Source organism: Methanobacterium alcaliphilum, assembly GCF_023227715.1.
Classification (GTDB): Archaea; Methanobacteriota; Methanobacteria; order Methanobacteriales; family Methanobacteriaceae; genus Methanobacterium_E; species Methanobacterium_E alcaliphilum.
The window spans coordinates 1-57,371 of sequence record NZ_JALKIF010000004.1; the positions used below are offsets into that span (position 1 = coordinate 1).

Below are 57,371 nucleotides of genomic sequence, written 5' to 3' on the forward strand. Positions count from 1 at the left end.
TTTTTTTTCAAAAAATTTTTCGCAAAGTCCCAACCCCCAACAACTTTACAGCCACTTTTATGAAATTTTATGGATAATTTGAAGTTTTTTTATAATTTGATCATCAAGTCTTGAGTTTTTTGAATTCCTTCTTCATCTTCTAATTGTTTGTAGTAGTCGAAAGATTCTTCAAGAAATTGCAATGCGGTTTGACTATCTTTCTGTTCAATGTTTACTAAAGCCAGGTAATATAAACTTTCAGCAGCAAAATACAGGTCTTCAGATTTCATGGCCTCATTGTAAACTACTTCTAAAAAATATTGGGCTTGTTCAAAATTTTTGCTCCTGAAGTGAGTTATTGCCCTAACCATCATAGCAGAATTCTTTTGTTTTTTATCTTTAGAAAGTTTATAGAAATAAAAAAAGAGGCCATACATGTAAACCATGAGCATGGCTGCAAAAATAAGAAATGTGTCCATTAAAACACCAAATATTTGATCTCAGCAAAATAAAAAAAGAAAAGAGAATTAGAATGGAACAGGTAATCCCATTTCTTTTCTCTTGTCGATGGTTTTTTGGTTTTTCTCTTTCTTCTGAGCAGATAATTTTTGTAAGAGATCTAGACCAGGTTTTACATTTGCAATATCCTTAGTCTCGAATGCTCCTGCTTCTACTGCTTGTTTAAAGATAGAATCTCCACCATCAGTACGGGTGATCACAGTAGACCATCCGTCAGGGGAACCGACAGATCCCGTGGACAAATCACCAAGTTCAGCCACATAGTCCAGACAGATGTTACATCCGCTCTGTTCGTATCCGTGGGTTTCTTTTAATGGAATGCTTAAGACCTCATCCTGAGTGTGTACCCAGAACTTACCTTTACCAATATCCATTTTTTCTACCATTTCCATACTGACTCCCATTTTCTCAGAGATAAAAGTCTCTAGAGAAGCGTATGGGAAGTTTTCCATACAGTAAATACCGATGAGTAACTTTATTTTGTCAGCTAAGAATCTTACACCGAATGGGTAGGACTGCATTTTTCTGATACCCATGGTTTGACATGGAATAGCAACAGTTCCTAATTTTTCAATACCGTATTGTCGTACAGCTTTCTTTAACATCATTACGTTAGGAGAGAAAGTGTACTTGGTACCAGCAGCAGCTATGATCTCATCAGCAGACATGGCCACCATAGGTTCTGGTTTCCAGAATTTTTCACTTGGTCCAGCGACTACGGCTCCTTCGATGATTTTTTCTTCTAATGCAAAGGCTAATAGACCGGTTACAATTCCACCGTCTTGGGCGACTTTTTGGATTTGTTTATCGGTTGCTCTTGCAGAAACTATTTCTTTGTAAGTACCTAAAACCATTTTTCCAGCCTCCTATAGTCCTAAGTCCTTTTTGACTTGTTCGTCTGGCCACCAGCTTCGCGGGCACTGTACGTAACAGACTCCACACTTGACACATCGGTCGCTGTTTAGTTCTGGTCGGCCGTTGGTCATGTCGAGAGCTCTGGTTTGGCAAGCCATGACACAGGTTCCGCATCCAATACATAGAGCATGGTTAACCACTTTTAATTGTAAGTCGCAACCACATGCTTCGGTCATTCCTGCTAAGTCAATCATGGGCTGTAAGTAGTCCATGTCGCCGTTGATTAGAGCTACAACGGTTTTTGCTATAATTTCAGGGGATGGTGGGCATCCTGGGATGGCACAATCCACTTTTACTAAGTCAGCGATAGGTACGAATGATTCGTGTGCCGGTTGTGCTTGCTGTCCTCCACGGGAGTATCTGGTGAAACACCCGGTAGCAGAGCAAGATCCGAAAGCACATACCATTGCTGCTCTTTTCCTTACTTCCATTAATTCTTTAAGACTGTGTTCGTCTTGTAGACAGACAGACCCTTCTACTAACGCAAGGTCCATTTCTGGCATTGGGTTCTCATCATCCCACCATACATCTGCCAGGGTTTGTCCATAAACAATATCCACCATATTGGTGAGTAATTCGGCGAGAATGTCGTAATTCTCACTTAACGACATAACATCTCCGGTACATCCACTTAAGTGTATGTAACCTATTCTTGGTTTTGCTTTTTCTTCAGCCACTTTTTCAACCTCCTGTTCTGAAGCTCCTTCTGCTGATTTGGCTGCATCTGGTTCAGCTTCAATGTCTGGTTTAGCTTCCATTCCAAAAAATTTTTTAATTCGGTTGATTAAACTCATTGCTAAACCCCAATTTCCTTTAAAATCATTTTAATGGCCTTGGGAATAGCTTCTTCAACGGGGGGTGTTAGACCCATTTCCACGTTTGGAGCAGAGATTTCTTTTGGCTTACATCCAATTACCATGACATCTATTTTTTCATTGAGTTCATGCAATGGCTGGTTAACCGGCCATGAGTGCATGTTTTCATAGGATCCCTTCGGAATTTCATCTACCTCGAATTTTCTTAATTCACCAGGTTCCGCTTTGTATTCCACAATGTCCACCACAATCATCTTTTTCCAAGAATCATGAGGCAGTGAGAATACAAAATGAGGGCCTCCTGTTCCAGCATCTATGAACATAGTGTTCTCTGGACGTTCGTCTTCATGTTCCTTGAAGTAAGTCTCCAAGGCTTCGATCACTGCGGGTCCAAATCCATCGTCTTTGAATAAGACATTTCCACATCCAACAACTAAAATCTCCGCATCATATGGCATGTTATTCCCTTAGTAACGATAAGTCTGAGCTTAAAGTCTAACCATTTCGTTTTTAATGACACTACTGTCTTCATCATCTACTACTATTACATGAGTAGCACAGGACAGACATGGGTCGTATGCTCGGATAACGTGAGGTCCGAATTCGTGGTGGAATCCTTCAGTTGCAGGACCCATAGTGGGTATATTCCAGGTGGTAGGAACTAGTGCACTGTAGAACTGAGTTTTACCATCGGCAACTTGTGCCATGTGTACATCCATTCCTCTTGGGCCTTCAATAGCACCAATACCTAATTTACCAGTACCAGTTATATCAAAATCGGCTCGAGCAGGTGCAGATGTATCTAATTCATCTAAAATATCAATAGCTCTTGCTAATGCAGATTTCATTTCTAATGCTCTAGCTACATGCTGGGCTACGACACCTCTTTCTTTAAATCCTTGGAATTCTGCCATTCTAGCTCTTGGACCTACTTCTATGTTTCTACCATCATATAATGGAATAGTGGAACAAGCCTTTTTGGCTATTTCAGGGTCATCATACCAGCTTTCAGGCATTATTTCTGTGAATCTATCTAAATCGAAGTTGTCTCGATTACCATATAAAACATCAGTAGCCATTGTTTTCTGATTATGTACACCTAAACCTGCAGGTAAACCTTTATCTGCTACTAAACCAATCATTAAATCAACATGTTCATCTAATGTTGGTTTTAGTTGTTTCAATCGCGCATATAAGCGTTTTCTGGCTAATTCACTGATATTATCAGCCATTCCACCAATACGTACATCAGCTGGGTGAATACCTTCACCTGCTACCATATCAACTACGTATTGTACATTTTTCCTGACTTCAGAAACTGAATTTATAGCAGCAGCCATTAAATTTTCTGGTACAAAATCAGCAGCTATCAGGAAATGGTGTATAGCGTGGCTGTTTATGTCGTGAGCAGCTAATGTTAGCTCTCTTAGTAACTGACCAGCTTTAGGCACTTCTATATCCAGGGAGTCATCCATCGCTTCCACAGAAGCTAGAGTGTGAGGTATAGGGCAAACACCACAGATCCTCTGTACGATAACAGGTGCTGTCTCTGGAGCTTTACCGGTCACTATTTTCTCTAGGCCTCTAACAGGAGTAATACTGAAGTATCGCCCCTTGGTCACGATTCCTTCATCATCGACTTCCATGACAAGTTCTGCGTGTCCTTCTTGTCGTGATGTCGGCGATATAACAATCCTTTCGCTCAAATGTATCACCTCTTGTTTTTAAAGTTCAAAAAACTATCAATTATATTCTAATATTATATGTTATAAGGTTTTCATTTAAAATAAAAGTGAAAACTATTTATATAACTACTAACCCAGGGATAGCTTCATTTTTGACAAAACCATATGTAAAAATAATATAAAGAGTAATATATAAGTAATACTTTAAATAATATTAACGCATAAGAATTAGTAATTAATAAAAAAATTCGCTACAAGGTAAAAGTTTATAAACTGAATGAACATAAAGTATGTGAATCCTTAGAGTAGATCTAGGGATACCTAGAGATTATTAATATTATCTTAAGATAATTTTTGGTAACCCCAATAATAATTGAGTTAGTTTAATAAGATCTAAAATATAATAATATAATGGTGAGTTAATTGATAAACTCGAAAATATTAATATCAGTGGTCATAGTACTTGCAATAGGTGTAGCTGCTGCTGGTTACCAAATTAGCCAGACCCCCAACTTATGGGAGCTATCTGACCTGCAAAGTCAGACCCCGACACAAGACGGCCAAAGTTCCACCGGTTCTTCTGATGAAGTACAGGGACAAACTAGTGATTCTCAAGCCTCATCTGGAAGTGATCAGGAAAGTACTAGTGGTAGTGGTGATAATGGAGGTTCAAATGTGCAGATATCTAGTTCAAAGGCAAAAAGTATTGCCGAAGCTGAGATAGACTCAACTACAGGAGCAAGTGCAGGAACTCCTGAACTAAAAACCATTGATGGAAAAAAAGTTTATTATGTATCTGTCAATAAGAATGGTAAAAGCGAAGGGTATTTCATTATAGATGCCAAAACCGGAGAAATTATTGAAGGTGCCGGTGGTGCACCATGAAAGTAGAAACCAAAACAGAGTGTTGCACATTATTATCTGAGGATATTGAAGATGCAATCGTCCTTGAAGGATCACCTGGCGTGGGCCTAATTGGGAACATTGTTGGTTGGCTCTTGGTAGAAGATTTGAAAATGCGAGAAATAGGGTACATTGATTCCAAATATTTCCCTCCCCTGGCAGTCCTATATAAAGGAGTTGCCATACATCCTTTTAGGATATATGAAGGGGAAGGGTTAGTTTTATTTTTATCCGATTTCATAGTGCCCCCCACCGTAGTTTATGATATGACCAATGCTATTGTGGATTGGATGGATAAGAACAACAGTAAAGAGCTGATAACATTTAACAGCATGGTTGTAAGAGAAAAAACTCAAGCTGTGGGTGCTGCAGGCAACAATGAAGATGCTTTGAAGAGACTTTCAGATTTAGAATTACCCGTACTTCCTTTCGGAAATTTAAATGGGTTATCTGGTACTCTCTTAACCAGATGTGCATCAAAGAATATTAATGCATCATGCTTATTTGCAGAAATTCTAAATCCGTATCCAGATCCTAGAGCAGCTGCAGGCGTCATTGATACCCTTAACCAGATGCTTGGAACCAATATCAATCCAGAACCATTATTACAAGAAGCACAAGAGATAGAATCCAGATTGAAGAAATTAGCCGAAACTGTTCAAAGTGATCCAGAATCGCCAATATATATGTAAAAATCAAAGCAGTTATATACTAAAACAATCTAACATTTTTTTACCGTTTTCAAGCGGGCCCGTAGCCTAGTTGGATAGGGCGTCGGACTTCTAATCCGAAGGTCCCGGGTTCAAATCCCGGCGGGTCCGTCAAAAAAATCTTTTTTTATGAATTTAACTAATATTAGAACTCTTTATGCAATTATATTAACAATTATGCTTGGGCCCGTAGCCTAGTCTGGATAGGGCATCAGACTCCTAATCTGAAGGTCCGGGGTTCAAATCCCCGCGGGTCCGTTTCTTAATTTAATCAGTCCCCACTATTTTGCTACGTCTTTCCATTAAAACAACATCACGCCAGATGCCGTCAAGTTTACCAATTTTTTCTCTCATGCCCACAATTCTAAACCCGCACTTTTTATGCAAATTTATGCTGATCTTATTCTCAGGAAATATTCCTGCTTGTAAGGTCCAAAATCCCTTTTTCTCAGATAATTTTATTAGCTCCTGAATAAGATTCATTCCTATCTTTTTTCCCCTATGTTCATCGTTTACATAGACACTTACTTCCACTACTCCTGAATAGACTTTTCGATTGGATGTGGGAGATAATGCTGCCCAACCTAAAATTTCATTTTCTCTGCGTGCCACAATATTACAATCTAATATATGCTTTGAAAGCCAAAAATCCCAAGAAGGGAGTTTTTCTTCAAAAGTAGCATTTCCTGTTCTAATACCATCTAAGTAAATTCTTGAAACTTGATCCCAATCCCCAGCAACCATCTGTTCAATCTGAAAATTCATACTAAATAATTTTTATTTTTATCTATTAAAGAGTTATTAGTAAATTTTAAGAAGTTTTTTTGAACTACCATTTAATGTAGGTTGGATTTAAATTGATTTTAAAATTCTATTCAAAATAATTATTCATGGAATATAAGGCGGATAATTTACCAATGCTATCATCTACTACAAAAAAAACCATCTGCAGATGCTGTTCCAAATCATCTTCATTTCCACTATTTTTAACTAAATTATCGTAAGTATCATTTAAAGTAAGGTATTCTGGAATTTCAAGAGTATTATGGGATGATGAAGATGAATTTGGATTATTCATACATGTTAAAAATGTGGAAGGTATCCCTGCGTATGAAAAAGGAAGGTATACATGGCTAATGGCACCTTCTGTTTTAGATTCATCTTCAAAAGATGTAAAATCTATGTTTTGAGCATTAATTCCATGCAATTTTGCATTACTGACTAAAAAATTTACAAAAAAGAGATTATTTTCAACAAAGGCATCTTTACCTATAAAACAAGGCGTTCCTGTACCAGTAGCTTCTAAACTAATAACTGCGAACATATTTTCAAGTTCTTCTTGATGAGTTAAGACATAATAACGGGATCCTATTAAATAAGGAGTGTAAAGTATTTTATAATAAGATTCTGGCTTTAAACAGGTTCTAGAAGGAGTTATTATGGGGAATGTAAAAGATTCTTCACTTGCGCCAAATCCAATAAGTTTTATAGTTAAGTAGGGCTTTTTTTTACCATATTTTTTTGCAAGAGCCATAATTATAGCTAGAGAGCTTGCATCATCATTTGCGCCATCCACATATTTCCCATACCTTTTATCTCTTACTGTGTCCAAATCAGCACAGATTATAATTTCCTTAGAAGAAACACCCTTAATAGTCCCAATAACATTTTGAGATTTTTTTATGGCTTTCGAATTTAAAGAATAATATTTAAAATCTTGTATTTCAGTATCCACACCATAATTTCTCATTTGAGATTCCAAATAGTATGCTGCTTTACTTTCATTATCTGATGCTGCAGGTCGAGGGCCTATTTCTTGAGAAAAATATTTTACCTGCGATGAAATTGAAAAATTTTCATCTGGAGGGTTATACTGATTTATAGAAATTAATAAAAATAGAGGAATTATAAAAATTAAATAGATGATTAAATATTTTTGGTGCATGTCACTCCGCCTAAAGCACTATAATTCTCTTAATTCCTGTACAGTTTCCACGTACTTAATTAAATCTTTTACATTATCTGCCAGCTTGCTGAATTCTTTAGCACTTATGATTAAAACTACGTCATTATCTTCCAAGAGGTCAGGGTCTTTAGGAATGATAACTTTTTTTTCTTCATAGTCAACATTTTTACATACCCCTATAGTAGTCTTTAAATCCATGCACACCCTCCTTTTAATTTCAAGAAAATATCACGATAAAATTTCATATTATTTTTTCAATATAATAATTATTAGTATCTACTTAACATTTTAATCAGATGGAGAATAAGAGAATAAATGGATGAAAAAATTTAAATGATGAAATTAGTAATATTGGTTAAAAATAATTATCTAAATTATTTTCAGGAAATCTGATTTCGCCATATTTTCCTCCGCCCCCCGGCACAATAATGAGGGTTTTTTCACGAAATGCTTGAATTACAGAAACCATGCCAGAATCAATATCTTTTATTTCTACCAACGGAGCATTTAGTATGACATCGATTTCACTATCATATTCATTTACTAATAATTCCCAAATGCCCTGGACAAATTTAGTGGTAACTCCTTTAGAATATTTCAAGCTGATCATTTCAGCTAAAGGCAGAATATGGATATATGGTGGCCTATGAGAAGGATGGTGTGGTGATTTCCAGTCAGCTATTTCAGATATTCTGAAATCAACTCCTTTTTTAATCGTACCCCCACAAGAACATTTCATTTTTGTATTCAGTGCTTCTTGAGGATCATATATTTCATAACAACGTGTGCACGCAGTCATATGATATTTACCCATGTTTGGATCAAAACCATAATTAGCTTTGATAGTTCTATTATGAAGTGCCTTTTTTAAAGAATTAAATGAAATATCCTCCATTTCAATGCTATTGAATTCTCTACCCAACCTATGAGGCCATGGGGAATGAGCATCAGAATTAGTTAAAAATGGAATATCTTGCAGTTCTTTTACCAGATCCGCCATTTCTGTATCTGCAGATAATCCTAATTCTAAAAAGTCTGGTTTTTTACCATAACAATCCATATAACTGTCATGTGCTTTGTACATACTGGTCCATGGTGTAAAAGCGTGGGCCGGACCAATTAAACCATCATGATCATGAACTATATCCATTATTTCAGCCCCATCCATGCGCACACGAGGTCTCCCTTCTCTTTCTTTATCCACAGAAACCATTTTTTCTCGGATAGAATGGGCAGTTTCTATGGATGGTAAAATCATCAAATGATGAACTCTACGATTATCTTCAACTTCTGCAGTTATTATAAAATCACAGTCGCCTTGAGAATAAATACCCTCCTCAGAAGGTTCTGTGCTGTCTTTAATTATTTGCAACCATCCTGGATGAAGGCCGTCCCCTGTACCCACCAGTTGTAAACCTTTGAGTTTTGCCTGTGGAGCAATGGCATCTATAACCATATTTTTAGAAGTGGCCCTGGAAAAACAACTGTGAATGTGTAAATCCGCGTTAATTATCATAGGGAGACCTTTGAAGATTTTGATATATAATAATTTTTATATTGATTGATTAAGGACTAAGAACATTGCACTTTTAAAAAAATATGAAAATAAATAGTTATGATTCTCATTCTTCTGAGAATAATTAAAGGACAGTATCAAAAAAGCAGAAGATTAAAAAAAAAAGAATAATGATTATCCGATGTAGCGCAGATCTTCTTCACCGGGTTTAAGGGTCATGCGTTCCATCATTTCTTGCTCCATTTGTTGAGCTTTGGATATCATTTTTCGTGTTTCTTTTGCTCTTTCATCCAGTTTTTCTGTGTCCACTTCCAGATTCAGCAGCGCAACAAGTATATTAAGCAGTGCTTTAGCAGCCTCAGCATCAATGAAATAACCCGGTGTTTCTCCCATTAGACAAACTCCTTCCATTCCCCTAAGAGTTCCCATACCCAAAAGCAATCCTGACGCGCCAATGATACCCCCATCAGCAGATCTTAGGGTTACATCAAATTCTTCCAAGTTTTTAGCTTTCTCGAGGTTAGTTGCAGCACCAAATACTTTAGTTTTTTCCACAGGCTGGCCTGTAGCTAAACCTCCCAAAGTATATAATTCTTGAACGCCATATTTTTCAACAAAATCTAAAATAAAGCCACATACTTCATATTGGCCTTCAGGAGACAATCCTTGGGTGTTGCCCACTAAAATAATATAATCTTGCTCATATTCACCAGCAGATTTTAAATAATAGAACTCATTTTTCATAGTTTCTATTACTCCATTTTCATCTACCAGTACTTGAGGAGGAAATGATGGTGAATATATTTCTGCAAATTTAACTGCCCCTAATTCATCAATTATGTGGTCTGCTGCTAATTTACCCACATGTCCAATACCAGGAAGGGCTTCTATGAAAATAGGCTGATTTAGTTCTACCTCTTCTAAAATAGTTATAAAGGTCTTCTTCATCTTAGTCCTCCTATTTATTCCATTTAAGTGTCGCCATTATCCATTATTCGGCTCTAAAATCGTGTAGAATTCTCTTTTTCTAGCATCTGTTTTTTAAGAATTCTCCTGTATTTTCCATATTTATCTTCAGGAGAATATTTAGGGGGATAAATTACTCCTACATCTCCTTTACAATGAGGACATTCATCATGAAGAGTATACTCCCCACAGGATCTGCATTTACGCATTTTGAGTTTCATTCCAACTCACGGTAGAATATTCCTTCACCCTCAGATGACTCCACTATCTCAATACATTTATCCGCTGCTTCTTTTAATTCTTTCTCAGCCTGGATATACTCGCTAGATTTTACAATCATCCTGTAACGAGGAGCTCCAACACATTGAATATTTATATTGTCTTTTTCAACTGATTGAAGTGCTTTTTTTATTATTTCAACACCATTAGGAGCATAAGATTTTATATCCACATATCCTGTAATCTGAACTTCAGGAGGAGTAATATTTTTCTTTCCAATTTCTGTGATGGCTTTCGCCCAATCTTCAGCAATTCCCTCGTTTGTTAGAGCAGTTTCTCCTTCTTCAGCTGCAGCTTCAAATGCCCCATAAATATCGCCAAATAAATCCATGAGTTCATAACCCACTTCATTATAAGCCATGTCCAGGTCTTTATCTAAAGATTTTGCAGCTATTTCAAGGAATTTTTCTGCTTTTTGTTCGATTTTCCATGCTTGGATCTTTTTTGTTCTTTGATCTTCACGGATCCTTTTCATGGACACATCAACATGCCCTTTTTTAGGGTTAACCCTTAAAACACGAGCCACTATTTTTTGGTTTTCCCTGACATAATCCCGAATATTCTTTACCCAACCAGATGAAACCTCTGAAATGTGAATAAAAGCCTCTTTACCCTGATATTCTTCCAGGTTAGCAAAGGCACCGTAGTTTAGAACTTTATGTACTGTTCCCACTATCAGTTCACCTTCATCCGGCCACTGATTTTTTCTTCTTACCATGACAAACACCTAAAATAAAATAAAAAAATAGTTTAAAAAAAAATTAATCTAATACTTCTACTATTTGAGCAGTAATCTGGGATTTTCCACCTTTTGGCTTCACCAGAGTTTTACCGCAGATAATGCACTGTACTGTAGAGGCAGCTCTGTCAAATACTATCTGCTGGTTTCCACAGTCTAAACATTTCACTCTAAGGAAATTGCTTCTTGTGTTTTGAAATACAACCATTATAACACCTACTATCCATAATTCAAATAATTAATATGAGCTTATTTAAGCTACAAACTCTGGTTTTCCAGTCCGGAATGCTTTTTTCTTAATATGAGCTTTACCGCACTCTTTGCATTTGAGTCTTAAATCCAGTTTTTTTACGGGTTTGTTTCCAGATGGAAGTGGCCGAGGGTAACCCCTGTAACCAGCTGTTACTCGTCTGAATTGCCTTTGACCCCATTTCAATTCGCTAGCTTTCCTTCTTTTTGATTCGAATACTTCATGAGCTGTATGTTTCTTACAACTTGGACAGTAAGTTCTCCTTTCTTTAGGAATCTTCATATAATCACCTCTATTGTAAAAATAATCCACATCATAAATTTGATCTGAATTGAATAATAATTAACTAACCCTAGTCAGAGGGCAGAAAAGATATATTATGAGTTTATCATTTGAATCTCTATTTATATGTTTGTATAAAATATTAACGACAATTACTAATATTCCACAAAACACTATTTTTAAGTAAAAACAGACTCTTAAAAGACCATTGCATAAATTAGTCCCAAAAAATAATTTGCATCCAATATAAGAATTAATCTTAGATTGAATTTGAATATGCTTAATTATTCCCTAATACTCCTATTTGTGTACCAGCCTTCCCTTTCGGGACTTTATAAAAATATTTGCATTAGATTCCGGCATTATAACAACATCTTGAGGATGAAAAGGACCATAAACTTTTTCATCCACACCAACAATAGACGGCAGCTGTTCAAAAATGACCAATGTCTTTAAATTTTTTGTCAGCTTAGCATCTTCATCTTTTTTTGATTCTGAAATCTTCTTTATATCCTCAGGATTAATTGGAACATATTTTTTACTATTTTCAGAATTTAATGGAACTACATCATTAAATTCAGTATTAGGCGAAATATTACTCTGTTCTAATTGTTTTAATTCAAACAAAGCCCTTTCTTCATCAGTTAATCCTTTTTTAGAATTATCTTTCTTTTTAGGGATATTTGGCTTTTCAATGATTACTTCGTCATCTAAAGCATCAAGAGAAGGTATAATTTTGCTCCGGTATCCCCTAAGAGTGTCTATGAGAGAAAAATAGAGCTGTTCTTCTTCAGGAGTAAGATTTAGAGGAGTGGTATCTTGCAAGTCAAACTTAGGTTTTCCCTTAAATAAATGATAGGAACGTTGAATATTCATAACCGCACTATCTGTTATTTTATGTTCTCTCCGCTCACATATCTCAGTAGCAATTCTCTGAGTATCTCTGAGAAGATATTGTTCTTTAGCAAAAGGATCATTGCCCACAGTATCCATTAGTTCCTCTATATAGCGATGTACTCTCTTATAAAAGTCATCTCCTACTCTAGCCAAACCGCTCTCATTGCGCTCCTTCTTTTGTATTTTCCTTAATTTTTGGAAAAACTCGTCCAACCCTATTCCTCACTTAAATCCTCACTAAATACTTTTTATTTTATTATAGTATTGCTTAGAGATTAATAATTTAGTTCAGTCTTCTGCTTCTATTCTAGGTGCGAGTAAAAAGCTTAATTCTCCTTCATCAGAAATCATTTTCAGCTTAAGGTTTAAAGGCATATCATCACCAAGATATATTGAAGCAATATCTGAAAATTTATCTGCCTTTAGCATTTCCTTAATTTTTTCGAGGGAGAATACTGATCGAGCCTCAGTTTCTATTTTTTCTCCATGCAAATATTCAATTTTTGCATCTCCAAATTCACCTTCAGCAGATGCTTTAAATCTGTCACCATCCACCATTAAGGCAATTTTATCAGAGAAAATATCTATATCTTGTATAGAATCTTTCAAAAGGCTGAAAGGAACTTCAAATTGTGTGGGATATTCTAAATCAGGAGGGCTAGGTGCTTCATACTCAATATCAATTAACCTTATCTTAAATCTTCTTTTAGCTTCGCCTTCAAAAGTTAAAATGAAATTTCCTTCGTCCAGAGACATGTAAACCCTATCATCAGCTTTAGATCTTTTTAAAACCTTCATTAGTTCTTCAGTGTCTACATTGATTTTTTCTGGCTCATCACAAACATATTCATCGAATAAACTTGCTTTAAGTTCCAGGTGCACGAATGTGATATGACTTCGATCCAAGGCATCCAGCCGCAGGCCTTCACTATCAGTTTGTATCTGTACTTCGTCCACGATGGAAGAAATGGCATCAAAGCTTGTTTTCAATATGTTAGGGTCGCTTAACTCTGCTTTAAACATTTTCATCCTCCTTCTCATATAAATATCCAATTAAATACGGATGAACATATAGTTCACTAACTCCCTTATTAAACCAATATTTATTCTTATATAATTAATATTTATTCATTGATTAAGAGTTAAAATCTAAAATAAATATTCTTATAACAACTTTTATGCTTTCCTATTTATCAAAAGAATTTTAATTTTTCTCCTTCTTTTCTTTTCCAGACGATGAATCATCCTCTGATTTTGATGAAGGATCTTCTTCTGCTACTTTAACTTGATTATAAATATTGTCAAAAGATGTTTTTTTCATGATATTCTGGGCAAAAACCCCTGCTAAAATCAATATTCCAATTATCACGAAAAAAGCAGAAGTAACTGCTCTTTCTCCGAATATAACATTATCTGAAACTTTATCTGCTGAACCTAAAATCAAGAAAATACCAGTAATTATAAAAAATCCCGCAATTATAACCCCTAAAATCTTAAGAACTCGTTCCCTATCTTCTTGTAAAAGTTTTGATAATTCACGGAATTTTAACTTTAAATTATAAGTTGAAGACTTATCAGAGTCATCATCTTGGGATTTAGAATCTGTTTTTGTTTTTGTAGATTCTTTTTCAGGTTTTACTCTGACATCACTTTTGGAGGGGTCATTTAATTTATCATTTTGATCATCCGTCTCCAAGTCAGGGTCTAACTTATCAGCCATAGATTTAACCAAACCAAAAACAGAAGATTTTGATTTCTCATCCCCTTTATTGTTCTTATCTGGCTTTTTAGTAACCACTTGTCCCCCTCCCCTTAATTAATCATACTCACGCCAAGTATGTTTACAAGCAGTGCATCTTAAGAACCTTGTTTCAGATTCATCTGCTCTCCTTGTCTGTTGCAACCACCAAAAAGCCTCCATATTCTTACATTTAGGGCATTCTGATCTAGTAGTCGGTAATGTTCTCACATCGTCTCCTGTGAAAATTATATTGTCTTTGGTATCTACTTTTTCTGAAACCTCATACTTGTTTGCAAGGTCCTTGGTGATCTCTTTTTTATGACCACATTTACACTGGAAAGTGTCGTCCTTCGGAAACATAATAGCTCCACATTTAGGGCAAAACTCCATTTTGATCCTCCTTAGATGAACATGAGATTAATTAATAGTTGGATTTGAAAAAATCCATATAAAATATTATTATTTTATATCTAATTAATTCAAAACATTTCATAATATTCCATAATATTTTTTTATTTTATTTTTTTTATTTTATTTAAAACTACAGTATATAATTATCTGAATTTATTGTGAATTCTGGTTTATTTTCAAAAATTTGAAAAACATCATTCAATATTTTGTTATGATCAAATGCCAGATCCATTTCCACCAACTCAGATTTATTGAATCTAAAAACATCCTTCGCATCCGTATCTGCTCTTAATTTACCAGATTTATACTTAGCAAGATAACAAACAGTTATAACGTGACCTCTTGGGTCTCGAGAAGGTTCAGAATAGACCCCCACTAATGAATCTAATTCTACTTCCAGACCTGTTTCTTCCAAGGCTTCCCTACAAGCTGCATGTTCCACAGTTTCACCATACTCCACAAATCCCCCTGGAAGTGCCCAAAAATCTTTATAAGGATTATTTTTTCTTTTAACCATGATTATTTTTTCATCACGACATAAAATGACCACATCCACAGTTAAAAGAGGATTATTAAACACATTTTCTGTAATTTATACCACCATGAAAAAGTTTTTAATAATGTGGATAAGATTGAACTTCAATTATGCATTCCCCTTTGATTCACCAGTTTCTACACCTGCAGCAATAATATGAGCTGCCCTAATTGGTTCAGGTATTGCACTGCGAGTTGTAGAAAGTTTTACTATTTCAATAGCATCATCCAAATCAATACCACTTATCTGTACAAAAATAGGTTCTTTGGCTCTCACTTCATAGACCTTTCCAGCCTTTTTAATATTATCCCATCTATCTTCCCAATCCGGAAATTTTTGTAGTGCTTTCTTTATTTTTTCAAATTTAGGAATCTTTCTCATAATTACAATAACTGGAATATCTGTTTTTTTATAGATCTCCCGAATATCCACCACATTGAAACCCCCAAATGTGATTCCGTCAAGTATGATAACCCGTATTTGCCCCCATTGCCTAGATTCTGATACCATAGTGACAATTTTATTAGTTGAGTCAGAGCCATCAACTTGAATATGAGTAGTTAAAACCCCATCTAACCAAAAACCTCCGCGAAATACTGTGCCAACTATCAAAACTTCTCCTTCCTTGTGAGGTGTGAAAGGTGCATCGTCAATACCCAATATTCGTATTTCAGGTTTTATTTTTCTGAATTTTTGATTATTCATAATAAATATTAATAAGAAATAAATTTTTTAATCTTAAAATAGTTGCAATCTTTTGCAGAAAATAAATTTATAAAAAAAGAAACCTGTAGTAAAATTAAAATTTTATTATATTTTTTCTACTAAAGATTTGAATTCTTCAGATCTCTCTTTTAAAGTTTCTGCTGCGGCTTTAAGTGATTTTTTAGGGCTTTTGGCTTTTATATAAAGCTTAGGCTCACCTACAATTGGGTGCTCAATTGCATAAGCAGCTGATTTAACAGTTTTATCTTCCATTATAATTTTACGTATTGCATTACACAGGGTATGGGTTTCCCCTTCAATCAATACTTCCATTTCATATCGTTTATTAGTAATAATTTCCATAGTATACCTCGTTAAAATAATTTTAAATTAAAAATAATGATAATAAACATTAATTAATGTTTATCATCCTTCATAATTTATTGAAAGTTTTCGTTTTTCTCTTTTTTCACAATTAGGACAAGTAACTTCATTTTTACTTGTTTTCTCCATAAAGTGCCTACAACGAGTACACATAGCTTTTACCACACCCAAATCCTTTTGGGATGTTTTCAAATCTATGTTATCTAATCCAACCACTTTAGTGATCTTAGCTTCAATAATATCCCCAATATGGAAAGCATCAGTTAATTTTGCAAGATATCCCTTTTGAGCCTGTGATACGTGGATTCCCCCTACAAAAGATGCTTGTAATCCCCTATCATTCTCTTTAAGAGATTTTATTTTAACCAGGGCTCTTTGTCCCCTTACTTCCATTATCTGACCAATTATATGGCTGTCTTTTTTCAATATAGGTAATGACTTTGTAGGTGAAACAACGGATATACGTTTATTTTTATCGTCCCGTTCAACAGTTCCTACTACCAAAGATTTTATATTTCCATTGTCATCATACGCACCTTCAGCAGGAATAAATTCCTCACTAACGGCTAAAAAATCTCCTGGTAGAACAAAATCTCCAACTTTTGCTTTCATCCCTTCACCTCTACTATAAAACAAGTGTTTTGATGATTTTAAAAATATTCTTATAAATGTAAATCATCTCGATTTTTTAAAAATATTTTAGAATGTAATGATGTTTGTTATTCTATTATATATTACTTATCCCTAAATTTTCTAAGTTGAACTGAAGGCATGATTCATGTTAAAAATAGGCCAATACAATTCTAATATTTAAAAAGTTATTGCCCGAAAAAAATCTCATCCAATTGATAATCTTCCCATTTTCTAGTATCAATAACAATTTCCAATTCTTGAGGAGTTATTAATGGTTTTTTATACATGGCAGAATCATCAACAGCAATTCTAGGACAAGCCGTGACCACAAATGCATCTAAATCCATGAAAGGCAACAATAATTCTGGAGAGACATTGTCCATTATAATCAATACAGCAGATTTTCCTTTTTCTTCTAAATTATTTTTAATAGTACGCGCCATATCCATACGGAACTGACCTTCTTTAGAAGATACAATTACTCCCCAATTTTCTGCATCCTTAGCTTTTGTAATTCGAGCAAATCTTACCCTCAGTATGCGATCTGCAAATTCTTCTATATCTCTGGCTTCGCCCTGATACGGATCAGCAATAATCACCGGTTTATGTGTAAAAAGTTTTATTCCTAAAGGGTGGAAATTTCCGCTCCCAATATAAAGATAAGATTCAACATCTAAATTTTTTATAGAAGAGAAATTGCAGCCAAGTACCTGGCCAGTTCTGGTACTGGAACCATGCGCCATAACCACTTCCTTACCGTGTTCACACAAATAATTTTTCACATCCTCTAAAAGATGCAAATGCTGAGTAGTAGTGACCAGAGCAATTTTATGATAATCATGTAATAAATGCAATGATTCTTTTAGAGAATCTTCGATAGTTACCTGAGAATATGCCTCAATAAACATCACAGGCGTGGAATAATTAATAGGGAGCGAAGTGTGCCCATAATGAATTAACAAATCAACTAATCCATTCATTTTCTGATCAGCAGCGTCACACGCCCCGAAACAGGGGTCTGCTGATATAATTACTGTGACTCCGGTTTCTTCTTCAATCTGACGAGCAACTGATGTAGCATGTGTTTTAAGTCCGTCCGGAAATTGTAATCCTACTACTTGAGCATCTAAATCTTTAATTTTTTTAATAGCTCTTTTTATATCTAAATCATACAAAGACATGTGATTTCCCGTTTTTTATCATATCTTAACTTTGAAACGAATTACAAAAGAGATTCAGCAGAAACTTTCCCATCAATTACATCTACTTTCACCAGGGCGCGAATATTCAACCCAGTTTCTTTCTCCAACATTTCTTTGCCCTGTCCTTTCTCAATTACAGCTATAACATCTACAATATCTACATCCATCTTCTGAAGAGCATTTAATACTGCAAGCATTGTTCCACCAGTACTTACCACATCATCAATTACCAATAGTTTATCTCCGGAATTAATACCATTGATATAAAGCTCTCCTTGACTATATCCCGTTGTTTGATGGACAGCGACTTCACCAGGAAGACCATACTGACGTTTTCTTACTACCACAAACGGTAATCCTGTTTCTAAAGAGAGCGCCGTGGCTAGATGAATGCCCATAGCTTCCATACAAACAATCTTATCTACATCCATATTAGAAACATTTTTAACAGTTTTTGCAATTTCACTAAGAACTTCTGGCTCAGTAAGAGGGATTCCATCTGTAACAGGATGTACAAAATAATCGTATTCGCCTTTTTTCACTATAGGTGCTTTTTCTAAACTTTTTAACAGTTTTTGCAGCATTATCTCACCGATTTCATTGATTAATAATGGATGATTTAATAAAATTTAATATTATTAGGTTAATGAAATTAAATGAATTTTATCAATAAAAATATTCATTGTTTTAAAAGGATTTAAATTATTCAGTAATTCTTTAATACACAAGTATAAATTGTAATTCTAATAATTATAATATTCTTATGAGTTAGACATATAAAAATTAGTATAAATCTATTATATAATACATAAATTAAAAATAAAGTAAGATGTGTTTGGAACATATTTATTAAATCAATGAAAATAATCAATCATTTATCATTTCACTTAAGGTGAGAGGATGTTAGGCAATTTAGGTAAAAATCTTACCAAAACCATGAAAAAATTGGCAGGCATGAGTATTGTCGATGAAGAAATGGTTAAGGAAGTCGTAAAAGACATACAAAGAGCTTTAATTCAATCTGATGTGAATATCAAATTGGTATTCAAATTATCTAAATCTATTGAAGATAGAGCATTGAAAGAAGAACCTCCCAAGGGCATTACTCCCAAAGAACATATAGTAACCATAGTTTATGAAGAAATGGTAAATTTAGTTGGAGAAGAAGCCCAGGAAGTTGAAATAGATAAAAAACCCTACAAAATTCTTTTTTTAGGTTTGCAGGGAAGTGGTAAAACTACCACCATTGGTAAACTTACCCGCTACTTACAAAAAAAAGGTTTCAATCCTGCTGTGGTTTGTACTGACACCTGGCGACCCGCTGCATTCGAACAACTGAAACAGCTTACTCAGGAAATGAATGTGCCCCTCTATGGAGAACCAGAAAATAAAGATGCCCTGGATCTTGCAAAAAAAGGTTTAAAACAGTTTAAAAAACAGGACATAATCATATTCGATACTGCAGGCAGACACAAAGAAGAAAAAGATCTTCTGGATGAAATGGAACAAATATCTGCTGTGGTGGACCCCAATGAAGCTATCCTGGTTATTGACGGGACCATTGGTCAACAGGCCAAAGATCAAGCCCAGGCATTTTCCAAAACAGCTAAAGTTGGTTCTATAATAGTAACAAAACTAGATGGTTCAGCTAAAGGGGGTGGAGCATTATCTGCCGTAGCGGAAATAGGAGCCCCTATAAAATTTATTGGTACTGGAGAACGTATCGATGACTTTGAAGCATTTGATCCTGAAAGGTTTATTTCTAGGCTTTTAGGAATGGGAGATCTCAAAACTCTCATGGAAAAAGCAGAAGAAGTTGCAGAAGAAGACCTTGCTGCAGAAACCATGGATGCCATGCTTTCGGGAAAGTTCACTTTAAAAGATATGCAAACCCAGTTTGAAATGATGGGAAAAATGGGACCTATGCAGCAGATCATGAACATGATGCCTGGGACTGGAAAATTACCTAAGAACGCTTCACAAATGACTGAAGAAAAAATTGGGAAGTATAAAATAATTATGAATTCCATGACCAATCAAGAAATGGAACATCCCGAAGTAATTAAACAGTCCAGGGTAAAAAGAATTGCCCGTGGATCCGGAATGAAAAATGAAGATGTTAAAGAACTTATAAAATATTATAACGTCACCAAAAAAGCCATGAAAGGGTTTGGTCGCCGTAAGATGAGTGGTCCTATGGGGCAACTTATGCGGCAGTTTATGCGATGAATAAATAATAGGGAATTACATTGATTCCTTCTCTTTTTAATTTAAATTAATTTTTAGAGTATATATTCAAATTAATTAATATAAGGTCGAATATAATGGATGTTAAAATTAAAAATAAATCATTGAAAATAATAGAAATCACAGAAGGGAAAATATGCAATCACTGCTTAGGAAGAAAATTCTCTCAAGATATTGAAGGCCCTGGCAATGAATTAAGAGGTCAAAAAATCCGAAATTTAATGGATTTAACTGATAAACATCTACCTGTGGAAGATAATTGTTCTATCTGCGGATGCATATTCCAAACATTAAATTTATTGGCAGACACCATTGAATCAAAGATTGAAAGCCTGGATTTAGAATTTTTTAGTTTTTTAGTAGGTAGTATTTTAACCCCTGAACTAATTCAAAAAGATGACGAATTAAGTGAAAAGTTAGATATTGAAGTGGAAAGCATTAAAAAAGAGTTAAATCGTGAGCTTGGAAAAATATTAGAAAGTAGATGGAAAAAAGAAGTGGATTTTGACTCGCCAAATTTAGTAATAATGGTTGATTTGAAACAAAAAGCCCCTAAAGTAAGAATTCAGATAAACCCTCTCTTTTTAGAAGGACGTTACAGAAAATTGGTGCGTGGAATACCTCAAACAAAATGGCCTTGTAGGAAATGCAGAGGGAAAGGTTGTGAATATTGTAATTTCACCGGCAAAATGTATTCTGAGTCCGTTGAAGAACTCATATCTGCACCAGTTTTAGAAATGAGTCACAGCCGTGACTCTAAATTTCATGGAGCTGGAAGAGAAGATATAGATGTTAAAATGTTAGGAACCGGCCGACCATTTGTATTAGAGATAAAAGAACCTCGGCGGCGAAATTTAGATTTAGATACACTTCAAAAAGATATAAATAAATCTGCAGAAGGTAAAGTAGAAGTTTTAGATTTAAAATATTCTTTTAGATCACGTAAAGCTGAGATAAAAACATCGTCACCCGATACTTATAAAATCTACCAGGCATTTGTAGAATTAGAAGATGAAATCAGCACTGAACAATTGAATGATCTTCAAAATCTCCAGATAATACAGCAGCGTACCCCCATACGTGTTTCTCACAGAAGAGCAGATAAAATTCGAACCCGTGAAGTGATGAATATTAAAGGAAAAATTATCAGTCCTAAGTGTTTAGAATTAATTATAAAAGGTCAAGGTGGACTGTATATAAAAGAACTCATATCTGGAGATGAAGAAAGGACCCAACCAAACGTTAGTCAAATTTTTGGAGTTGCAGCCCGATGTTTAACTCTTAATGTTTTAGAAGTAGGGAGCTAAAAACTAATACCATCTATCGATAGGGAAATATATATTAGTACCTACAATAAATATCAAATCCTAATAGGTATGATGATGAAAAATTTTTCATGTTACTTATCATCCGAATTTTCTCTGTCAATTAAAAATTATACGAAATCGAGAAATATAGATCGCCTATTCTGTGATATCTGCTGTTAATCACAGTTTTATAACGTTTACAGGCCTTATGGCCATTATGGAGGTTAAATAAATGAGAAGATCAAGAGGTTTTAGAAGTAAAACAAGACATAAACTTCAAACAACTAAAAGACCAGGTAGGTCCAATCCAATAACTAAAAAAATTCAAAGATTCTCTGAAAATGACATGGTTCATATTATAATCGATCCAAGTGTGCACAAAGGACAGCCCCACCCCAGATTCCATGGGAAAACTGCTAGAGTGGTTGAAGGCAGAGGAAGAGCTTACGTCATAGCTTTAAACGATGGTAACAAAGCGAAAACATTAATTGTAAGACCAGAACATTTGAAAATACAAGAGTGATTCCCATGATAGGGAAAAAGGTACTGGAAACTGAACCAGTTCCCACTGCCGAAGTGAAAGAGATATTAGAAGGATTTGCAGCAGAACATGATCTAACTTACGAACAAAATCTAACTTTGGATCATGTAATCAAGTTCTCCAAATTAGAATTGGAAGATTCCAATAAACTCATAGGAGAACTAGAAGAATTGCTAAAAAAGAAATATGCAGTTCGTATAACTGATATGCTCCCAGAGGATCTGGCAGATCTACGTTTATTATTTGCCAAAGAAAGGATCCCTATAAAAAATGAAGATATGGAGCAAATCCTGAAGATAGTTGATAAATACCGGACTGAATAGAGTCTATTCTATGGTCCAGGGGAAATAACCCCAATTAGCAGTTTGTGATTGGATGGAAGATTATGCTATTATCCTCGATTACCTTCCATTAGGATATATTAAGGAAGGTTTTTCTACATTTAAAAGAAAACCTGTAGCTCAAGCTATAGGTAAAGAAGAATTTACTCTGCTGGAACTCTCTCCTAAAGCAGGAGAAGATATAGAAATACATGAGAAAGTGTATATCGGTTCAGGTCAGCGTGATAAGATTTCCAGAGTAAATCGTAGGTTAGTTCATGACGATTTAACTGCTACTGCTCGAGTAGAATTACAATATGTAATTGAAGAAATAGTAAAATCCAAAGAAGAAAAGTTCATCCAATTTTTTAATGACGCAGGACCTATCAGTACCCGGCTGCATCAATTAGAACTTTTACCAGGTATTGGGAAAAAGCATATGTGGGATATCATAAAAGCCAGAGAAGAGAAACCTTTTGAAAGCTTTCAAGATATAAAAAACAGAGTTCCGATGATGTCTGACCCTGTTAAGCTTTTAGTTAAAAGAGTACTGCTTGAACTCGATGCCGACCGAGAAAAAAGGGGTAAAAGAAAATATATAATATTTACCCGACCACCAGCCCGGCCAAGATAAATTATTTTTTTATTTATTTTTAATTTTCAAGGAGAAGTTAAATGTCCCTTAATAAAAGAGAATCAGGGACTTTTTCTCTGGCCCAAGAAACCAAAAAAGTTTTAAATGAACATGGAATTCGTTTAAACCGAAAATTAGGGCAAAATTATCTTATTGATGATTTTAAAAGGAAAAAAATACTTAATTTTGCTAGATTAAACTCTAAAGATACTGTTCTGGAAATAGGAGCAGGTATTGGTACACTAACCATTCCCATGGCACATCAGGCAGGCCATGTTGTGGCCATTGAACAGGACTCTAAAATCTTTAAAATTTTAGAAGAAAGATTAGAAGAAGAAAAATTAGAAAATGTAAATTTAATTAATTGTGATGCTTTAAAACTTGATTTTCCTTATTTTAATAAGATTGTTTCTAATTTACCCTACCAAATCTCATCCCCCATTACTTTCAAGCTTTTAAAGTATGATTTTGATCTTGCTATTTTAATGTATCAAAAAGAGTTTGCTCAAAGAATGAATGCTCCTGCAGGAAGTAAACACTATTCCAGACTTTCAGTAATGATGTACTTCTTGGCACAAGTGAATATGCTAGATCATGTTTCTGCACAATCATTCATACCTCCGCCTAAAGTAGATTCTGCTGTTGTTCAATTAACTCCCATTGATGAAGTGACAATAGATGATTTTTTTGCATCTGTCTGCCGTGCATTGTTCCAGCATAGAAGAAAAAAAGCAAAAAAAGCCCTGAAAGAATCTTTCCATGAGATCAATGCTATGGGTAAGGGAGAAGTTAAAGAAATATTAAATCAGCTGAATTTAAGCTTTGAAAATGATTTTCTTGAAGAGCGAGTATTTAAATTATCTCCAGAGCAAATTTTAGAGATTTCAAATAATTTAAAATTAATTTTTCCAGGCTGAATCATTTCACCCTTCTTAATTTTCAATTAACTAAATTCTATAAAAATATTTTATATTGTTACACATAATTAATTTTAGTAAAATTGTTTTATGTTTTCATGGAGAATCAAGTATGAATGAAAATCCCTACCAACTTTTTAAAGAAGAATTACCCTCATTATTTGAAAATTTCAATAAGTTAATTGAAGCACAAAAAGATTTGCCCGGTTTAGACCCTAAAACAAAACAATTAATTAATATAGCCATTCAAACCTCTAACAAAAATATTAAAGGGGTTCAAATGCATGCCGCTATGTCTAAAAAGACTGGTGCGAGTTGGGAAGAAGTGAAAGGCGCAGTGGCTATGAACCTGCATCTTTCTGGGCTAGGAACTATTCTAGAGTGCCTTCCTGCTGCAAAAAAAGGATTCGAAATGGAAATTGAGTTTTAGTGATGAAATGTTTTATTATGAAGATTTAAAATTTCAAACCTGTCCTAAGGTCTATGCGCCTGCAGAAGACACATTTCTTCTTGCAGATAATTTAATTCTAAGTGAAGGAGAAGTAGTACTGGAAATCGGTACGGGTACTGGTTTAATTGCATTGACTGCATCCAAAAAAGCTTCTCAAGTAATAGCAACGGATATTAATCACCACGCCGTGAAATGTGCCCGGGCCAATATGGAGTTAAATGATATAAACAACATAAAATTCCATCTAGGAAACCTTTTCCAGCCAGTGCAAAATGAGAAATTTGATCTGATTTTATTTAATACTCCATATCTCCCCTCATCAAAAGATGAAATTGTAGGGGATGAATTAGATGCTGCATGGGATGGTGGTGCAGACGGTCGAAGAGTAATTGATCTTTTCTTAAATGAAGTAAAGTATTATTTAAATGATGGTGGTCGGGTGCAGCTGGTACAGTCATCCCTTTCAGATAATGAAAAAACATTAGAAAGATTGGAAAAAATGAACTTTGACGTTGAAATTACTGATTCTGAAAGGTTCTTTTTTGAAGAAATTGTGGTTATAACTGGTTTCTATTCTAAAGTAAATGAACAATCCTAAATATGATTGTTTTCTTCTTTAAAAGCTATTCTGAAATGAAAAAAATTTATTTCACCAATAGTAAAATTTATGATATTAAATTAATCAGTTTTTTTAGTTGTCAAATAAATAATAGTATCATGAATTAAATATCAAGATTTATACTTTAAAGCCGTGATTCCATGATAAAAATAAAAAAAGCATCAGAACCTGTTTCAGACGATGATGGATTTAGAATTTTAGTGGATAGCACCTGGCCTGTTGAATTTTCAAGAGATGAATTAAAAATTAATGCATGGTTTAAAGAAATAGCTGCTGAGAAAAATACTGAAGAATATTTATCCCAGCTAAAAAAGAAGATTAAGCTTATAAAACATTTAAAATTACTAGAACGAGTTAAAAAACAATTAACTCTTGTTTACTGGAGTGAAAAAAAGGGTAATGTTCTAATTTTAAAAAATTATCTGGATGGGAAATCCCGAGTTATAAGAAGTAGTGTTGGGAGAATTCACGGATAATTATTTTAATTCATTTATCTCTTTTAAAGCTTCACTATTATCGGGATTAATCTGCAATACTTTTTCAAAACACTGCAAAGCTTCTTCTATATTTTCTAATGCCCTATACACAACACCAAGATTCATTAGTGCTGCTTCATATTGGGGATATAATTTAAGGGCCTGCTGTAGAGATTGGGCTGCCTCTTCATTTTTTCCCATGCTGGCCAGAACACACCCATGATAATTCCAGACTTCACTATGATGAGGATCAATTTTTAGTGCTTTTTCAAACAATTTTAGTGCTTCTTCACTTTTTTTAAGGAGGAATAAAACATTCCCTTTGTAAAATAGAGCCTTGAAATTTTTAGGATCATTCTCCAGTATCCGGTTCAAACATTCTAAAGCTTCAGGATAGTGACCCATATCTGCTAAAGTAGTGCCCAGGTTGTAGATTGCAGGTTCATAATCCGGTTTTATTTTCAAAACTTCCTGGAATGATTTTAAGGCATTTTCATCCTCATTTAAAATACTGTAAATTACGCCCCTATCATTCCAGGCCTCCATGAAATCATGGTTTAAAGCAATTGATTTATCCAATGCATCTAAAGCATTAAAATATTCTTGTAGATTAAAATAACATCTAGAAAGATAATAATAAGCCCATTGGCTCTCATCCAATCCAATAACTTTTTTAAAAGATTCAATAGCTGTTTGATAATCAGCCATGTAGTAAACAGTCAAACCATGCCCATAAAGAGCAGCAGGAGTGTTTTCGATTTTTAATGCTTTTTCAAAAGACTCTAAAGCTTCCCCATATTGGTTTAAATTCCCTAAAGCATAACCCAATTCACTGTATGCTTTTTGAAAAAGCGGTTCTATTTCTAAAGCTTTTTTAAAGGATTCAACTGCTTTTTCATGCATATTTGATTCAGCAAATTTTAATCCTTCTTCATAGAAAATCTGAGCATTTTTTTGAGTCATGTCATCCCTCATTTAATTAATCTATTTTTTCCATGTAAAATTGAGCTTCCTCATTTTCGGGATCAATTTCAAGAACCTTCTTAAAACATTCTGAAGCCTTTTCCGTATCTCCTAAATCCATGTGCACGGTTCCTAAACTTAAATAGTTATTTTCATCATCGGGACGCAAATTAATAGCTTCCTTAAAAGATTCAATAGCCTCATGATTCTGACCCAAACTATTTTGAATATAACCAACATAGTTCCACAGATCAGGTTGATTTTTATCTTTTTTTAATGCTTTAGTAAAATATTTTAATGATTCTTCTTCTTTTTCCATGAAATACAGCACATTTCCTTTATAAAATAGTGCTTTAAAATTATCAGGTTCTATTTCTAAAATTATGTCCAAGTACTCTAATGACTCTTCGTAGCGCCCCATATCAGCTAGAGTGGCACCCATATTATAAATAGCCGGAATATAATTAGCATCTATATTTAATGCCTCTTTAAAAGATTCTAATGCTCTTTCATCATTTTCCATTATGCTGTAAGCTACACCACAATCATTCCACGCTTCAATATAATTTTCATCCATAGATAGGGCAATTTCAAAACAGTTTATAGCACCTTCACAGTTTTCTGAATAAGATAAATGGAGGTTACCCAGATAATACCAAAGATCCTCATTTTCTCCAATTTCTTGAGCATCCAGAAATGCTTCCAATGATTTTTCATAATCTTCCAGAAAAAAATGTGCTAAGCCTTTTCCAAAAAAACAAGGAAAATTGTCTTCAATGTCCAGTGCATGATCAAATATTTTTACGGCTTCATCATATTTTTCTAAAGTTCCTAAAAGAAATCCCAATTCAATATGGGCTTCCATGCATGATGGATCTGCTTCTACAGCCTCCCTGAAATAATTTAATGCTTCTGAAAGTTTACCGAGACTCATGAGTTCGGAACCTTTTGAATAAAGTTGTTTAACTTGATTATTAGTCAATTTATTACCTCAAAATAATATTATAAAATGAATGTGAGTTAAAGAATATCTTTTATTTGATATATAAAGAGTGGGTAAACATGCCAGTTAAAATTATTCCTAATTATAAGTGCCAGCCATAGGTTGGAAAATAATTTTATTTTTTATGATTTTTTAATTTACCAAGATCTTTACATCAAATTATACTCTTTTCAAATAATATTCTATTAATAAAACATTTTCATGCCAAAAAACAGATTATATGACAGGGGTGAAAATATATGCCAAGAGTTATTCATTTTGAAATACCTGCCGATGATCCTGAAAGGGCCGTGAAATTCTACCAGGAAGTTTTTGGATGGGAAATAGAAAAATGGGAGGGGCCTTTTGATTACTGGTTAATCACCACTGGTGATGAAAGTGAAGCCGGAATAAATGGAGCCATCATGACTAAAATGATGGGGGATCAAATGAGAAATACTATTGCTGTGGAATCATTTGATGATTTTGCTACTAAAATTCTGAAAAGCGGTGGAAAATCAGTGATACCTAAAATGACAATTCCAGGAATAGGTATTATGGGTTCTTTTGAGGATACAGAAGGTAATGCTTTCCTGATAATGGAACCACATATGGATTAAAATCTAATATTTATTTAACAGATTTTAAATTTTCAGTATAATCAAATTCATCAAATTTTATTTTAAAAGATGTTCCTTTAGTAGTATCTATGTTCAAATCTGCATCTAGCTGATTAATCAGAGAATATACAAGTTGCATCCCTAAAGTATCTGAATTTGCTAAATCAAAATCTGTTGACATTCCTACCCCATTATCACTTACTTGAAGTAAATATTCGTCATTTTGAGATTTCAATTTGATTAATATTTCCCCTCCTCTATCACCCGGGAATGCATGTTTTAAAGAGTTAGTAATCAATTCATTGATAATCAAACCAAGTGGAATAGCTGTTTCCAGATTCAAAAATGCATTGACCTCCTGTTTAACAGTTATTTTCATAGCATTTATCCCATAAGTATTGAAAAGATTTTGAGTTAGTTCACTAACATATTCCGAGAAGTCTATGTCTGAAAGGCGATTAGATTGATAGATCCCTTCATGCACCATGGCCATGGATTTAATACGATTTTGACTTTCCAGAAAAGCCGTATAAACTTCTTCATCCTGAAAATATCCTGCTTGTAAGCTTATTAAACTGGAAATTATTTGCATATTATTTTTAACACGGTGGTGAATTTCGCTTAAAAGGATCTCTTTTTCTTTAAGTGAGTCTTTAAGGGCCTTTTCTGCATATTTACGCTCAGTTATGTCGACAGCCACACCGTACCACAATATTTCTCCTGAATCTGATTTTTGAGGTGTGGCATGGACATGTAACCATGAGACAAAACCTGTTTTTTTATTTAGAGTACGAAATTCCGTGCTGAAGTCATTTAAAGTTTCTGCAGATCCTTGAATAGCTGCAAATATTTGTTCCATATCCCCCTCAGGGACGAGATTATATAAATTATTTATATCCTCTGTTATTTTTTCAGGTTTTAGTCCGGTTATTCTATAAGATCCATCACTTATGTAAGAAATTTTGTGAGAACCGTCCGTTTTTAAAATAAACTTATAGACTATGCCTGGAATATTAGCAGAAATCATTCTTAATCGTTTTTCATTTTCTTTCATCTTTTTATTGCTTTTTAGCAATTTTTTTTTGCGGAGCCCCATCTCCCCTATGATTACTGCCAATTTCAAAAGAAAATCTATACCCTCTTTTATAAAATCCTTAGAAAAAATCGGCACTTTATTGAGGGCCATTAAATATTCTTGTTCATCAAACCCGTGCGTTTCAGCTTGTTTTTTAAAAAATTCAATGTCAGCTTCTTCAAATAAAAATTGACCGGTTAAAATATTAGCTTTATGTTTTCCTCCGATATAAACCGGGACAGCTATGTCTATCAACCCATTTAAACATTTATAACAAGAATAAGACTCTCCTGCTAATAATTGATTAGAGAGTTTAGTATCACTTTGAACACAATTTTCAAGAGTTTGGGAGTTGGTTCTGTGAAAATTCAAACATATATCCTGCCAACCCGCAGCAATCAATTTTCCATCTTTAGTGGCCAGTATGTTTCCGTCAAGATCCATTAAAGTAGATGGAATTCCTGTAAGTTTATAGAAACTTAACAAGATATCCCTAGTTTTTTCTTTATCAATTATATCTCCAAAAGAAAATCCTGATCTCATTGTAATCATCTTTTCTTTTATAATAGTTAATACTTATAGTTAATTAAATTGATAAAAAAATTCTAAAAATAAAAAAGAAATGGCATTAAAGGTCAATGACCATTATACCATCAAAAGCAAGTACTGAATCTCCTTCCATGAAAGCCCCTAATCCAGTTTCATCTTGATAAACATCAATCTGTAGTTCTCCCCCAGGCAAATGTACAAGCACACTTTCATCAAGTTTTTCCAGTTTATTACCTGCAATTACACATGATGTGGCTCCGGTCCCACACGCTAAAGTTGGACCTGCCCCCCTCTCCCAAGTAACCACGATTATTTCTTTTGGGCTTACCATTTCTACAAAATGGACATTGGTACGCTGTGGAAATGCAGGATGGTTTTCAATTGCAGGCCCAAATTTATCCAAATCAACCTGAGATGCATCTTCAACAAAAATAACTGCATGAGGATTACCTACACTTAACGCAGTCATTTTCAGTGATTCTCCTTCTACTTTAAGGAAGTGATCTACAAATTCATCATCTGATACATCCATTGGCACTTCTTCTGTTTTGAAAGTGGCTTTTCCCATATCTACTCTGCAAGAAGATACTTTACCATTTTCTACAGTCAAGTTTACTACTTTTATACCAGCCATGGTTTCCACATTTATTTTCTCATTTCTGATGATTCCATTATCATAAACAAATTTGGAAAAACATCTGATACCATTACCACACATTTCTGCTTCGCTTCCATCTGCATTGAAAATTCTAAATCGAATATCAGCTTCGCCAGTAGAAGGGGACACAAATATAACACCATCAGCACCTACTGAAAATCCGCGACGACATAATTCAACTACGACATCGCTTTTTTTATCTTCGCTAATAATCTCTTTTTCATACTCATCAATAACCACATAATCATTGCCTAGACCATGCATTTTTGAAAATAGTAAAGTAGTATTGCTCATTATTATCACTTTAATTGATTTTTAAGGATTATTTTTTTAGTAATCTGGCAGGTAAAACTTGTTTATTCAAAACATCCGCAAAAGATTCTCTTTCTCTAATTAAATCAGATTCACCATTATTTACCAGTACCTCTGCAGGCCTAGGTCGGGAATTATACTGTGATGCCATGGAAAATGCATAAGCTCCAGCATTCATTATAGCTATTAAATCTCCTTCTTCCAATTCAGGCATAGGCCTATCCCGGGCAAAAAGATCTCCAGACTCACATACATTTCCTGCAATATCTATCTCTTCAACTGGTTCTTCTTGGGGCTTATTAGCAGCTACAATGTGGTGATAAGACCCATACATCGAAGGTCTAAGAAGAGTATTGAATCCCGCATCAACCCCCACAAATTTACGATAACTCTGTTTAACACTATTAACTCGGGTTAAAAGGTATGAAGCATCTCCTACTATGTACCTGCCAGGTTCTATACACATAGTAGGTTTTCCTAAACCGTAATGAACTAGTTTTTCTTTGAATCTGCCGGTGATTTCTGTAGCGAATTTTTCAATATCTAATATTTGTTCATCAGGAGTGTAAGGAATTCCCAGACCCCCCCCAAAGTCGATGAATTCAAATTCAACTCCGGTATTTTGAGCGATAAGGCCAGCTATATCCATTAACGTATCTACTGCTAACATGAATGGTTCAGGGTCCAGTATTCCAGAACCAATGTGGGTGTGAATACCAACCGGCTTGAATCCCATATCTTGAGCCATTTTATATACTTCAACAGCTTCTTTTTCCATTATTCCGAATTTGCTCATTTCGCCGCCAGTAATGCAGTGTTCATGGTGGCCAGCCCCTACCATAGGATTTACTCTAAAAGATATTTTAAATTCTTCAGGATCCACAATTTTAGCCAATCTTTTCAGTTGAGATACCGAATCAACATTGAGTCTAACTCTACTCTCAATTGCGAATTCCATTTCTTCATCTTTAACATTATTTCCAGTGTAAAGTACCCTCTGTGGATCGAATCCAGCCAGCAAGGATGTGTAAATTTCCCCCGGCGAAACTGCATCAATGCCACTACCTTCTTCTTCTAATATGCGCATCACTGCAAGGTTAGTATTAGCTTTACATGCATAAAATATTTGAAAATCAGAATAATGTTTGGAAAATGCTTTATAAACTCTCCGGTAGTTATCGCGTATCCTCATTTCATCAATAACATAGAGAGGAGTCCCATATTCCTCAGCTAATTGGTTAGCGTCAGCTCCACCTATACTTAGATTGCCTTTTTCATTTATTTCTAAATCAAAACCCATTTTAAAATCCTCCCGGAGTATTATCAACATAATTTAATTATAAATTAACATCAAGTCTTTTAAACAACAAAAATTCAGTTTTATCACTATTTTTAACTGTGAGTTTTTCTTTTCAGTTCCTCAAAAAACCAAAGTTAACATCATTTTTTTATCTTTCTTACTATTTAAATTTATAAATACGAATTTAAAATTGAAAGGTGTTTTAAACTAAAACCTTCTCTTTTTTAATACAAAAGACAGATATGTTAAACATAATTGAGAATTTACTTTAAAAATTGTGTTTATGTTTAGTTTTTAGATTTCAAATTTTTCTATTGCTGTTTTTTTATGAAATAAACATTTATTATGATCATTACTAACATTAAAATAATTTGCATTTGTTTTTGATTCATTAAGGGTAATTAGTGGAGCCAAATAGATTTTACTTAAATACCTAACGTTCTTATTTATATTTCCAGCTTTCATAACTAAATAAACTATAAAATCAAATGAAAAAAGATTAATCATGGATTACCAGATAATTAATAAAATATTAGAAATATACTCATTTTCTAGAATTATATTAGTAATTTTCCCAAACATTTATAATGATTAAGAAATATACCAAAATGATATTGAATTAAATATTAGTGAATTTACATTTAACTTTCAAGAGGTGAGAATGATGGATATTGATGATGACGGCAATAGTCAGGATCGAATGGGAGAATACGTGTGTAAATCAATTTTTTATGTTCTTTCAAGTAATATCCATCTTAGATTGATTTGAAAGTGAAATATATCATTTAATCTATTATTTTGCATACTTAACTCCCGACAGAATTCATTTAAATAAATTTATTTAGCTTAAGCTTATTTTAAGAGAATGCAAGATTACAGAAAAAACCTCATTCGGGAGGTTAGTCAATGAAAAAAACTAAAAAAGATGCAACTAATATAATTTCAAGGAATTTAATCGAATTTTCCTTGATGGACATTGAAAATACATTTAAATCATTTAATACATCAACAGAAGGTTTAAATCTAGAAGAATCAGTAACCCGCCTCGAAAAATATGGAAAAAATGAAATTAAATATGAAAAACAATTACGATGGTATGTACAATTATTCAAATCATTTATAAATCCATTTATAGGCGTATTAATTTTTATAGCTCTGATCTCTTTTACAGTGAATGTTGTTTTAGCTACACCTGCAGATAGGGACTATAAATTAATCATTGTGGTTATTATTATGGTCCTAATTAGTGGTTTGCTCCACTTTTTTCAAGAACATCGTTCTAATCAGGAAGCCGAAAAATTAAAAAAGATGGTAAAAACTACAGCTACTGTAATTCGAAAGGGAAGAGGAAAACAGGAGATAGATTTATTCAATCTAGTGCCTGGAGACATTATTCATCTTTCTGCAGGAGATATGGTGCCGGCAGATGTGAGAATAATTTCATCTAAAGATTTATTTGTAAGTCAATCTGCACTAACTGGTGAATCAGAGCCCTCAGAAAAATATAATACCAGCAGTTTTTTGAATATTGAAAAAACCAAGATCAATGTACTCGATCTGGATAATATCTGCTTTATGGGGACTAATATAGTAAGTGGAAGTGCATTAGCTTTAGTACTTTCAACTGGTAATAAAACATATTTTGGTTCAATAGCAAAGTCTCTTGCTGGAAAAGCCCCTATTACAAGCTTTGAAAGAGGAGTTAATAATGTAAGTTGGCTTTTAATTCGTTTCATGGTCGTAATGGTCCCAATTGTTTTTGTAATTAATGGAATTACAAAAAACGACTGGGTCGAAGCCCTACTTTTTGCAGTATCAATTGCTGTGGGACTTACACCTGAAATGCTCCCTATGATTGTAACCAGCAATCTGGCAAAAGGGGCTGTGACCATGGCCAAGCACAAAACAGTCGTGAAAAAGCTGGATTCAATTCAAAATTTTGGGGCCATGGATATTCTTTGCACAGATAAGACAGGAACTCTAACCCTGGATAAAATAGTACTTGAATTTCATTTAGATATACATGGAAACGAAGATGATAGAATATTGAGACATGCCTATTTGAACAGCTATTATCAAACCGGCCTTAAAAATGTGATGGACAATGCTATTTTGGAGTTTGGATCAAAAAAAGAATGCATTGAATTAAATAACAATTACAGTAAAATTGATGAGATTCCTTTTGACTTTTCAAGACGTAGAATGTCAGTAGTATTAGAAAACAACGAAGGTAAAAGACAATTGATTACAAAGGGAGCTGTAGAGGAAATGCTTGATATTTGCTCTTTTGCTGAATATCAAGGTAATGTGGAGCTTTTAACTGATGAAATTCGAAGTGAAATTAATGGAAGGGTAGAAAAATTTAATAAGGAAGGATTCCGGGTTATTGCAGTTGCCCAGAAAAATGATGTTCCTGAAGAAAACATTTTCGATGTTCAGGACGAAAGTGATATGGTTTTAATGGGATATTTAGCTTTCCTTGATCCCCCAAAAAAATCAGCTCCCGAAACAATTAAAGCACTTCAAGAACATGGGATTTCAGTTAAAATTATAACCGGGGATAATGAACTTGTAACCCAAAATATTTGTAAAAAAGTTGGTTTGCCAATAGATAATATACTGATGGGTTATGAAATAGGGCAGATGAAAATTGAAGAACTTGCAAAAGCAGCGGAAAATACCACCATATTTGCAAAAGTCTCCCCCTTAGATAAAGCCAAAATCATTAATGCATTAAAAAGCAATAACCATACAGTTGGATTCATAGGAGATGGAATTAACGATGCTTCAGCACTTAGGGAATCTGATGTTGGGATTTCAGTAGATAGTGCTGTTGATATAGCTAAAGAATCTGCGGACATAATCCTATTAGAAAAAAATCTGATGGTTCTGGAAAAAGGAGTACTTCAAGGACGGAACACCTTTGGGAATATACTCAAATATATCAAAATGACTGCAAGTTCAAACTTTGGTAATGTATTCAGTGTACTGGTTGCCAGCGCATTTCTCCCATTTCTCCCAATGCTACCCATAATGTTACTAATGCAAAACCTTCTCTATGATATCTCCCAGACGACAATTCCTTGGGATACCATGGATAAAAGTTACCTTAAAAAGCCCCGAAAATGGGATGCCAGTGATATTGGGAGGTTCATGATTTTTATTGGGCCTATTAGCTCAATCTTTGATATTGCAACCTTCTGGGTTATGTGGTATATATTTGCAGCTAATTCAATTGAGGTTCAATCATTATTCCAAACTGGATGGTTTATTGAAGGACTTTTATCCCAGACTTTAATAGTGCATATGATAAGGACTAAAAAAATACCATTCATTCAAAGCAGAGCTTCCACTCCTGTTTTATTGATGACCGGAATCATTATGACCATAGGGATTATTCTCCCCTTTACTTCAGTTGGGGCTGCAATCGGACTACAAGCACTCCCCATTACTTACTTCCCATGGCTTATATGTATATTAATATTGTATTTCATAATTACCCAATTATTGAAGACAATATATATCCAAAAATTTAATAGATGGTTATAATGCGGAGTTATAATTAAAAGAAAGGTTTATACTACTTTTAATATTATCCTCCTTTTTTAGAACCATCAATTTTAAATATTTTCTATAATAAAATATAATCCTAGTTTTATTTATTATAATAATAGATTGTAATCCATTTTATCCTGATAATTTAATTCCCTCCATTAATTTGCAGTTTATATTTCAGATATCGAAAAATGCCTTATAAAAATAAAAATTGATAAAAAGCCCCCTGGCAATCTGCATTTATCACTTTCAGAGAACTAGGGCGAATAGTTTTTATCTTGCCTAAAAATATTTTAATAGATTCAAGATGATAAAATGACAGAAATACCATTTAAACTTGTAGTTAGAGCCGTGATTAAAAATCAAGACGGTAAAATTTTAATTTTGAAACGTTCACGAGATTCTCGTAGTAATCCCTGCTGTTGGGAATTACCTGGCGGCAAAGTGGAACCAGAGGAAGATTTTGATAAAGCCCTGATTAGAGAAATTAAAGAAGAAACTAACCTGAATATTGTCCTTAAAAAAGCAGCAGGAATAGCACAGCAAGATCTACCTTACTCCCATTCAATACATGTCATTATGAATGTAAAAGTAATTTCAGGTGATTTAAAGATTTCACATGAACATGAAGAATACCAATGGGCTTTTTTAGATGAAATAAAAACTTTAAAACTTTCTGAATGGTTCTACGAACTTATAAAAGAAAAAGAAATATGAATGATTTTTTAATAATCAGGAAATTTTTCCTAATACTCGGTCTAATATTTCCACTGCTTTATCTAATTCTCCTTGAGAAATTACCAGAGGAGGCGCCAGGCGCAAGACATTGCCAGCAGTACAGTTTATCAGAAGTCCTTCTTTTAGAGCCTCACTAACTATCTCATCACAAGAAATAGTCATCTCCAGGCCAATCATCAAACCTCTACCCCTAACTTCTTTTATAAATCCATATTTAGATTTTAGTGATTCTAATTTCTTTTTAAAGTAATCCCCTAATACTCGAGATTGGTAAGCTAAATTATCATCTAAAATAACCTCTATAGCTGCTTTTGCTGCCGCACAGCCTAGTGGGTTGCCCCCAAATGTTGAGCCATGATCTCCTGGAGTGAAAGCGGATGCTATTCTCTCATTAGCAAGTATTGCACCAATAGGATATCCTCCACCCATAGCCTTGGCAACAGTAGTTATATCGGGTTCTACCTCAAATAATTGAGAAGCAAACATCTCACCCGTACGTCCAAAGCCAGTTTGTACTTCATCTAGTATTAAAAGAATATCATGATGCTGGCACAGATTTTTAACGTCCCTAAGATATCCTTGAGGAGGTATAATAATCCCTCCTTCGCCCTGAATTGGCTCTAAAATTACAGCAGCAGTATCTTCAGTTATGGTCTGAGAAATAGCCTGAATATCTCCATAAGGAACATGTTTGAATCCCGCAGGTAATGGTTTGAATGGTTCTTTATATTTATCTTGACCCGTGGCGGTTACTGTTGCTAATGTACGCCCATGAAACGAATTTTCAGTAGCTATGATTTCACCTTTACCTGTGTATTTACGAGCTAATTTTATGGCTCCTTCATTGGCTTCTGCCCCACTGTTTGCAAAAAATACTCGATCATGTGGCGAAATTTTGGTGAGTAATTGGGCCAGTTCGACCTGCTCTTGAGTATAATACACATTGGAACAATGAATCAACCTCTGTGCCTGATGACATATAGATAACGCAACTTTAGGATGGGCATGCCCCACATTATTTACTGCAATGCCTGCAAAACAATCAAGGTACGAATTTCCTTCCACATCCCACACTTCAGCTCCCTTACCATGCGAAAGGGCCAAGGGTTGACGGCCGTAAGTTTGCATGACGAATTTCTTGTCTAAATCTATAATCTCCTGGGTATTCATCACATCACCTTATAGAATAATATTTATTTTTTCAAGCCACTAAATATCAAGTATAATATAATATTATATCCATCATATTACCGGCAATTTTATATTAATTGGTTCTGGTTATTAATAAGTACTTTGTAAAACGCATATAATAACATCAAATTTAAGGTGATAGTATGAAAAAAGCAATTATTGAAACTGCAAAAGGAAATATAGAACTTGTAATGTTTGAAGAAGATGCTCCCAATACTGTAGCTAATTTCGAAGAATTGGCAAACAAAGGATTTTACGACGGGTTAACATTCCATCGCGTAATTCCTGATTTTGTTATTCAAGGTGGTTGTCCTAAAGGTAACGGTACCGGAGGTCCAGGTTACACAATAAAGTGTGAAATAAATGAAAACAAACATGTTAGAGGTGCGATGTCAATGGCTCACGCAGGTAAAGATACCGGGGGAAGCCAATTTTTCATTACCCATTCACCACAACCACACTTAGATGGTGTTCATACAGTATTTGGTAAAGTTACCAATGGAATGAGTGTGGTTAATGCCATTGAACAAGGCGATGTTATGACCAAAGTAAGGGTTATTGAAGAATAATCTTTATTATTTCTTTTTTTGAAAATTATTTAAAGCCATTTTTTGAAAAAATTTTCATTATTTTTCCATAAGATAATAAGGAATAAAATAAAAAATTATATTTCAATGATTTATTTTTAATCTTGCGGAGGGGTGATTTATGGAAAAAGATGAATTTGATTATCTTGATGATCTAACAAAAGATAATATAGCATTTTCTCTTTGGATGAAAGAGTTTCAAGAAGATAAAATACCTGCAGAAATAAAAAAGTGTTTATTGAGTGACAAAAACAGTGCTGAAGCATTTGGAGAAAGAATGCGCTTCCGAATACAAAATTTACTGGACAATCCAGATTCATTCACTCCTAGCTACAAGAAAAGATATGAAAAACTCCTTAATCATTGTGCTTCTTTAACCTCTATGCAAGCTTATGCTTTGAACCATCTTTTGGGAATGGATAGCAGCAGAGGTTATCAAAAAATCCCTCAAGAATCAAATATAGAATTTCCCCGCGATTTTACACCCCAACTAGGATATCAAGTAGGCTGGCATTTCTTTGTAGGCAACTGTAGAGATAGTCAAAAGCAAGAATATGGAATTCTGGTTTCATTTTACAGATACTCATTATTACCTCCAGATATTGCCCATAGTTTTAATTTAAGTGATCTAGAAAATCAGATTTTTGAGATGCAATTTGCAGTGGCCAAAGCTGGTGAAGATCACTGGCAAAGCCGCCCATTTGCAATTGCAGGAACTACTGGGCTTTTAAAATTTTCAGAGCATCCTTTCCATTATGAAGCAGGAAAAAACAGAATTATATCAGAAAAAGAGGATAGTTTATTCCCCCTTAGAGTTCAGGCTTGGGGTGTAAATCAAAACAACAACAACTCTGAAGTGGAAATGGAAGTTGACCTTAAATTATCCTCAAACAAAGATTTCCTCCTTCAAGGCAAAAATGGATGCCTCCCTTGTTGTTGTGATATTGGTACGCTTTATTACTCTGCTACCAACCTTTCTTTGGGAGAAGGAAGTTTGCTAAGGTTGAATGGGGAAGAAATAAATCTTGTTGATGGAAAGTTCTGGTTCGATCATCAATGGGGCAATGCCCTGGAACCTTTAGGAAATTCGCGATGCGAAGTGGTTCGGGCTGCTAGTGTCTTAAGTAAACCATCACATTCTAGGGGTTGGGATTGGTTCATGGCCCAATTTAATGATAATACCGAAATGACCATGTATGCCCCACATACCGATAAAAACCTGGACTTTTACTGGCTAACTGGAGAAGAATCACCAGGCAAAATGACTGTTGATGTAAGAGGACAGTTAATATCGGCTGAAAACACAGTGACTGATATTGAAGGAACATTAAATATAGATAAATGGATTAAAAGTGTTAAATCATCTTATCCTGAACATTATTTTATAACCAATACTTGGTATCCAGATAGATGGGAATTTAATTTTGATGAAATGGTGCCCGAGAAAATACGCAACTTCACAATGACCCCCATTGTTAAAACAGGGCAAACCGGCTACAATGCTAGCGGAGCCCAATATTCTGAGGGCGGAGTGTACATAAAAAACAAAAATGATGAATTGATTGGTAAAGGGTTTGCAGAATCAGTTTATTATGCCAATGCGCATCCCAATATTTTCCACCTGGCGGGAATGGGAAACGTTCACGAAATGCAAGAACTAATGGAAACTCCAGAAGCTTCCTCTTGGTTAAAAATTAGGGGATTATTATACATGGCCTGGCCCCCACATCAAAAGAAACTGAAAAAAGTGCTGGAAAAATGTTTAGAACAAGGCCTACCCAATGATTTTATAGCAGAAAAATGAGGGTTATAGTTTACTTAAAATAACTTCGGCATATACCTCTGCAATTTCTTCAGCAATATACAAATGTTCTCTGCCATAATCCTGAGAAGAATTTGCCAGCACGATCTGACCCAATATATTTTTTCCTTTTTTAACAGCCACTGAAAGAAATTGATTCACTACTTCATGATCTGGAGGTATGCCATGAGCTGCAGGATGATTTTTAGGATCGTGTGTAAAGAAAGATTCGCCAGTATCCAGAGAGTAGCCCAAAAGGCCTCCATAAGTTCCATCTTTTCTAATTTTAAATCTGGCTTCACCTAAACCCGCATAATATTGGCAAGTAGACGTAAGATGTGAGAAGGAAATACCCACACTATCCTTGTTTTCAGGGTCCACATATGCAACATAGCAATATTTGCTGTTTGTAAGGCGTTTTGTTTCTTCAAACACCACATCAGAAATTTCTTTAAAAGAATAAATTGGCAACATATCTGAAATTTGTTTTTTAACTTGATTAACATCGTTTACAACAGAATTTGCAATTCCATATGTTTTATCCAAATGCCACTCCTCCTTACATCCCATTTATTATTCCTATTCCATTATGAAGATAAATATTTTTCAATTTATCAATATTCTCCCCATTGCCCTCAAATCAAAAAAATATACATTATATATGAAAAAAGTATATAATTAAAAAGAAAAAATAATTATCCCGAGGGGTTCTGAGAAATGGATGACAAGTGGAAAAATCAAAATTACGATGAAATGCTGGCAAGTTATAAACAAATGAGCGCTCTTTTATTCATTACAGGCGTTATTTTAGGAAGTTACGTTGTTTTAACCAGCCAACCCAATATTTGGATGTTTATATTCACCATCGGTGTTGTTTTATATGGAGCATATTCCTATTTTAAAAAAGAAAATGGCGTTTCAGGTTACTTACTTTTAGGAATGGGCCTAATCTGGACTGTAGCGTTTGTAGCGAAATATCTGAAACTAATTTAATTTTATTTTAAATGTAGTTCCTTGTCAATCGCGTCTTTTTTTGAAAAAATATTAGTTATAGGTCCCTGGACCTTGTAACATTCTATTCTTGATTCATCACTAAACTCAATATATTTTATTCCATGTTCATAGAAAACACGTTTAACTTTTTCAATTTTGAATGGTGTATCCATGAAATCGATTTTTAAATAAAAATATTTGGCCAGAGGGCAAATTTGAGATACTAAAACCAGATCATCTTTTTTTATATTAAAAAATTCTTCTTTTAATACTATATATTCCCCCTTTTTGCAGTATGGTTTTTTATCTTCATTTAGTCTAATGATTAACCTCTTTTGGTTTCTAGATTTTAAGGATTTTTTTTCCATGAATTTTCCTTGAATCGTCTGTATCCGGGTTTTAGAATATCCCTCTTTAATCCATTTAGATTTTAGTCCATCTTCCAGAGCCATGATTAATCTTATCCATGCATCAACTTCCTTGCAAGAAATAATATTACTAGTAGATCGCTGCGGGCACTTCCAACAGTATTCGTTCTCTAAAATATCCCTTATCTTTTCATAATATTTGTTTGAAACCTCGCTAAACTCATTCAAAGTCCGGAACAGTTGGCCCATTTAATCACCGTTTCTTAAAATATATTTTAAAAAATCCAAATTTACTATTTTTTCTCAGGTGTTAATTTATCTAAAAGCCCTGATTTTCGCGCATAGTGGAAGAGATAAAGCTGAGTGTATCCCGCATATTCACCAAATCTTTCCATGCCAAATTCCCTTATTTTAGGTACTGAAACATCTTTTCCATCGAAATAAAGGTGACAAATAATTCTTTTAATCCACACATCTACAGGGAATGCCTCTGTCATTCCAAAGCCATAAAGTAAAATACAGTCCGCAACTTTAGGCCCTACACCCGGTAGTTCTAAAATGATTTCAAATGCATCTTCATACTTTCTTTTTGCCAATTTTTCCATTGAAATTTCATTTTCAATCATTTCTGCTGCTTGAATAATATATTTAGCTCGATAACCCACACCGCATGCCTGAAGATTGTTGTTGAATTGGAACCCCTCAGGAAGATTATCTTCACATCTCTGCATTTCTTCCAGATCGCTTTCAGGAAGTTTAGAAATTATATTAGGAGAGGGAAATAAGTGAAAAACTCCATTATCAATAGAATATTTTTCGCCCCATTTTTGTTTTATATCTTTTATCGATCGAGTCCAACGCAAAATTGAACAATTAGCAGAAGATATAGAAGATATGATGCATTCGAATGGATCATGAGCGTTGAAAAGTCTTAAACCCCTGCAAAATTCAACAGTAGGTGCCAGCTGACTATCACTCTCCAAAAATCCATATAATCTATTCATATCATGGTTCAAACTGAATATTTCCCTTATTTTTGATTTTATACTATTTTTAGGAATATTATCTCTGCATTGTGCAATTATATTCATATTTGAATAAGGATTACTGTCTTCGTGATGTATTTTTATTATGCAAGGCGTATTTTCAATCAATACAAGTTCTTTAAAGTTATTGTGAATCTCCAGCCACGGTGGTTGGCTGGTTTGACCACTGTATATGGTGTTTTTTAAGTCAAAAGGCCCTGTGTTTTTATAACTTATGTTGAATTGATGTTTCATATAACTACCTTTTACTAAACTATCCTTAAGCGATTTAAACCATTATACATGATAATTAATCCTATAATCAGGCAAAAAGCAGCCATTACCCAATTTGTATGATTAAAAAGCCATTTGTTAATTGGTTTTACTACATAGTCTGCTTTTTTAGGGAAAACTATGAATAAAACTAATGGTACTTCCACAACAATAAGGGTGATTATAATCAAAAGAAGTAGTGCTGCAATATCCATCCCCCATCCTGCTTTAACAACTCCCATTTGCCGTCCTGCCGCTAAAACAAAGATTGCAGTGGAAAAGTTGATTAAGAAAGTTAAAAGACCCACTGTGAAATAACGTCGGAATTTATGAAATTTGTTGGAATTCTCATCAATTTTTAAGTATTCTAATGTAGAGCTATTCTTGTGTTCATTTGAAAATCCACTTTTTATTCCCAGTAAAACCAGTATAGCGCCTAAGAATATATCTATAGATGCCATGGTAGCAGGATCCGAGTGTCCTGTGTTGGTTAAGGCATCACCCATGAAAAATCCTATCATGAATGTTAAAAGAAGTACAGAAAGTGCCCCTGCATAAAAAGAAAATCCAGCGAGTTTTCGATCATCAGCCATAGACATCATGATCAAAAAAACAGAGAGCGCTGTAGGACTCACTGCTGCAGCCCATGCCAAAGGTATGGTTATGGCGATTATATTTGAATTTAATACAATTTCAACCCCCTCACTACTATTTTTTCTAGATTTGTTAAATAATATTAATACAACGGAACAATATGATATGATCCTGATCATTAAGGACTATTATTAAATTATGGAAATCGTGGCTAAAATCATTATTGTTAAATGAAACATCATTGAGGGCCATAAATTAAAGAATATTTAATATCCATAAACTGAAGTAATCCATAAATATCGTGTTAAAATGACTTTAAAAGCCTGCAGAATGAAAACTAGACCATATTAATTTATCATAGTTAAAAGAGTTTAAAGAATTTACATATACTAGGCATTCTAACTGTGTTTCCAGAGAATAAAGAAATAATTAAAGGTTTATATGAATATAGGGCATATTACTATTTAAATTTGCGAAGCGAATAATAATCCACATTAAATAGTCCATAACTCATTAAAAATAAAATTTATAGTGATTTAAATATTTATAGTCCACTAAATAGAAAATTAATGGATTATAAGCGAGATTAAACTATATTTACTCAGATTTACATTATTGAAATGTGAAAGAATAAATTATAATTTTCTAATTTAATTTACATCACGGGATTGGATTTTTGCTATAAAATCAATTAGCCATATTTTTTCAGCCCTTAAAATACTGATAGATCTCTTAAAAATAGCAATGAAATTAATAGGGATGTTATTCTTTTCCTGAAACTCTACAGCATATTCTAAAGATCGTATATTTTCATCCAATGATTTTAAATAGTTTTCAAGACTTGGAATTAATTCGTCTTCACTTAAAGCAAACATATTCGCCAGCCCCAAGTCAAATGAAGATATTAATTTTTCTTTTTTGGACAATATAGAACTAATCGATTTCTTAAAAAGAGATTTGCCTTCATTAGTTATATGATAAATCGTTTTAGACTGATCATCTTCACTACAGCTACTTTTTACTAATTTTTTTGATTCTAATTCCTTTAAAATATTATTTATATTAGAGTAATCTATATCTACCCAAGCATCCATCCCTCTTTTTCCCATTATTTCCTCTATTCTATAGGCGTAATGATGGTGTTCAAAAAGCAGCCCCAGCACCGCTGTTTCCTGATTGGAAATTTTTACCATGAGATGATGGTGTTTCTTATTAAAAATAAATTTAATGGTTATTTTAGTTAAAGTGAATTTAATGCAAAATTACTCCATAAGTACTGTTAACGATTTAATATCTATCCCTTCATCTTCTGCCATGATTTTTAGAATTTCCAGGAGATGGTTTTTGATTTTATCGTTTTGAACATCCATTATTCCTCCAGATGAATCTACCAAATTTACATGAAGTTCTAAATTCATTTCATACCTTACATGGCCATGAAAATGGAATCTTTTAATTATTCCTAGATCCACCAATAATTTCAAGTTTTCATGAACCGTGGAACGACTTACACTGGGCTGTACTAACTTAATCGCATCATATATATCACTAAAAGAAGGGTGAGTATCTTTTAGTTCTAATAATTTCCTTATCAATTCCAAGCGTTGAGGAGTGATTTTTATTTTCTGTTCACGTAATTTCTGCTCCATGAATAATTTATTGTTGCAAATAAAATAAAAGGTTATCGAACAAAGAATTATATAGAACTGGATTCTATATAGAACTACAATGCAGGAATGAATTTTGAAAGAAAAAAAATATGCTGCCGGTGAAATTCATGCCGCATTAAAAGACCCTTTATCAACCACAATATTGAAGGGTTCAGTTATATCATATTACAGGAACACTTTATTTGAAAATTAGCTCATTTGGAGGTATTAATAATGAAAAAACCGAAAGTTGCTTGGGGAATCACCGGTGCTGGTGATAAAATACTGGAAGTAATGAAAGTAATGAAGAGGATAAAAAAGCAGTACGAAGATAAAGTTCAAATAGATGTTTTTGTATCAAAATCAGGTGATCAAGTAGTTAAATATTATGAAATTTCCAATGAGCTTGAAAATAGTTTTGATAATATATGGATTGAGATAAACGCTAATTCTCCCTTTTTAGCCGGGCAGATACAAGTGGGTAAATATGAATTCATGCTCATTGCACCCGCCACATCTAATACTGTGGCTAAAATTTCAATGCGGATGGGAGATACCTTGATTTCTAATTCTGCCATTATGGGTCAAAAAGCAGATGTTCCCATTTACATCTTGCCTTCAGACTATGAAGAAGGCGTTACCATAACTGAACTTCCTAATGGAAAAGATTTAAAAATTACTATTAGAAAAGAAGATGTGGAACATGTTAGAAGGCTGGAAAAGATGTATGAAACATATATTCTAAAGGAAGTAGAGGACATTGAGAACTTGTTTAAAGAACTGTATGGTAAAGCATGATTTTTGTGAGTTAAATGATAATTCTATTACTCACTTCATCTTTTTATGAGTATTCTATCCCCAAAAGATAATACCATATTGTAAGGAATTTTAATTTCATTTGCAGTACTTCCGATACTGCCTAAAATACCACCTTTACCAATTATTAGTGCTTCTAATGATTTAGTTTTAGGATTTACATCCACATCCTTTACTTTACCAATCACCATGGCATTGACATCAACGACCTCTCTGCCTATGATGCCTTCTTTTATTCGAACCCCTCTTTTTTCTAATCCATAATCATGAGCAAGATTGGTGCGGTCATACATCTGATTTATTCGTTTTTGAGCATATTCTCCGCATTTATCAAATTGCTGATCCATTTTTTCCAGATCGTTAGATATTTTGGCATATCTGTTCTCAAATTCCTTAAATTTGGCCTGAGTGGCAAGTTCCAAATTTTTTACAGGGGGATTATTCTTTTCTCGTATATATTGATCAATTCTGCTGGATAACTCCTCATCAACTACTACTTCTTTTGTATTTATTTTATCAGAGATATTATCACCCTCAGTTGAAATCTTTTCCTCTCTTTGTAAGATATTGGTTTCTTCTAATTTAAAATCTTCTTCAGCTATTTTTGAATCAAAAATTTTATTTTGAACTTTTAAAGCTGTGCCTAATGCTGTGATTAACGTGACATTGCCTTGCAGACCTCCCATTGTCAGATAATCAACTGAAACCTCTTCCACCATATCCGCCCCAAGTGATTCTGCTTCGTCTAGCATGTTTGATAAAGCCTTTTTCCTAGCAGTAGTCAAATCTATATCATCCAGTTCAACAGGGGTAATCAATTTTAAAATGTTTGAAACTCGCCCTTCTGACTTTTTTTCTTCTGCAACTGCTTCTCCGACAACTAAACCCAAATATTTATCTATTTTCATCCCACTCCCACGACGACTAAGTATTATCGGCATCTTTAATTCATTAAATTGAACTTCATCGGCTTGGGAAAATTTAGCTGTTTCTTTGATTGGAATCGTTTTTCTGCTTATTATAGAAGGTACCCCTATCAAAAAATCAATGAATTTGCTTAAAGTGCCCATACCCACCACAATAAGGATATAATTTATTGCAGTAGGGAATGCTGCCTGAAGAGTGAGTACTATTGCCATAATAGTTATTAAAGAGAGAGTTGCAGGTTCTTTGGGAAAAATCCACCCCGGACCAAACCAACCATATGTATTTATTAAAATGAATGTTAAAAGGGCGCTGATTGCACCAGTACTTCTACCAAACTTTTTTACAGCAATTATTGTTTCAACAAATCCCGCTAGTAATGGCGAAACAATGTACATTATATTAAAACCAAAAATAACTAAATTCCAGGCAATACAAATAATCGCAGAGCCGAATCCAACTAAAATACCTAAAAATACCGCAATTAGTGCCCATCGCTGCTCTATAAAATATTTTTTAAGTGTAGGCATCATAAAATTCCTCTTGGAATTAATCACTCCATGTAGGTAACTGCAGTTCCATAGACTGTGACCATTATTGTGTTCCCCATGGTTCCTCCCAAATTATGATAGGTCACAAAAGTCCCAATTATTGCATTAGCGCCCTTATCTCCTGCTTTTTCTTCCATGCTTTTCAAGGCGATATTTCTAGCATGTTTAAGCTCTTCTTCATATTTAGAAGTCCTTCCACCCACTACATCTCTCACTCCAGAGAACATGTCTTTATATAGATTTGCTCCTAAAAGAGCGTCCCCTGTAACTAAACCATGGCATTCCTTTATTTCTTTTCCTTCAAGGGTTGGTGAGGTTAAAATTAACATTTTAGCACCTGTTTAATATTTAATATTATGAGCTGCAGGATCAAATGAATTTCTATTTCTCAATTTAATAAAAAATTTATAATGAGATATGTTTTATTATCCTCCTGAAGCATCTTTTTTCATTTCGATTTTGATGTTAGTTATCTTTTGGAGCAGAATAATCAATGCAAATAATAAAATTCCATTAATCACCAAAACCACAGCCACAACTAATCCTGGAATGATACCTCCTAAAAGCATTGATAACCCGAAAATAATTGATACAATGTTAAGTATGGTTTGTGTAACTATTAGCTTTTTTACAGGGGGTGGAACAATGAAAGTTTCAGAAGTAGAATTTTTTATTTCATTCCTGGATGAAAACCTTTTTATAAGAAGCAGAACCCCTCCAAAAATATTCAATCCCCCGATTAGTATCTGAATTAATCCAGTCAAAATTCCCGGCACAATACATGAAACTATCCCTAATGCGGCAAATATTAATCCAACAATTATAAGCAGCCAAGATCGTTTATACTGACCCATAGGTGTTTCTCCCAGTGCCATCATTTGTATGGCAACAATTACCAGCAATAGGCCAAGTTGGCCATCAGGAGAGAATGGAATTGTCCCTGAAGTCACTGGAAATAACAAAACTCCTAAAAGCACTAGAAGCGTCCCTACTAAAATTATTATGGCACTGGAAAGTGGAAGAGATGTTTCTTGAAAAAAACTAAATTTTTTAGAAGGATTTTTTTCTAAGCTAAGTTTTTTCTCTTCTTCAGGATATATTCTTGTTGCTTTTTGGATGCACCATGCCAGATAAAAAAAGCTAATCCCATATATAATAAGGATAACTGCAGTTTGAGGGTCCGTGGTTATTCCTGGAATTAATGTTATTAAACCACCGATAATTGTAATTCCATAAACCAAAGCACAAGCCACGATTAATTGCTTTAATATCCCCGGCACTTTAATCCACAGCTTTGCTTTTTCTTTTGAGAAGAATAATTGTAGCATGAGAGCAATTCCTCCCGTGAAAAGAATTAGACCCACCAGAATACGAACTAACTCAGATAGATATCCTGGAATGAAACAAGATACCATTCCCAGAACTGCCGCAAGCACCCCAATTATAATAATGGCCCATGATCGACTTAAATCCCCAAAAGGCGTTTTTCCCATAGTTATAATTTGAAAAGATACAATGACCAAAAAGAGTCCGTAGGTACTATCGGGATTATATGCTAAATCACCCATGTGGATTTTAAAAAGAAGTGAACCAAAGAGGAACATGAATACTCCTAGAACAATTATAAGTATAACTTCCAGGGAAAGATCTGATTCCTCTCTCATTTTTATGTACTTCTGTTTTGTAGATGGCAAATTAAATATTCCCCCTCAGGGCAACATTAATAGTAATTTCCGCCTTTTTCGTATGCATCTCGTCGATATGCTGCTAATTTTAACAGTGTTTCTTCTGCTTCTGGATCCTCAACTGCATATTTATGCCAAAAATCAATTTGTTCGTCTTCAGGTACAACAATAATCCCTTTATTTTCAGAAACCCTATCGAGGATTAATTTTGCTGCTTTATCAGCAGGATATGCATCGTCAGGAATTTTAATTTGGTCATGGACTGTCCCGTCAATTGATTTTTTAAAAATGGGTGTTGCTATGTTAGACGGGCAGATAGTTGAAAAACGGAGATTTTTTTCGGCATACTCATATTTTAGACATTCTGACAAAGCAGTGACACCAAATTTTGTAAAAGAATAAAGTGCTTGGAAAGGAAGAGGAATAAGACCGGCAATGGAACTCGTATTAATAATATGGCCAGACCCCTGCTTTAGCATTATAGGGACTGCAGTATTAACCCCATAGATTACACTCCATACATTGACATCGATTATATTTTTCCAATCCTCGATTGTGGCAGTTTCAAATGGTAAAGTACCACCCACTCCAGCATTATTAAATAAAAAATCTAAACTACCTGCTTCTTCAGCAGTGTCTTTAATTGCTTTTTCAATTTGTTCCTGAATAGTTACATCCGCTATTATAGTATGAATTCTATCTTTGTATTTGGATAATTGCTCAATGGCTTTTTCAACCTTTTTAGGGTTACGGCCCAACATATATACAATAGCTCCTCTTTTCAAGAGTTCTTCGCTTATAGCATATCCAATACCCGAATTTGCACCCGTCACCAAACAAATTTTACCATCATAATAATCAATATTACCCATAATATCACCCCTTCTTTATTCAATTACCCTAGAAGCCATAGCACGTAGGATAGCTCTTCCTTCAATCAATACTGATTGAATAATCTTTTTATTCGGAAGAGCAGCTAGACTATTAATAATATGAGATTGAACAGGATTCTGCATTGGAGTTAATTCTGTCCATTTTAAATCGCCTTGGCCAATTTGTGCTTTTTCTAGTTCCAAACCCTGAGGGTATAAAACAAATTGACTTAAATCAGCTCCAGGAGCTCCTACTTTTGGAATATATCTCCAACCTAATGTATTCATAGTTTTAAATTCAGATTTTAAAAGTTCTAAATCATCACCTTCTATTACATCAGTTGCTTCAAAATCCATGTTTAAAAAAGTGTTTCCTTCATAACTAGCATTTGTAGCATAATAAGGCTTTAATATATGTAAATCTTCAATATCTGCAAAAATTTTAGGAATTCCAGTTTCTTCTCTCCCACCCAGAATGGGGGCTGTTCGGTTTTCCCATACTACTAACGTATAATCCCCATCTAAATCATCTTTCTTTCCATGAAACCTTACCGGCGCTGAGACATTTATAAGATTATATTGTCCACCATACATCCAGTTTATTTCCGTGAATTTATTGAAAGCCACATCAATCTGTGGTTTTAATAATTCAAATCCTTCTGGAATGAAATTTTCAAGAAGATCCTTGTCTGTTTCATAACTTATGGCCAGGCCTATCGCTTTTTGGATGATTTTTGCATCCGGATCAAATTTTCCCCCGCCAAAATGAACCGGCATTGCATATTTAAAGTCTTCTTCTTCTTTAAACACATTATCAACCCCATTTTTTCCAATAATAAATATAAATTTATTTGTTATAGAAAATACTTAAATTTTTGTTTCCTAACCGAATGCCATTTCTACGAGCAATAATAAAAATTAAAAAAACAATATATATGTAAAGAAGGAGGAGTTATTATGTCACAATTTATAACTATTTCACCCCAAGAAGCACTCCAATTAATTAAAAAACACCCAGAAATTAGTATTTTGGATATTCGCCCTCAAGAAGACTATAAAAAAGAACACATCCCTAAAGCCGAAAATATAGATTACGATGGTCATCAATTCCAGAGGAAAGTGGAAAAACTGGATAAAAATCAACCTTATATTATCTACTGCAAAAGTGGTGTTCGAGGAGGATATTTTATGGATAAAATGAGAGAATCAGGTTTTATAGGTGCTTTTAATATCCAAGGAGGGTTTATTGCTTGGAAAATTAGCAAATTACCCCTTAACACAGAATAATCCCAATATCCATTAAATTAAGAAAAATAAAAAAATTAGGAATATGTATCATTTGCAGATTTACTGGACTTATTAATTCTTAAATCAGGCCATGTATTCCTTATCATCCAAAATACATTGCATCCGCACCCATCACAACTAGAGTGATTATTCCAGATTCACTCACCATATACAAAGCTAATTTGACCAGTTAATGGAACAAAAATATTTTGAGTGAATAAAATTGTCACTGGCATGCAATATCACTGCAACCCATACACTGCCAGATTTTAGAGTGATCCAGGTCATGATAAAAACTAAATGTACAATAAATAATAATCTGAGTTTAGATGGCCTTCCGGGCGAACATGAAAAATTACATACCATCTTATGATGTTTAAAATAATTGAAATACATCTTAAATAAAATCTAAAAAAGTAGTTGATATTTTTGATATCACTATATAAAGCGACCTATCAAAAAATAAGATTTTAATTTATAATTCTTATTTTAATAAATAGAGTTTAAAATTAATTTATTTTTAAAAAATTTGCTTATAAAATCCTTAGAATTATATAAAAAAATTTAATTTTGAAATATGAAAAAATTAGGAATCAATTGGTGTTTCTTGGCCTGCCCCTAAAAGTCCATGTGTTATTGAATATGCAACTAATGCAGATATAAAAACAGGTAAAGCATTAGTTGGAGATAATCCAATGATAACTATACCAATAGCGCCCAGAGCGATGGGTATAGGAACGATTGCCGCAGGTACCGCAACTATCATACACCCCCATGCTAGGCCGGGTGGGATTTGAGGGAAAAGCAAGTTAATAGCCGAGCCTATACATGACCCTACAAATAACATGGGAAATATGGGCCCACCAATAAATCCGAAGTTTAAAGCTCCACTTAAAGCCATGATTTTAACCAGTGCAAATACAAGAAGAAGTACAACTCCAATTTCTGCAGATTGAGAGGTTATTACAGACATTTCAGCTGTTCCCAATCCAATACTAGATGGTATGATAATTGCCAGTACCCCTAAAGCAAATCCACCTATGATACTTCTTAAGACAGGTTTCCTATTAAATGGTTCTGCCAGCCGTGCAAAAATCCGGTTAGATACTACTAATAGAAGAGCAAATGGAACTGCCACTATTCCTAACAAAACACTCGCCCCCAAGTGCCATAAATGCAAATCATAGGCCGGCGGAGATAGAATCCCTAACAGTGAAGAATAATTTAAATCATTGAATAAATAAAATATACTGAATCCGATTACAGCAGATAGTATTGCGATAAAAAGAGTTCCATAATAGATTACATTTTGTTTGTGGTCTGATTCTAAAAGCATGATAAGTACAACTAAAGGGGATGAAAAAAGCCCTGCATAAGCACCAGAAACACTACTTAGAACATTGGTTCTTGTTATTTCAGGACCCATATTTTTCTTTTTTGATACCCAGCTTCCAAGACCGGCAGCCAGCATCCCTGATGGAACTTCCGGCCCTAAACTAAAGCCCCCCACTAATGAAATAAGTGATGCTAGAAGTGATGAAGGTACAGCTTTATAATCAATATTTCCATTATTTACTGCATCAAATACATCCAACTGCTGTGCTGAAGTAAATTTGTGAATTAATCCTACCAATAAACCAGCTACAGTCATTATAATAATCATCCACCATGGACCTGAAAAAGGTGTCCAGTTAAGAGGCATTTTAGCGATGAATAAGCCCTGACCTAAATCCATGAGCATGATAAAAATAAATGCCCCTATAGCACTTATAAATCCTAGAAGTAGTCCCCAGCCCATACGTTTCCAGTAAACTCTAGATTTAAGATTAAAATCATCCTCCATTGTAAAAAAACCCCACAATCCATTTTGTCTGAAATATTTCCTAAATAATCTGTTACCCTATTTTGTAATTAATAACAAATATATTCTATTTATGGGAGTTTAATCAAATAATATGATAATTAATAATTGAAAAAAATGGGGGGTTAAGTTTGGCTGAAGAATACAAAATACCACCTTTTCTACATCAAATCGTTATTATATCAGTTATTATTTTAGCACTCATAGGAATGAAGTACATTACTCCAATCCTGGGGCCAATACTTCTTTCTATTTTCATCAGCATACTTATTTATCCTTTTTTAATGTGGCTTAAGAAAAAAGGATTTTCTTACAATGTTTCTGTCCTTATAACTATATCATTAACATTTATTCTGGGCGTGGGCCTTTTAGCAGTTATGATCATGAGTTTAAATCAGCTAATTGCTGCATTACCTAGCTTATCCATTCCTTCTGATTCTTTCCTGGCTACTTACGCCAATCAGATTCTCAAATTTATTGTATCTAATTTACCCTTAGACAATATTGCTGGAGCTGTGGAACTGGGATTTTTCCTAATATTCGCAGTTATATTTTTGATATATGAACTGCCTTATGTGAAATCAAGACTTGAAAAAGGCTTTGGAAAAAACAGTCCTGCCTTAAAACATACCTTTGAATTAGTTAATGATTTTATTGAATATTTTGTAATCCGAATAAAAGTAAACTTTTGGGCCGCAATAGGATTTGTGGGTATTTTTTGGTTATTTGATATTAATTTCGCAATTCTTTGGGGAATAGTCACATTCATATTAGGATTTATACCATATATTGGAATTATAATAGCCGCTATACTCCCTATCATAGTAGCATGGGTTAAATACGGAATATGGGGTGCCCTGGGCATAACTGCATTATTTGTAATAGTGAATACCATTGCCGAAAGTTATATATTCCCCAAACTTACGGGTAAAGGGCTTCAAATGTCTGTTTATGTGGTTTTCGTCTCCTTATTCATCTGGGGATGGATTATGGGATTTGCAGGGATGTTCCTAGCTGTGCCTTTAACTCTGGTAGTTATCAAATACCTGGAAAACTTTGAGGAAACTCGCTGGATAGCTATGGTGATGACTACAGACGACGAACCAAAAGAGAAAACTAAAGAAGAAAAAGCTGATTAAAACTTTAATTCAAATAGGAATCATATATCATGTAAAATTAGAAAAACTTCGATAAAGCAATTATGTATAATTTAATTTTTAGAAAAGTAGTTGATATTTTTGATATCACTATATAGAGCGACCTATCAAAAAATATGAATTTGGATAGAATTGCTTATTTTTATTAAAAAATTCATTTTATTCTGTATTTTTAAAAAATTTGCTTAGAAAATGAAATAAATATATTATAACTTATTTTATAGGTTTGCACTTTAAATGATCATTAGTTTCTTCCATAATCTCCCAGTATCCAGAATCATTTATTTTTTCTAAGGTTTTGATTCTTTTTTGATGACCATCATCAATTATCAACAGGCCATCCTCTTTAGTGATCCTATTAAGTTCATTTAGAAACTTATTAGGTTCTCGAATCATGAAAAACATGTCCAAAGCGCACACTCTATCTGCAACTTCATCTGAGAGGGGACAGTCATATCCTTTGACTAGGACAGTTTCTACATTGTTAAGGCCCATATTATGGGCTTTTTCTTTTGTATGGTTTACTGCCAGATCATGGATATCGGCCCCATAGACTTTTCCATCTTTTCCTACCAAATTAGCAAATTCAGTGGTATATCTGCCCGGACCACAGCCATAATCAACCACAGTCATACCGGACTTTATATCAAAAGTTTTAACCCTTTTTTTGATATAAGGGTGAATAAAATCCATTATCTTAAAAGTTAAATTCATAAAGCGAAAGGATGTGTTGGACATTTTTTCTTTGGGCAAGTGATCACCTAATAGTCATAGTAGTATATATTTTCGTGACGGGATTATGGAAATCTAACTTAAATAAAAATAATTAACTTGAAAAATAGCCCATATTTATGGACATCACATAGATATAGACTATCACAAATTATTTATTAATGTTAATCCTTTTTTTTAGTTTTTCTTAATTTAAAAATCCATTTTTCCATTTCAATTAATATAAACCCTGGAAGAGCGAATAATATGATTAACGGCCACCATTCAAAAGGTATGGCTGTTGTTCTAAATATAATTTCCAATGGGGGGAAGTAAATAATCATTAGCAAGGAAATTAAAATAGATATTATTCCCACTATAAGCCATTTATTAGATACTGGGCTGAAGCTGAATGCTGAATCATATAGGGATCGGGCCGTAATCAAATAAAATATATGTACCAGAATAACAGTGGTAAAAGCAGCAGTTTGGGCTTGATTAATCAATAATTCATTTAGCGGATTAAGGGCAGGCATTCCAAATATAAGAAATATGGATAATGCCCCGAACGCCATAGCAAATGAAACTATGCCTACTTTTCTTAAAAATAGTGAATTTACTATCTGTTCTTTAGGATCTCGAGGAGGATATTTAAGTAGTCCTTTTTCTTTTGGTTCCTTAATTAAAGGTAAAGCTAAAAATAATGAGTCAAAAAGATTTATCCATAAAATCTGAACCGGTTCTAATGGTAGTGTCACGAAAAAAAGAGGTATGATTGGGATGAGTAGTACCGAGCTCAATATTATTAGCCCCTGCCCCCCATTGGCCGCCAGAGAATAAAGTATGACCTTCCGTATATTTTCAAAAATGTATCTTCCTTCTTCAATAGCATTCACTATACTGGCAAAATTGTCATCTGCTAGAACCATGTCAGAGGCTTCTTTACTTACATCAGTTCCAGTTATTCCCATAGCTATGCCTATGTCTGCTGCTTTCAATGCAGGAGCATCATTAACCCCATCCCCTGTTACTGCTACGATTTCTCCCTTTTTTTGCAGTTGAGTGGTTATGGTGTATTTATGTTCTGGAGCCACCCGAGCGTACACAGAAATTTTATCCACAATTTGGTAAATTTCCTCAATGCTCATTTTAGATAACTCTTTACCTGTGATAAGGGATTTTTCTCCAACACCAATACCCAAATATTCACTAATAGCTCGGGCAGTTAAAGCATGGTCCCCTGTGATCATAACCGTCCGGATACCAGCATCCCCTGATTTCTGGATAGCCCCCATAACTTCTTCTCGAGGAGGATCCATCATTCCTTGGAGCCCTAGAAAAATTAGTTTATGCATATCTTCCTTATGGATTTTGGTTTGACTAGATGGTACTGATTTATAAGCAAATCCTAAAACTCTTAAGGCATCTTTTGCTAAACTATCCGCAATAGTGGATATTTTATCATATTCTAAAAGTTTTTTTTCCCCATTGACAAGTTGTTTTTTGCACATTTTCAATATTTTTTCCGGAGATCCTTTTACATAAATCATATTTTTTCCATTCCCTCGATGAAGAGTGGCCATGAACTGATTTTGTGATTGGAATGGTATTTCATCTAGGCGGCCAAATTTTTCTTTAACATTAGCTTTGAATGCCGAAACAATTAATGCGCCTTCAGTAGGATCGCCTATTACATTATAATTATCATTTTTGACTAAAGATGCGTTATTGCACATTAACCCTGCTTGAAGGGTTTTAATAAGTTCTCCGTGGTCGGATGCATTAATCATTTTTTCATTTAAAAGAAAATCTCCCTGAGGAGCATATCCCTTTCCACTGACATGGTAAGTTTTGTTTCCACAATAAACACGCAGAACTGTCATCTGGTTTTTTGTAAGTGTTCCTGTTTTATCAGAGCATATTACCGTGGCATGGCCCAATGCTTCGACTGAAGGTAATTTTCTTATTAGAACATTTTTATTCGCCATTTTTTTTACACCAAAAGCTAAAGCTATGGTTAAAACAGCAGGTAATCCTTCAGGAATAACCGCCACAGCAAGTGAAGCAGATGCCATGAAAGAATAAATAATACCATACCCAAAGTAAAAAGATAATAAAAAATTTAACAAAGCAATGAAAAGAATGCTTATGACAAGGATCTCAGTAAACCTCTCCATTTTTTTCATGAGAGGAGTCATGATTTGTTTAGTTTCCATCATGATCGTGGCTATTTTACCCATATCTGTTTTTTCACCAGTAGCTACAACCACTCCCACCCCAGACCCCTGAGTGATGAATGTTCCGTTGAAAGCTATCGATTTTTGATCACCCGGAGAAAGATCGTCAATAGGGATTGATTTATAGTTTTTACGGACCGGCATAGACTCCCCAGTTAAGGATGCTTCATCCGCGTGTAAATTTTTAGATTGGAATATTCGCAAGTCCGCGGGTATTTTGGTTCCACTTTCCAGTAGAACTACATCCCCGGGTACTAACAATCGAGATGGAATGGTCACTTTCTCTCCATCACGGAGCACTTGACATTCATGGACCATCATTTTCTCTAAAGCTTCAATGGAGGATTCTGCTTTGCCTTCCTGGATAAATCCAATTGTGGCATTAGCAATTACTACTCCTAAAATAACCCCTACATCAATTAACTCTCCCAGTAGAGCAGTAACTATAGCCGCGACAATTAAAACATAGATTAGAGGATTATTAAACTGTTTG

General features: G+C 34.2%; 65 protein-coding genes and 2 tRNA genes (1 of these 67 running past the window's edge). 22 read left to right on the forward strand and 45 right to left on the reverse strand.

Annotated elements, in window-relative coordinates; all coding sequences use genetic code 11:
- Positions 1-89: 89 nt before the first annotated feature.
- From MXE27_RS03415 to frhA, 5 genes are read right to left on the reverse strand one after another with little or no spacing between them, the layout of a single operon-like run.
- Entirely contained in the window at positions 90-458 is a 369-nt protein-coding gene (locus tag MXE27_RS03415; RefSeq protein WP_248611004.1) for a hypothetical protein, read from the reverse strand.
- Positions 459-506: 48 nt separating this feature from the next.
- Complete coding sequence (frhB, locus tag MXE27_RS03420) at positions 507-1,352, reverse strand: coenzyme F420 hydrogenase subunit beta (protein ID WP_248611005.1); 846 nt, start codon at positions 1,350-1,352, stop codon at positions 507-509.
- 12 nt (positions 1,353-1,364) lie between these two features.
- Positions 1,365-2,207, reverse strand: coding sequence for a coenzyme F420 hydrogenase subunit gamma (frhG, locus tag MXE27_RS03425; RefSeq protein ID WP_248611006.1), 843 nt, complete (start codon positions 2,205-2,207; stop codon positions 1,365-1,367).
- 2 nt (positions 2,208-2,209) lie between these two features.
- Positions 2,210-2,686 carry a coenzyme F420-reducing hydrogenase, FrhD protein gene (gene frhD, locus MXE27_RS03430; protein WP_248611007.1) on the reverse strand — a complete coding sequence of 159 codons (477 nt, stop codon included), beginning with the start codon at positions 2,684-2,686 and terminating at the stop codon, positions 2,210-2,212.
- Between the two features lie 30 nt (positions 2,687-2,716).
- Positions 2,717-3,934 (reverse strand): coenzyme F420 hydrogenase subunit alpha, encoded by a 1,218-nt coding sequence (gene frhA / locus MXE27_RS03435; protein ID WP_248611008.1) that lies wholly within the window; start codon positions 3,932-3,934, stop codon positions 2,717-2,719.
- 402 nt (positions 3,935-4,336) lie between these two features.
- On the opposite strand from frhA, the gene MXE27_RS03440 reads away from it, so the two are divergent.
- The 4 genes from MXE27_RS03440 (at position 4,337) to MXE27_RS03455 (ending at position 5,784) form a co-directional block, all read left to right on the forward strand.
- Positions 4,337-4,798, forward strand: coding sequence for a PepSY domain-containing protein (locus MXE27_RS03440; RefSeq protein WP_248611009.1), 462 nt, complete (start codon positions 4,337-4,339; stop codon positions 4,796-4,798).
- Positions 4,795-5,508 carry a proteasome assembly chaperone family protein gene (locus MXE27_RS03445; protein WP_248611010.1) on the forward strand — a complete coding sequence of 238 codons (714 nt, stop codon included), beginning with the start codon at positions 4,795-4,797 and terminating at the stop codon, positions 5,506-5,508. Before MXE27_RS03440 ends, MXE27_RS03445 begins: the two co-directional genes overlap by 4 nt.
- A 55-nt stretch (positions 5,509-5,563) precedes the next feature.
- Positions 5,564-5,637: transfer RNA gene (locus MXE27_RS03450), tRNA-Arg, on the forward strand.
- Between the two features lie 72 nt (positions 5,638-5,709).
- Positions 5,710-5,784 (forward strand) — tRNA-Arg (locus MXE27_RS03455).
- Positions 5,785-5,793: 9 nt separating this feature from the next.
- On the opposite strand, the gene MXE27_RS03460 is transcribed toward MXE27_RS03455, so the two are convergent.
- The 19 genes from MXE27_RS03460 to hpt form a co-directional block, all read right to left on the reverse strand.
- A complete protein-coding gene (locus MXE27_RS03460) occupies positions 5,794-6,291 on the reverse strand; it encodes a GNAT family N-acetyltransferase (RefSeq protein ID WP_248611011.1) in 498 nt (165 codons plus the stop codon).
- Between the two features lie 106 nt (positions 6,292-6,397).
- Positions 6,398-7,471, reverse strand: coding sequence for a M28 family metallopeptidase (locus MXE27_RS03465; protein WP_248611012.1), 1,074 nt, complete (start codon positions 7,469-7,471; stop codon positions 6,398-6,400).
- Between the two features lie 18 nt (positions 7,472-7,489).
- Positions 7,490-7,690 (reverse strand): hypothetical protein, encoded by a 201-nt coding sequence (locus MXE27_RS03470; protein ID WP_248611013.1) that lies wholly within the window; start codon positions 7,688-7,690, stop codon positions 7,490-7,492.
- Positions 7,691-7,847: 157 nt separating this feature from the next.
- Complete coding sequence (locus MXE27_RS03475) at positions 7,848-9,008, reverse strand: TIGR00375 family protein (protein WP_248611014.1); 1,161 nt, start codon at positions 9,006-9,008, stop codon at positions 7,848-7,850.
- A gap of 174 nt (positions 9,009-9,182) precedes the next feature.
- Positions 9,183-9,956 (reverse strand): proteasome assembly chaperone family protein, encoded by a 774-nt coding sequence (locus tag MXE27_RS03480; protein ID WP_248611015.1) that lies wholly within the window; start codon positions 9,954-9,956, stop codon positions 9,183-9,185.
- A 53-nt stretch (positions 9,957-10,009) separates the two neighbouring features.
- Positions 10,010-10,195, reverse strand: coding sequence for an RNA-protein complex protein Nop10 (locus MXE27_RS03485; protein WP_248611016.1), 186 nt, complete (start codon positions 10,193-10,195; stop codon positions 10,010-10,012).
- Positions 10,192-10,971, reverse strand: a complete 780-nt coding sequence (locus tag MXE27_RS03490) for a translation initiation factor IF-2 subunit alpha (protein WP_248611017.1) — start codon at positions 10,969-10,971, stop codon at positions 10,192-10,194. The genes MXE27_RS03485 and MXE27_RS03490 overlap by 4 nt, the downstream gene beginning before the upstream one ends.
- A gap of 43 nt (positions 10,972-11,014) precedes the next feature.
- Positions 11,015-11,200, reverse strand: coding sequence for a 30S ribosomal protein S27e (locus MXE27_RS03495; protein WP_248611018.1), 186 nt, complete (start codon positions 11,198-11,200; stop codon positions 11,015-11,017).
- A 45-nt stretch (positions 11,201-11,245) separates the two neighbouring features.
- Positions 11,246-11,524, reverse strand: coding sequence for a 50S ribosomal protein L44e (locus MXE27_RS03500; RefSeq protein ID WP_248611019.1), 279 nt, complete (start codon positions 11,522-11,524; stop codon positions 11,246-11,248).
- 300 nt (positions 11,525-11,824) lie between these two features.
- Positions 11,825-12,634, reverse strand: coding sequence for a DNA replication complex subunit Gins51 (locus MXE27_RS03505; protein ID WP_248611020.1), 810 nt, complete (start codon positions 12,632-12,634; stop codon positions 11,825-11,827).
- A 75-nt stretch (positions 12,635-12,709) separates the two neighbouring features.
- A complete protein-coding gene (gene pcn / locus MXE27_RS03510; protein ID WP_248611021.1) occupies positions 12,710-13,444 on the reverse strand; it encodes a proliferating cell nuclear antigen (pcna) in 735 nt (244 codons plus the stop codon).
- Between the two features lie 181 nt (positions 13,445-13,625).
- The gene (locus MXE27_RS03515) at positions 13,626-14,219 is read right to left on the reverse strand and encodes a DUF308 domain-containing protein (RefSeq protein ID WP_248611022.1); all 594 of its coding nucleotides are present in this window, start codon (positions 14,217-14,219) and stop codon (positions 13,626-13,628) included.
- An 18-nt stretch (positions 14,220-14,237) separates the two neighbouring features.
- Entirely contained in the window at positions 14,238-14,552 is a 315-nt protein-coding gene (locus MXE27_RS03520; RefSeq protein ID WP_248611023.1) for a transcription factor S, read from the reverse strand.
- Positions 14,553-14,703: 151 nt separating this feature from the next.
- Positions 14,704-15,153, reverse strand: coding sequence for an NUDIX domain-containing protein (locus MXE27_RS03525; protein ID WP_342765988.1), 450 nt, complete (start codon positions 15,151-15,153; stop codon positions 14,704-14,706).
- A gap of 63 nt (positions 15,154-15,216) precedes the next feature.
- The gene (locus MXE27_RS03530; RefSeq protein ID WP_248611024.1) at positions 15,217-15,813 is read right to left on the reverse strand and encodes an endonuclease dU; all 597 of its coding nucleotides are present in this window, start codon (positions 15,811-15,813) and stop codon (positions 15,217-15,219) included.
- Positions 15,814-15,918: 105 nt separating this feature from the next.
- Positions 15,919-16,176 carry a DNA-directed RNA polymerase subunit L gene (locus MXE27_RS03535; RefSeq protein WP_248611025.1) on the reverse strand — a complete coding sequence of 86 codons (258 nt, stop codon included), beginning with the start codon at positions 16,174-16,176 and terminating at the stop codon, positions 15,919-15,921.
- Positions 16,177-16,239: 63 nt separating this feature from the next.
- On the reverse strand, positions 16,240-16,809 hold the full coding sequence (locus MXE27_RS03540) for an exosome complex RNA-binding protein Csl4 (RefSeq protein WP_248611026.1): 570 nt from the start codon (positions 16,807-16,809) through the stop codon (positions 16,240-16,242).
- 206 nt (positions 16,810-17,015) lie between these two features.
- The gene (dph2, locus tag MXE27_RS03545; protein WP_248611027.1) at positions 17,016-18,011 is read right to left on the reverse strand and encodes a diphthamide biosynthesis enzyme Dph2; all 996 of its coding nucleotides are present in this window, start codon (positions 18,009-18,011) and stop codon (positions 17,016-17,018) included.
- A 41-nt stretch (positions 18,012-18,052) separates the two neighbouring features.
- Entirely contained in the window at positions 18,053-18,616 is a 564-nt protein-coding gene (gene hpt, locus MXE27_RS03550; protein ID WP_248611028.1) for a hypoxanthine/guanine phosphoribosyltransferase, read from the reverse strand.
- A 316-nt stretch (positions 18,617-18,932) separates the two neighbouring features.
- Here hpt and MXE27_RS03555 point away from each other — a divergent pair, with 316 nt between their 5' ends.
- From MXE27_RS03555 to MXE27_RS03595, 9 genes are all read left to right on the forward strand, one after another.
- Positions 18,933-20,261, forward strand: a complete 1,329-nt coding sequence (locus tag MXE27_RS03555) for a signal recognition particle protein Srp54 (RefSeq protein WP_248611029.1) — start codon at positions 18,933-18,935, stop codon at positions 20,259-20,261.
- 95 nt (positions 20,262-20,356) lie between these two features.
- Positions 20,357-21,586: a tRNA pseudouridine(54/55) synthase Pus10 gene (locus tag MXE27_RS03560; protein ID WP_248611030.1), complete on the forward strand. Its 1,230-nt coding sequence runs from the start codon at positions 20,357-20,359 to the stop codon at positions 21,584-21,586.
- 232 nt (positions 21,587-21,818) lie between these two features.
- Positions 21,819-22,109, forward strand: coding sequence for a 50S ribosomal protein L21e (locus tag MXE27_RS03565; protein WP_248611031.1), 291 nt, complete (start codon positions 21,819-21,821; stop codon positions 22,107-22,109).
- Between the two features lie 5 nt (positions 22,110-22,114).
- The gene (locus MXE27_RS03570; protein WP_248611032.1) at positions 22,115-22,450 is read left to right on the forward strand and encodes an RNA polymerase Rpb4 family protein; all 336 of its coding nucleotides are present in this window, start codon (positions 22,115-22,117) and stop codon (positions 22,448-22,450) included.
- 52 nt (positions 22,451-22,502) lie between these two features.
- Positions 22,503-23,081, forward strand: a complete 579-nt coding sequence (locus MXE27_RS03575) for a DUF655 domain-containing protein (protein ID WP_248611033.1) — start codon at positions 22,503-22,505, stop codon at positions 23,079-23,081.
- A 41-nt stretch (positions 23,082-23,122) separates the two neighbouring features.
- On the forward strand, positions 23,123-23,998 hold the full coding sequence (rsmA, locus tag MXE27_RS03580) for a 16S rRNA (adenine(1518)-N(6)/adenine(1519)-N(6))-dimethyltransferase RsmA (protein WP_248611034.1): 876 nt from the start codon (positions 23,123-23,125) through the stop codon (positions 23,996-23,998).
- Between the two features lie 112 nt (positions 23,999-24,110).
- Positions 24,111-24,428: a carboxymuconolactone decarboxylase family protein gene (locus tag MXE27_RS03585; protein WP_248611035.1), complete on the forward strand. Its 318-nt coding sequence runs from the start codon at positions 24,111-24,113 to the stop codon at positions 24,426-24,428.
- 7 nt (positions 24,429-24,435) lie between these two features.
- Positions 24,436-25,047 (forward strand): HemK2/MTQ2 family protein methyltransferase, encoded by a 612-nt coding sequence (locus MXE27_RS03590; RefSeq protein WP_248611036.1) that lies wholly within the window; start codon positions 24,436-24,438, stop codon positions 25,045-25,047.
- A gap of 161 nt (positions 25,048-25,208) precedes the next feature.
- Entirely contained in the window at positions 25,209-25,544 is a 336-nt protein-coding gene (locus tag MXE27_RS03595) for a DUF488 family protein, N3 subclade (RefSeq protein WP_248611037.1), read from the forward strand.
- On the opposite strand, the gene MXE27_RS03600 is transcribed toward MXE27_RS03595, so the two are convergent.
- Entirely contained in the window at positions 25,545-26,507 is a 963-nt protein-coding gene (locus MXE27_RS03600) for a tetratricopeptide repeat protein (RefSeq protein ID WP_248611038.1), read from the reverse strand.
- A 16-nt stretch (positions 26,508-26,523) separates the two neighbouring features.
- Positions 26,524-27,489: a tetratricopeptide repeat protein gene (locus tag MXE27_RS03605; RefSeq protein ID WP_248611039.1), complete on the reverse strand. Its 966-nt coding sequence runs from the start codon at positions 27,487-27,489 to the stop codon at positions 26,524-26,526.
- 260 nt (positions 27,490-27,749) lie between these two features.
- Between MXE27_RS03605 and MXE27_RS03610 the strand changes: the two genes are divergently transcribed.
- Entirely contained in the window at positions 27,750-28,109 is a 360-nt protein-coding gene (locus MXE27_RS03610; RefSeq protein ID WP_248611040.1) for a VOC family protein, read from the forward strand.
- Positions 28,110-28,119: 10 nt separating this feature from the next.
- Here MXE27_RS03610 and MXE27_RS03615 read toward each other — a convergent pair whose 3' ends face one another.
- The 3 genes from MXE27_RS03615 to lysA all read right to left on the reverse strand — a co-directional run bounded on the left by MXE27_RS03615 (position 28,120) and on the right by lysA (position 32,003).
- Positions 28,120-29,727, reverse strand: coding sequence for a sensor histidine kinase (locus tag MXE27_RS03615; RefSeq protein ID WP_248611041.1), 1,608 nt, complete (start codon positions 29,725-29,727; stop codon positions 28,120-28,122).
- A gap of 85 nt (positions 29,728-29,812) precedes the next feature.
- The gene (gene dapF, locus MXE27_RS03620) at positions 29,813-30,685 is read right to left on the reverse strand and encodes a diaminopimelate epimerase (RefSeq protein WP_248611042.1); all 873 of its coding nucleotides are present in this window, start codon (positions 30,683-30,685) and stop codon (positions 29,813-29,815) included.
- 28 nt (positions 30,686-30,713) lie between these two features.
- Positions 30,714-32,003 (reverse strand): diaminopimelate decarboxylase, encoded by a 1,290-nt coding sequence (lysA, locus tag MXE27_RS03625; protein ID WP_248611043.1) that lies wholly within the window; start codon positions 32,001-32,003, stop codon positions 30,714-30,716.
- A gap of 906 nt (positions 32,004-32,909) precedes the next feature.
- On the opposite strand from lysA, the gene mgtA reads away from it, so the two are divergent.
- Positions 32,910-35,552, forward strand: a complete 2,643-nt coding sequence (gene mgtA / locus MXE27_RS03630; RefSeq protein ID WP_248611044.1) for a magnesium-translocating P-type ATPase — start codon at positions 32,910-32,912, stop codon at positions 35,550-35,552.
- A 321-nt stretch (positions 35,553-35,873) separates the two neighbouring features.
- Positions 35,874-36,275: an NUDIX hydrolase gene (locus tag MXE27_RS03635; protein ID WP_248611045.1), complete on the forward strand. Its 402-nt coding sequence runs from the start codon at positions 35,874-35,876 to the stop codon at positions 36,273-36,275.
- Positions 36,276-36,290: 15 nt separating this feature from the next.
- On the opposite strand, the gene MXE27_RS03640 is transcribed toward MXE27_RS03635, so the two are convergent.
- A complete protein-coding gene (locus tag MXE27_RS03640) occupies positions 36,291-37,466 on the reverse strand; it encodes an acetylornithine transaminase (RefSeq protein ID WP_248611046.1) in 1,176 nt (391 codons plus the stop codon).
- Positions 37,467-37,630: 164 nt separating this feature from the next.
- Between MXE27_RS03640 and MXE27_RS03645 the strand changes: the two genes are divergently transcribed.
- Together MXE27_RS03645 and MXE27_RS03650 are read left to right on the forward strand one after the other, a co-directional pair.
- Positions 37,631-38,056: a peptidylprolyl isomerase gene (locus MXE27_RS03645; protein WP_248611047.1), complete on the forward strand. Its 426-nt coding sequence runs from the start codon at positions 37,631-37,633 to the stop codon at positions 38,054-38,056.
- Positions 38,057-38,195: 139 nt separating this feature from the next.
- Positions 38,196-39,878, forward strand: a complete 1,683-nt coding sequence (locus MXE27_RS03650; RefSeq protein WP_248611048.1) for a carotenoid 1,2-hydratase — start codon at positions 38,196-38,198, stop codon at positions 39,876-39,878.
- A gap of 3 nt (positions 39,879-39,881) precedes the next feature.
- On the opposite strand, the gene MXE27_RS03655 is transcribed toward MXE27_RS03650, so the two are convergent.
- On the reverse strand, positions 39,882-40,421 hold the full coding sequence (locus MXE27_RS03655; RefSeq protein ID WP_248611049.1) for a GAF domain-containing protein: 540 nt from the start codon (positions 40,419-40,421) through the stop codon (positions 39,882-39,884).
- Positions 40,422-40,592: 171 nt separating this feature from the next.
- On the opposite strand from MXE27_RS03655, the gene MXE27_RS03660 reads away from it, so the two are divergent.
- On the forward strand, positions 40,593-40,868 hold the full coding sequence (locus MXE27_RS03660) for a hypothetical protein (protein ID WP_248611050.1): 276 nt from the start codon (positions 40,593-40,595) through the stop codon (positions 40,866-40,868).
- A gap of 2 nt (positions 40,869-40,870) precedes the next feature.
- Here MXE27_RS03660 and MXE27_RS03665 read toward each other — a convergent pair whose 3' ends face one another.
- The 5 genes from MXE27_RS03665 to MXE27_RS03685 all read right to left on the reverse strand — a co-directional run bounded on the left by MXE27_RS03665 (position 40,871) and on the right by MXE27_RS03685 (position 44,777).
- Positions 40,871-41,485 carry a hypothetical protein gene (locus MXE27_RS03665; RefSeq protein WP_248611051.1) on the reverse strand — a complete coding sequence of 205 codons (615 nt, stop codon included), beginning with the start codon at positions 41,483-41,485 and terminating at the stop codon, positions 40,871-40,873.
- 44 nt (positions 41,486-41,529) lie between these two features.
- Positions 41,530-42,516 (reverse strand): DNA glycosylase, encoded by a 987-nt coding sequence (locus MXE27_RS03670; protein WP_248611052.1) that lies wholly within the window; start codon positions 42,514-42,516, stop codon positions 41,530-41,532.
- Between the two features lie 14 nt (positions 42,517-42,530).
- Positions 42,531-43,307 carry a GAP family protein gene (locus MXE27_RS03675; RefSeq protein WP_248611053.1) on the reverse strand — a complete coding sequence of 259 codons (777 nt, stop codon included), beginning with the start codon at positions 43,305-43,307 and terminating at the stop codon, positions 42,531-42,533.
- A 471-nt stretch (positions 43,308-43,778) separates the two neighbouring features.
- Positions 43,779-44,321, reverse strand: coding sequence for a PadR family transcriptional regulator (locus MXE27_RS03680; protein ID WP_248611054.1), 543 nt, complete (start codon positions 44,319-44,321; stop codon positions 43,779-43,781).
- A 69-nt stretch (positions 44,322-44,390) separates the two neighbouring features.
- The gene (locus MXE27_RS03685) at positions 44,391-44,777 is read right to left on the reverse strand and encodes a Fur family transcriptional regulator (RefSeq protein ID WP_248611055.1); all 387 of its coding nucleotides are present in this window, start codon (positions 44,775-44,777) and stop codon (positions 44,391-44,393) included.
- 234 nt (positions 44,778-45,011) lie between these two features.
- Here MXE27_RS03685 and afpA point away from each other — a divergent pair, with 234 nt between their 5' ends.
- A complete protein-coding gene (afpA, locus tag MXE27_RS03690; protein ID WP_248611056.1) occupies positions 45,012-45,575 on the forward strand; it encodes an archaeoflavoprotein AfpA in 564 nt (187 codons plus the stop codon).
- A 35-nt stretch (positions 45,576-45,610) separates the two neighbouring features.
- Here the strand turns inward: afpA and MXE27_RS03695 are convergent, their stop codons facing one another.
- The 5 genes from MXE27_RS03695 to MXE27_RS03715 all read right to left on the reverse strand — a co-directional run bounded on the left by MXE27_RS03695 (position 45,611) and on the right by MXE27_RS03715 (position 50,435).
- Positions 45,611-47,050: a heavy metal-binding domain-containing protein gene (locus MXE27_RS03695; protein WP_248611057.1), complete on the reverse strand. Its 1,440-nt coding sequence runs from the start codon at positions 47,048-47,050 to the stop codon at positions 45,611-45,613.
- Between the two features lie 20 nt (positions 47,051-47,070).
- Positions 47,071-47,397, reverse strand: a complete 327-nt coding sequence (locus MXE27_RS03700; protein ID WP_248611058.1) for a heavy metal-binding domain-containing protein — start codon at positions 47,395-47,397, stop codon at positions 47,071-47,073.
- A 96-nt stretch (positions 47,398-47,493) separates the two neighbouring features.
- Complete coding sequence (locus MXE27_RS03705; protein ID WP_248611059.1) at positions 47,494-48,762, reverse strand: DUF308 domain-containing protein; 1,269 nt, start codon at positions 48,760-48,762, stop codon at positions 47,494-47,496.
- Between the two features lie 26 nt (positions 48,763-48,788).
- Complete coding sequence (locus MXE27_RS03710) at positions 48,789-49,625, reverse strand: SDR family NAD(P)-dependent oxidoreductase (RefSeq protein WP_248611060.1); 837 nt, start codon at positions 49,623-49,625, stop codon at positions 48,789-48,791.
- A gap of 15 nt (positions 49,626-49,640) precedes the next feature.
- Positions 49,641-50,435, reverse strand: a complete 795-nt coding sequence (locus MXE27_RS03715) for an acetoacetate decarboxylase family protein (protein ID WP_248611061.1) — start codon at positions 50,433-50,435, stop codon at positions 49,641-49,643.
- A gap of 147 nt (positions 50,436-50,582) precedes the next feature.
- Here MXE27_RS03715 and MXE27_RS03720 point away from each other — a divergent pair, with 147 nt between their 5' ends.
- Positions 50,583-50,912 carry a rhodanese-like domain-containing protein gene (locus tag MXE27_RS03720; RefSeq protein WP_248611062.1) on the forward strand — a complete coding sequence of 110 codons (330 nt, stop codon included), beginning with the start codon at positions 50,583-50,585 and terminating at the stop codon, positions 50,910-50,912.
- Positions 50,913-51,089: 177 nt separating this feature from the next.
- Here the strand turns inward: MXE27_RS03720 and MXE27_RS12020 are convergent, their stop codons facing one another.
- Both MXE27_RS12020 and MXE27_RS03730 read right to left on the reverse strand, forming a co-directional pair.
- Complete coding sequence (locus MXE27_RS12020; protein ID WP_425438267.1) at positions 51,090-51,308, reverse strand: CPBP family glutamic-type intramembrane protease; 219 nt, start codon at positions 51,306-51,308, stop codon at positions 51,090-51,092.
- 190 nt (positions 51,309-51,498) lie between these two features.
- On the reverse strand, positions 51,499-52,755 hold the full coding sequence (locus MXE27_RS03730) for a chloride channel protein (protein ID WP_248611064.1): 1,257 nt from the start codon (positions 52,753-52,755) through the stop codon (positions 51,499-51,501).
- A gap of 149 nt (positions 52,756-52,904) precedes the next feature.
- Here MXE27_RS03730 and MXE27_RS03735 point away from each other — a divergent pair, with 149 nt between their 5' ends.
- Positions 52,905-53,912 carry an AI-2E family transporter gene (locus tag MXE27_RS03735; protein WP_248611065.1) on the forward strand — a complete coding sequence of 336 codons (1,008 nt, stop codon included), beginning with the start codon at positions 52,905-52,907 and terminating at the stop codon, positions 53,910-53,912.
- A 231-nt stretch (positions 53,913-54,143) separates the two neighbouring features.
- Here MXE27_RS03735 and MXE27_RS03740 read toward each other — a convergent pair whose 3' ends face one another.
- Positions 54,144-54,683 carry a class I SAM-dependent methyltransferase gene (locus MXE27_RS03740; RefSeq protein ID WP_248611066.1) on the reverse strand — a complete coding sequence of 180 codons (540 nt, stop codon included), beginning with the start codon at positions 54,681-54,683 and terminating at the stop codon, positions 54,144-54,146.
- A gap of 143 nt (positions 54,684-54,826) precedes the next feature.
- Positions 54,827-57,371: the 3' portion of a cation-translocating P-type ATPase gene (locus MXE27_RS03745; RefSeq protein ID WP_248611067.1), read on the reverse strand. 164 nt of this gene lie beyond the right edge of the window; only the last 2,545 of its 2,709 coding nucleotides appear in the window; its start codon lies off the right edge, out of view; it ends in the stop codon at positions 54,827-54,829.

Excerpts from the sequence above, each read along its gene's own strand:
- MXE27_RS03695 (WP_248611057.1), bottom strand. The coding sequence starts at position 47,050 with ATGATGCCTACACTTAAAAAATATTTTATAGAGCAGCGATGGGCACTA.
- MXE27_RS03650 (WP_248611048.1), top strand. The coding sequence starts at position 38,196 with ATGGAAAAAGATGAATTTGATTATCTTGATGATCTAACAAAAGATAAT.
- MXE27_RS03490 (WP_248611017.1), bottom strand. The coding sequence starts at position 10,971 with ATGGTAAGAAGAAAAAATCAGTGGCCGGATGAAGGTGAACTGATAGTG.
- MXE27_RS03670 (WP_248611052.1), bottom strand. The coding sequence starts at position 42,516 with ATGAAACATCAATTCAACATAAGTTATAAAAACACAGGGCCTTTTGAC.
- MXE27_RS03615 (WP_248611041.1), bottom strand. The coding sequence starts at position 29,727 with ATGAGATCAGGATTTTCTTTTGGAGATATAATTGATAAAGAAAAAACT.
- pcn (WP_248611021.1), bottom strand. The coding sequence starts at position 13,444 with ATGTTTAAAGCAGAGTTAAGCGACCCTAACATATTGAAAACAAGCTTT.
- MXE27_RS03710 (WP_248611060.1), bottom strand. The coding sequence starts at position 49,625 with ATGGGTAATATTGATTATTATGATGGTAAAATTTGTTTGGTGACGGGT.
- MXE27_RS03635 (WP_248611045.1), top strand. The coding sequence starts at position 35,874 with ATGACAGAAATACCATTTAAACTTGTAGTTAGAGCCGTGATTAAAAAT.
- MXE27_RS03500 (WP_248611019.1), bottom strand. The coding sequence starts at position 11,524 with ATGAAGATTCCTAAAGAAAGGAGAACTTACTGTCCAAGTTGTAAGAAA.
- MXE27_RS03555 (WP_248611029.1), top strand. The coding sequence starts at position 18,933 with ATGTTAGGCAATTTAGGTAAAAATCTTACCAAAACCATGAAAAAATTG.
- MXE27_RS03720 (WP_248611062.1), top strand. The coding sequence starts at position 50,583 with ATGTCACAATTTATAACTATTTCACCCCAAGAAGCACTCCAATTAATT.
- MXE27_RS03575 (WP_248611033.1), top strand. The coding sequence starts at position 22,503 with ATGGAAGATTATGCTATTATCCTCGATTACCTTCCATTAGGATATATT.
- MXE27_RS03595 (WP_248611037.1), top strand. The coding sequence starts at position 25,209 with ATGATAAAAATAAAAAAAGCATCAGAACCTGTTTCAGACGATGATGGA.
- frhB (WP_248611005.1), bottom strand. The coding sequence starts at position 1,352 with ATGGTTTTAGGTACTTACAAAGAAATAGTTTCTGCAAGAGCAACCGAT.
- afpA (WP_248611056.1), top strand. The coding sequence starts at position 45,012 with ATGAAAAAACCGAAAGTTGCTTGGGGAATCACCGGTGCTGGTGATAAA.
- MXE27_RS03530 (WP_248611024.1), bottom strand. The coding sequence starts at position 15,813 with ATGAATAATCAAAAATTCAGAAAAATAAAACCTGAAATACGAATATTG.
- MXE27_RS03485 (WP_248611016.1), bottom strand. The coding sequence starts at position 10,195 with ATGAAACTCAAAATGCGTAAATGCAGATCCTGTGGGGAGTATACTCTT.
- frhD (WP_248611007.1), bottom strand. The coding sequence starts at position 2,686 with ATGCCATATGATGCGGAGATTTTAGTTGTTGGATGTGGAAATGTCTTA.
- MXE27_RS03415 (WP_248611004.1), bottom strand. The coding sequence starts at position 458 with ATGGACACATTTCTTATTTTTGCAGCCATGCTCATGGTTTACATGTAT.
- MXE27_RS03565 (WP_248611031.1), top strand. The coding sequence starts at position 21,819 with ATGAGAAGATCAAGAGGTTTTAGAAGTAAAACAAGACATAAACTTCAA.
- MXE27_RS03570 (WP_248611032.1), top strand. The coding sequence starts at position 22,115 with ATGATAGGGAAAAAGGTACTGGAAACTGAACCAGTTCCCACTGCCGAA.
- MXE27_RS03675 (WP_248611053.1), bottom strand. The coding sequence starts at position 43,307 with ATGATCAGGATCATATCATATTGTTCCGTTGTATTAATATTATTTAAC.
- MXE27_RS03665 (WP_248611051.1), bottom strand. The coding sequence starts at position 41,485 with ATGGGCCAACTGTTCCGGACTTTGAATGAGTTTAGCGAGGTTTCAAAC.
- MXE27_RS03645 (WP_248611047.1), top strand. The coding sequence starts at position 37,631 with ATGAAAAAAGCAATTATTGAAACTGCAAAAGGAAATATAGAACTTGTA.
- MXE27_RS03585 (WP_248611035.1), top strand. The coding sequence starts at position 24,111 with ATGAATGAAAATCCCTACCAACTTTTTAAAGAAGAATTACCCTCATTA.
- MXE27_RS03540 (WP_248611026.1), bottom strand. The coding sequence starts at position 16,809 with ATGAAAGCAAAAGTTGGAGATTTTGTTCTACCAGGAGATTTTTTAGCC.
- hpt (WP_248611028.1), bottom strand. The coding sequence starts at position 18,616 with ATGCTGCAAAAACTGTTAAAAAGTTTAGAAAAAGCACCTATAGTGAAA.
- MXE27_RS03535 (WP_248611025.1), bottom strand. The coding sequence starts at position 16,176 with ATGGAAATTATTACTAATAAACGATATGAAATGGAAGTATTGATTGAA.
- MXE27_RS03640 (WP_248611046.1), bottom strand. The coding sequence starts at position 37,466 with ATGAATACCCAGGAGATTATAGATTTAGACAAGAAATTCGTCATGCAA.
- MXE27_RS03560 (WP_248611030.1), top strand. The coding sequence starts at position 20,357 with ATGGATGTTAAAATTAAAAATAAATCATTGAAAATAATAGAAATCACA.
- lysA (WP_248611043.1), bottom strand. The coding sequence starts at position 32,003 with ATGGGTTTTGATTTAGAAATAAATGAAAAAGGCAATCTAAGTATAGGT.
- MXE27_RS03730 (WP_248611064.1), bottom strand. The coding sequence starts at position 52,755 with ATGGAGGATGATTTTAATCTTAAATCTAGAGTTTACTGGAAACGTATG.
- frhG (WP_248611006.1), bottom strand. The coding sequence starts at position 2,207 with ATGAGTTTAATCAACCGAATTAAAAAATTTTTTGGAATGGAAGCTAAA.
- MXE27_RS03480 (WP_248611015.1), bottom strand. The coding sequence starts at position 9,956 with ATGAAGAAGACCTTTATAACTATTTTAGAAGAGGTAGAACTAAATCAG.
- MXE27_RS03590 (WP_248611036.1), top strand. The coding sequence starts at position 24,436 with ATGTTTTATTATGAAGATTTAAAATTTCAAACCTGTCCTAAGGTCTAT.
- dph2 (WP_248611027.1), bottom strand. The coding sequence starts at position 18,011 with ATGTCTTTGTATGATTTAGATATAAAAAGAGCTATTAAAAAAATTAAA.
- MXE27_RS03600 (WP_248611038.1), bottom strand. The coding sequence starts at position 26,507 with ATGACTCAAAAAAATGCTCAGATTTTCTATGAAGAAGGATTAAAATTT.
- MXE27_RS03700 (WP_248611058.1), bottom strand. The coding sequence starts at position 47,397 with ATGTTAATTTTAACCTCACCAACCCTTGAAGGAAAAGAAATAAAGGAA.
- MXE27_RS03685 (WP_248611055.1), bottom strand. The coding sequence starts at position 44,777 with ATGGAGCAGAAATTACGTGAACAGAAAATAAAAATCACTCCTCAACGC.
- MXE27_RS03460 (WP_248611011.1), bottom strand. The coding sequence starts at position 6,291 with ATGAATTTTCAGATTGAACAGATGGTTGCTGGGGATTGGGATCAAGTT.
- dapF (WP_248611042.1), bottom strand. The coding sequence starts at position 30,685 with ATGAGCAATACTACTTTACTATTTTCAAAAATGCATGGTCTAGGCAAT.
- rsmA (WP_248611034.1), top strand. The coding sequence starts at position 23,123 with ATGTCCCTTAATAAAAGAGAATCAGGGACTTTTTCTCTGGCCCAAGAA.
- MXE27_RS03520 (WP_248611023.1), bottom strand. The coding sequence starts at position 14,552 with ATGGAGTTTTGCCCTAAATGTGGAGCTATTATGTTTCCGAAGGACGAC.
- MXE27_RS12020 (WP_425438267.1), bottom strand. The coding sequence starts at position 51,308 with ATGTATTTCAATTATTTTAAACATCATAAGATGGTATGTAATTTTTCA.
- mgtA (WP_248611044.1), top strand. The coding sequence starts at position 32,910 with ATGAAAAAAACTAAAAAAGATGCAACTAATATAATTTCAAGGAATTTA.
- MXE27_RS03680 (WP_248611054.1), bottom strand. The coding sequence starts at position 44,321 with ATGGTAAAAATTTCCAATCAGGAAACAGCGGTGCTGGGGCTGCTTTTT.
- MXE27_RS03475 (WP_248611014.1), bottom strand. The coding sequence starts at position 9,008 with ATGATAATTAACGCGGATTTACACATTCACAGTTGTTTTTCCAGGGCC.
- MXE27_RS03465 (WP_248611012.1), bottom strand. The coding sequence starts at position 7,471 with ATGCACCAAAAATATTTAATCATCTATTTAATTTTTATAATTCCTCTA.
- MXE27_RS03445 (WP_248611010.1), top strand. The coding sequence starts at position 4,795 with ATGAAAGTAGAAACCAAAACAGAGTGTTGCACATTATTATCTGAGGAT.
- MXE27_RS03660 (WP_248611050.1), top strand. The coding sequence starts at position 40,593 with ATGGATGACAAGTGGAAAAATCAAAATTACGATGAAATGCTGGCAAGT.
- MXE27_RS03470 (WP_248611013.1), bottom strand. The coding sequence starts at position 7,690 with ATGGATTTAAAGACTACTATAGGGGTATGTAAAAATGTTGACTATGAA.
- MXE27_RS03495 (WP_248611018.1), bottom strand. The coding sequence starts at position 11,200 with ATGGTTGTATTTCAAAACACAAGAAGCAATTTCCTTAGAGTGAAATGT.
- MXE27_RS03610 (WP_248611040.1), top strand. The coding sequence starts at position 27,750 with ATGCCAAGAGTTATTCATTTTGAAATACCTGCCGATGATCCTGAAAGG.